This is a genomic window from Congzhengia minquanensis (assembly GCF_014384785.1).
Lineage (GTDB): Bacteria > Bacillota > Clostridia > UBA1381 > UBA9506 > Congzhengia > Congzhengia minquanensis.
In genome coordinates, this window is sequence record NZ_JACRSU010000001.1 from 918,523 (window position 1) to 976,193 (window position 57,671).

Genomic DNA, 57,671 nt, shown 5'->3' on the forward strand with positions numbered 1-57,671 from the left:
TTTCCGCTGCTGAACCGGTCTGTTTCAATGCCGTTGGCAGACTGAATTTTCTCCACCGTGGTGCCATATTTCTTGGCAACGTCCCACAAGGTGTCGCCGTCTTCGGTGAAATAAATTACCAGGCTGGGGCGGTTTTCCTCCGCTTCGTCTGTTTCCACCGCGGTGCATCCGGTAATAATGTCAATTTCACTTTTTTTCAAAACCTTTGCGTTCAGCCCCATGGTGGCTTTCACTTCCGCTTCGTCTGCGCTGAGCTTCGTTGCCGCTATGTCTTCCACCCAAAGGTCGCAGTCGGCGATAAGCCCTTGGCCGGGAACGTTCTTCTGCCAGTCGAAATCGGTTTCCGTCACGGCGCATTTAATCTGTCCGTCCTCTTTCTCCTCCCGGTATAACAGGAAAGAAACCAGCGTGCCGCGCATGTGAAGAGCGCCGTCTTCCACGCAGGTCTCCCGCAAAATGGGTTTTGCGGTTACGTTTATCACATTTTTCATCTTCACGTTTTTGGGCATCTCCACCGACTGTGTTTCCGTAAATTCAGTGTTTTCTGAGGCAACATATTCTAACAGTTCCATTTTTTCGGTTTCCGTTTCCATTGCGCCGTGAATTGCGTAGCAGTCGTCACAAATGGTCTCCTGCACGGTTTTTGAAGCTTTCACCCTGGCGTTTACTAAAATCTCCGCGCTGATAATTTTTGTGTCGCCGTTAATGTCGCCCTTGGCGCTGGCCAAAACGTCCTTCACAGAGAAGATTACGCCTGCGGCACAGTTTTCGTCCACTCCTTCGGCCTCCACAATTTCTGTAAACGGAATTTCATGGCACACCAGCTCTGTGGTGTAGCCGTCCTGAGCGGCAGTATAAAGGGTTTTTAAGTGGAGCGTGCCCTTCACCATCACCTTGCCGTTCATAATTTTGCAGTCGCCCCCTGAGGCCCATGCGTCCACCTTTAAAATTTCGTCAATGTCCGGCATGTCGGCAGGCACGGTTAAAAAGTCGGAAACGGTAATGTCCGACTGCTCGTCTGCCACCGGCATGTAAATGTTAAACCGCTTTTCGCGGCACTGCACATCGTCGCCTGTTACAGACGTAACAGGCGCAAAGCTGCGCTCCCGGTATCCGTTAATCCCCAAAGCTGCAATCACCTTCATAGACAGCTTTCTGGAGTTCACAAGGGTAAATCCAATGTGCTCGGTTGAGGCGCAGACAAAAAACGTTAAATCCTCTCCGGAGGGAATGTCCACGCTGTCGGAAAATTCGAAAGATGCGTCCAGCGATTTTAATTCGCAGCCCTCTCCCTCAGAATCCGGACGGTATAAAATCTTGAAAAACACATTCCCGGAAACATAAAGCTTTCCGCCGCGATATTCAGACGACTGCGTCACCACGTTTGCGTCCGCCAGCAAAATCTCGCGAATGTCGGGCTTAATGTCGGGCACAATGATATCGCCCTCCACCATAACGTTGGAGTTCAGCTTCACGTTTCTCTCGGTTAAATTTATGTTTTCCTTTTTTATTTCCATATACGCACACCTGCTTTCTTAATTTCTTGTTAAACTGTATGCGCAAGAATATAAATATATTCCAAAAATAAAAAAAATCCGGCCAAGCAGCCGAATTTTTTTATCGTTTGTTCTCCTCCCGGTTCACCATGATAATGCCAACGGTAATCAACACCAGCGCCGCCAGACTTTGCAGGCTTGCCGCCTGGGCCCCTTCCTTTAAAATAATTGCAGAGAGAATGGTTCCGAAAACCGGAATGGCAAAGCTGTAAACCGTAACCGAAGCCACAGAGTTATATTTTAAAAGCAGCCCCCACAGGCTATATGCCGCGGCAGACAAAAACGCCAGATATAAAATCAGCCCCGCGGCAGGAAGCGTAAGGGAAAACCGCCCGCCCAGGCAAAGGCCGATTGCGCAAAGCGCCAGCCCGCCGAGAAAAAATTGCCAGCCGCTTAACGTAAACGGGTGCTCGTCTTTTGCATAAATTTTAATCAGGGCTGAAGAAAAGGCATAGGCCACGGTAGAAAGAATGATAAACCCTTCGCCGGCAAGCCGAAATCCGCTGCCAAAGCTGCCCCCGGCCAGATTAATGATGATAACGCCCAAAAATCCCACGGCCGAGCCAGCCACTTTTTTCACGGTAAGCCGCTCCATTTTAAAAACCAGCGCCGCCACAAACAGGGCAATGAACGCGTTTGCCCCCTGAATTACCGCGGCGCGCACCCCGGTTGTGTTGGAAAGCGCCACATAGAAGAAAAAATATTGCACCACGGTCTGCACCAGAGCCAAAACACAAACGGAGGGAAACGTCTTTTTCGTGGGAACCAATTTTCTGTGAAACATCAGGCTCCCTGCCGCCACGGTGATAATGCCCGCCAGGGTGAATCTTACGCCGGCAAACAAAAGCTGTGCGCCCACGTCGGCGGAAGAAATGCACAGCCAGTCATACCCCGTTTTAATACAGGGCGAGGCGCTGCCCCACAGCAGGCACGACACCAAAGCCAGCAGGCACACGTTTATTTTATTTTGAAGAACCTGCTCCTGGGACTTCCTCATAACACGTCGTTCTTCACTAAATCTTCATAGGTTTCGCGTCTTACAATCACCCGGGCCGACCCGCCGTCAGCCAGCACCACCGCCGGATTGGGCAAACGGTTATAGTGGCTGGCCATAGAATAGTTATAGGCTCCCGTGGCCATCACTGCCAAAATGTCCCCCGGACGAACCGGCTGAATCGCTACGTGCTCGCCTAAAAGGTCGCCGCTCTCACAGCACTTGCCCGCCACGGTGACAACCTCTGTCTTATCGCTGCCCGCCGCTCCGGCGTTTAAAAAGTCATACTCCGCCTGATACAAGATATAGCGCGGATTGTCCGCCATGCCGCCGTCAACGGAAACATACGTCCGAACACCCGGAATTTCCTTCACATTCCCAACGGTGTAAAGAGTCACACCTGCAGGGCCGATAATGCTCCTGCCCGGCTCCATTAAAATGAAAGGCAGCGCAACGCCATGCTTTTCCGCCTCTTCATGAATCACGCGGCTCACCGCCTCCATAAACGTTCCATAGGGCAGCGGATCGTCCGCCTCTGTGTAAGATATGCCAAAGCCGCCGCCTAAATTCAGTTCGCGCACATCTGCGCCGCACTCTGTTTTAATTTCCTTAATAAAGCCCATCATAACAGACGCCGCCTCGCAGAAAGGAGCTAAATCAAAAATCTGCGAGCCAATGTGGCAGTGAATTCCACAAAACGCAATGTTTTCCGCACAAACCGCCTTTTTCACAATGGCAAGCGCCTCTCCGGTTTCCAGTGCAACGCCGAATTTCGAGTCGATTTGCCCCGTGCGGATAAAGTCGTGGGTGTGGGCGTCAACCCCGGGCTTAATGCGGAACAAAACAGAAGCCGTTTTGCCCTTTTCCTTTGCCAGACGGCTTAAAGCGCTCAGTTCCTGCTCATTGTCCACAACAAACCGGCCCACGCCAAAATCCAGCGCCATGCGAAGCTCGTCTTCCGACTTGTTGTTGCCGTGAAAATATACCTTTTCCATGGGAAAACCGGCCTTGTGCGCGGTATAAAGCTCCCCGCCGGACACAACGTCCAGCCCCAGGCCCTCCTCGTCTGCAATTTTTAACACGCCGCCGGCGCACAGAGCCTTGCTGGCATATAAAATCATTCCGTTTCCGTTATAAAACTTGTTCACCGAGTCCACATAGCGTCTGCAGTTTTCACGGATAACCGCTTCGTCCAGCACATAAAGGGGCGTGCCGAATTTCTTTGCCAAATCAAGGCTGTCGCAGCCTCCAATGGACAGATGGTTTTTCTCATTCACATTTATATGGTTAGAAACAAACATAAAATGCCTCCTTGTCTACCGTATTCTGCTATTATTTTAACAAAATTTCTGCAATGTGTCAATTTATATTTGACTTTTTAGCGTTTTGTGCTACAATTAAAAGTTAGAGATCATAAAAAACATGAAATATATCGGAGGAATTTTTTTGGAAAACAGCAACAACATTCGAAACATTGCCATTATTGCCCACGTTGACCACGGCAAAACCACATTGGTGGACGCAATGTTTAAAAACAGCGGCATTTTCCGCGAAAACGAGCAGGTGGCAGAGCGCGTAATGGACTCGAACGATTTAGAGCGCGAGCGCGGCATCACCATTCTTTCTAAAAACACCAGTGTCATGCACGAGGGCGTGAAAATTAACATTGTGGACACACCGGGACACGCCGACTTCGGCGGCGAGGTTGAGCGCGTGCTGGGCATGGTTGAGGGCGTGCTTTTGGTGGTAGACGCATTTGAAGGCGCCATGCCCCAAACCAGGTTTGTTTTAAAAAAGGCGTTAGAGCTAAATTTAAAACCCATTGTGGTAATTAATAAAATCGACCGTCCCCAGGCCCGGTGCGAACAGGTAATCGACGAGGTGCTGGACTTGTTCATCGACCTGGGCGCAACCGACGAGCAGGCGGACTTTCCCGTGGTTTACACCTCGGCAAAACAGGGTATTTGCGGCCTGGAGCAAGACGATTTAAAAAACGATTTAACCCCGCTTTTTAACGTGATTTTAGACTATGTCCCCGCGCCGGCAGGCGACCCCGAGGGTCCGCTTCAGGTGCGCATTGCCAACATCGACTATGATGAATATATCGGCAAAATCGCCGTGGGCAAAATTGCCCGGGGCACGGCGCGCTATAACCAAACCGTGGCGCTGTGCCACACCGACGGCACAACGTCCAACGTGAAAGCCGGCAGAATTTACACCTTTGAGGGCCTCGCAAGGCAGGAGGTGCAAGAGGTTCCGGCAGGGGACATCATCTGCATTTCCGGCCTGGGAGACATTAACATTGGCGAAACCATCTGTGACACCGGCTGCATCGACCCCCTGCCCGTCATTGAGGTGGACGAGCCGACCATTTCCATGAACTTCATGGTAAACAACAGCCCCTTTGCCGGACAGGAGGGCGAGTTCGTCACCAGCCGCCACATCCGCGACAGGCTGTTCCGGGAGCTGGAAACCAACGTGAGCCTAAAGGTTGAGGAAACCGACAGCGCAGACTGTTTTAAGGTTTCCGGCCGGGGAGAATTGCACCTTTCCATTTTAATCGAAACCATGCGGCGCGAGGGATACGAATTTCAGGTATCGCGCCCACAGGTTATTTTTAAAGAGAAAAACGGTAAACAACTGGAGCCTATGGAGCGTTTAATCATCGACGTGCCGGAGGAGTTTTCCGGCAGCGTCATTGAAAAGCTGGGAATCCGCAAGGCGCAGATGGAAAACATGCAGCCCACGGCAGACGGCTATATGCGTTTAGAGTTCACCATTCCCTCCCGTGGCTTAATCGGCTACCGCAACGAGTTTTTAACCGACACCAAGGGCAACGGCATTATGAACTCCATTTTAGAAGGGTTCGACGAATTTAAAGGCGAAATGCAAACGAGAAACCGCGGCTCCATGATTGCGTGGGAAAGCGGCACCACCGTGGCCTATGGCCTGCTGAATGCAGAGCTGCGCGGCGCGCTGTTTTTAGGCCCCGGCGTTAAGGTGTATGAGGGCATGATTGTAGGCGAAAACGCCAAAGGGGAAGACCTTACGGTAAACGTCTGCAAAAAGAAGCACGTCACCAACATGCGGGCCTCGGGCAGCGACGACACGGTGAAGCTCACCCCGCCCATCAACATGAGCTTAGAGCAGTGCTTAGAGTTCATTTCCGACGACGAGCTGGTTGAAGTTACGCCGAAAAGCATTCGCTTAAGAAAACGGATTTTATCAAAGTCCGACCGGGACAAGCTGGCCGGAAGAATGAAAAAACAGGGCTGACGGAGGACAAAACGTGATTTACCGCAAGCTTTCGGAACAAGAAATTTGCCGGCAGCTGTTTGCCGGGTTCCAGCGCCGCCAGGTTGTTACCAACTGCTGGCGCAAACAGGACGGGCAGTGGCAAATTCAGGCCGCGCCTTTCATCGACCAATGGAGCGAAGAGGACTATTCCTTTTTGGTCTCCTGCTTAAAAAACACGGTTCAAACAGGGGGCGTTGTGTTCGGCGCATTTTTGAGCGAAACGCTCAAGGGCTTTGCCTCGGTGGAAAGCCGGCCGCTGGGAAAGGCCCGCGACTATCTGGACTTATCCAGCCTTCACGTGTCGGCAGAACTGCGCGGCCGCGGAACGGGCAGGGAGCTGTTTGCCCGCGCCGCAGACTGGGCCCGGGAACGCGGCGCGAAAAAGCTTTATATTTCGGCCCACTCCGCCGTGGAAACCCAGGCGTTTTATAAAGCGCTGGGCTGTGTGGAGGCGGAGGAATATAATCCGGAACACGTGGAACAAGAACCGTTCGACTGCCAAATGGAATTTGTGCTGTAAAAATAAAAACCCCCGCTGCGGAAGCAACTTCGCAGCGGGGGTTTTATGTGCTTTAAGCCAATTCAAACTTGTCGTGAATGGCTTTAATCGCTTTGTTTTCCATGCCCTGGTCAATCAAAACAGAAACCTTAATCTCCGAGGTGGCAATCATATGAATGTTGATGTGCGCGTCGTAAAGCGCCTCAAACATTTTTGCCGCAACGCCGGCGTTTGTCACCATGCCCGCCCCCACAATGGATACCTTTGAAACTTCGGTGTTATAGCTCAATTCGCCGTAGCCGATAAGGTCTTTGTTGTTCTCAATTAAATCAAGCGCCTCTTTTAAATTTCCTTCCGACACGGTAAAGCTGATGTCTTTCGTGTTTTCCCTGCCAATGGACTGAATAATCAAATCCACATTAATGTTATATTTTGCCAAAAGGGAGAAAATGCGAAACGCCTTTCCCGGCGTATCCTCTATGTGGCAGAGGGAAATCCTCGCAACGTCGTTATCCTTTGTCACACCTCTGACTACCATCGATTCCATATTAACAACCTCCTTAACAAATGTTCCCTCCGCACGGGTAATGCTGGAACGAACGCACATGTTCACATTATATTTTTTTGCCATTTCCACCGAACGGTTGTGGAGCACATTGGCGCCCAAACTTGCCAGCTCCAGCATTTCGTCAAACGAAATTTCCGAAAGCTTCTTCGCGTCGGGAACAATCCGCGGGTCGGTGGTGTAAACCCCGTCCACGTCGGTGTAAATTTCGCACAAATCCGCATGGCACGCCGCGGCCAGCGCCACGGCCGACGTGTCAGACCCGCCGCGGCCCAAAGTGGTAATGTCGTCATATTTATTCAGGCCCTGAAAGCCCGTAACAATCACAATGCGCTTTTTGTCAAGCTCGGCAGACAGCCGCTCTGTGTCAATCTTTTTAATTCTGCTGGCAGAATAGTTCGAGTCTGTGGCAATGCCGGCCTGCCACCCGGTGAGGGAAATCACAGGAAATCCCATGCTTTCAATGGTCATGGCTAAAAGAGAAGCCGAAATCTGCTCGCCTGTGGAAAGCAGCATGTCCATCTCACGCTTGGAAGGATTTGTGTTCACTTCCCTTGCTTTTTCAATCAAATCGTCGGTGGTGTCGCCCTGAGCGCTTACCACAACAATCACGCCGTTTCCGGCCTTGTAGGTGTCGGTCACAATTTTCGCCACGTTCTTTAAACGCTCCGTGTTGGCAACCGACGTGCCCCCAAATTTTTGAACAATTAAACCCAAATTCAAAACCTCCTGTTAAATCACCTTCACGCCCTCGTTGTCCGCATCCAACAGCTTTACGGTCCAGGTGGGGTGGGCTTTTTGCATATATTCATAAATGTCTTCATAAAAAAGTTCCGCGTCGTCGGCCTCCACAACCGAAACCAGCGTTGGCCCCGAGCCGCTGATATAGGTGCCCAAAGACCCGTAAGACTTTAATTTATTATAAATTTTCGGATATCCGTCAATAAACACTTTACGGTAAGGCTCGTGCACCCGGTCGTCCATGGCGCAGAGCAAATTTTCATAATTTCCCGAAACCATGGAGGCAACCAGGAGCGACGCGTGGGAAATGTTAAACGACACGTCCCGCCGGGGATAATAGCCCGGCAGGGTGTTCCGCGCCTTTTGCGTGGTCACCGCATAGTCGGGAATGAGCACTAAAAATTTTAAGTCGCCGTTCATCTTGTGGGAATAGTAAAAAATCTCGTCCTTCTGAAAAACCGAAACGGTAAACCCGCCGCTGACTGCGGCGCACACATTGTCAGAATGGCCCTCAATCTGCGTGGCCATGGCCATAATCTCCCGGGAAGAAAACGGTTTTCCCGAAAGCTCGTTGGCGCACGCCAGGCCGCCCACAATGCAGGCGGAGCTTGAGCCTAAGCCCCTGGTTACGGGAACCTCGCTGTTTAAAACAAGCTTTAAGCCTTTGGGGCGGTAATCTGCCTTGTCGAACAAATATTTCATAGACTTGTAAACCAAATTTTTTTCATCGGTGGGAAGGAACTCCTTCGTTTCCGCGTCCAAAACCTCAATGCACAGACCCGATTCTGTCTCTTCCGCCTCTATGTAATTGTAAATGGACAGCGCCAGCCCAATGGAATCGAACCCCGGCCCCATGTTGGCAGAGGTACCCGGCACCCGCACTTTCACCTTTCCCATCTTTTTCCCTCCCGGTTTCGTTTCAGCTAACTATAAGATGTCCCCCGCCGCATGCAGAAGCGGGAAACGTCTTCAGCGAGGTTATAGAATTCGGATATACGCACACTTTCCGCCTGCTGTCTGCATAAAATCCTTCTCTTTCATTTCGCCGGTGGTGAAAACCGTTTCGCCCTCCAGCGTTCCAATCACGTCCACGCCGGGCAAATTCTCTGCCAAAGCCTTATTGGAGGTGCGCACAAAATAACGGTAAACACATTCGCCTGGATTTTGCATAATATCGCCCTCGGCCTCCGACCAAATCACCCATTTGTTAATGTGAATGTGCTTGGCCGCGTCAATCACGTCTGCCACAACGGCGCTGGCGGTGGGCAGCTTGCCCGCGCCCCGGCCGTAAAACATCACGTCGCCCAGCGAATCGCCGTGAACCAAAATGGCGTTAAACACGCCGTTTACATCTGCAAGCTGACTGTCTTTTGAAACAAGGCGGGGCGCAACAATGGCCTGCACCTTGCCGTCCGGTCCAACCTCCGCCGAACCAATGAGCTTAATTACATAGCCAATCTTTCCGGCAAAAAACACGTCTGCCGTGGAAATTTTTGTAATGCCCTCGGTGGGAATGTCATGGTAGTCTACAAATTTTCCGGTTGCCAAAGAGGCCAAAATCGCAGTTTTCCGGCAGGCGTCGTGGCCCTCCACGTCGGCCTCGGGATTGCGCTCCGCATAGCCTAAGCTCTGGGCCTCCCTCAAAGAGCTTTCAAAGGTCGCACCCTCTTCAAACATCTTGGTTAAAATAAAGTTGGTGGTGCCGTTTAAAATGCCGTGCACCTCGTCAATTTCGTTGGCGGTGAGGCACTGGTTTAAAGGCCTGATGATGGGAATTCCGCCGCCCACAGAAGCTTCAAAGAAATAGTTGGCGTCGTGCTCTTTTGCCAGGCGAATCAGCTCTGTGCCGTGGGTGGCCACCAGCTCCTTGTTTGAAGTTACCACACTTTTGCCCTTTAATAGCGCAGATTTAGAAAACGAATAAGCCGGCTCTAAGCCGCCCATTACCTCAACAACAATAGAAACCTCGTCGTCGTTTAAAATGTCGTCAAAATTTTTGGTAAACAAATGCTTTTCCGGGTGGCCGTCGAACTCCCTGATATCTAAAATATATTTTATTTCAATGGAATCCCCCGCCTTTTTAGCAATGGACGGCGGATTTTTTTTCAAAATTTCATAAACGCCGGAACCGACGGTACCATATCCCAATATTGCGATTTTTACCATGAAACAAGCCCCCTTGTAAATAATTACATAATTGTATTATATAGCACTTGAGATTTCAGGTCAACACTTTTTTGTAAAAACTGTAAAAAAAGCGCGGATTTCACAAAATCCACGCTTTTTTTCCCAAAAATCTTGTCTTTTAGCCCAGTAAAACCGCCTGCACATCAGCCGCCTGCACGTCACGGGGTTTTTGGCCGCTTTTCGCCGCGATTGCCGCAATTGCGCCTGCCGCCGCGCCTGTTCCCACACAAATGGGCATTACCCTGAAATTGGAATGTGCCATGTGCGTGCCCGAAATATTCCTGCCAGACAGCACCAGCCCGTCTATGTGCTTCGGAATGAGGCAGCCAATGGGAATGTCGTAGCCCTTCTGCTGGCTAAAGTGCTTTTGCGCCCCGGTTTCGTCCAGCCCGCTGCCCGAAATGTTGTGCACGTCAAAATTAAAGTGGGCGTCTTTCACCACCCAGTCGGGAAACTGGCGCGCCTCTAAAATATCCTGCTCCGTCAGCCTAGCCACGCCCTCAAAATGCCTGGTTTCCCGCACGCCCATAAACGACGCAGACGTAATTAAAAAGCAGTTTTCAAAGCCAGGAACAAATTCCCGCAGAAACGCCACAATCTTTTCCATCTGCTTCCGGCACACAACGGTCGCCTTTGTCAGGTCGCCGGAGTCGGTGCCGTCCGCCCCTGTCACGTTGGTCATGTTTACCGTAACAATGCCGGGCAAAACGTTTTCATACAGCAAAACATGGCCCGCCGGATGGGGCAAAAGCTGTTTTGCCAACGCCTGCAGCTCCCCTTTTTCTGTTTCCACCAGCGATTCAAAAGAACCGGGAAGGGCTGCGTTTTCCACATCCACGCCGCCCACCTTAAACATCAGCGTCATGGGCTGCATTTTCTGGTCGTTCTCACGGCCCAGCTGAAACTCCGCCCCGGCCCGGGCCGCCACATCGCCGTCCCCTGTGGCGTCTACCACCGTTTTGGCCAGAATTGCCTGCCTGCCCGCCTTATTTTCCACAATCAGGCCGGTCACCGCGCCGTTATCCGTAATGACATCACTGACAAAGGTATAAAGCATCAGGCGTGCGTGAACCTCCTCCAGCATTTCCAAATACAGCGTTTTCAGCTCCTCGGTGTTGATCAGCCTTGTCTGCACGCCCTGATACGCGCCGGGGTTCCGGTCTGCGCTGCGCCTTAAAATTTCGTGGTAAAGCTTGCTGTCTGCCCGGCCGACCCAATGGCTCATCAGACCGATGGTAGACATGCCTCCCACATCTCCCCCCTGTTCTATCAGCAAAACGGAAGCCCCGTTTTTCGCCGCGGTATAGGCGGCTGCAAACCCGGCAGGCCCGCCGCCTGCCACCAAAACGTCGACCTCCGCCGCAACAGGAATTTCCCGTGCCTTTTCTGTGTAAGTCTTCATGTTTCATCACTCCTTGACTTTCTTTCCCCTCTATCATATAATATACACAGCGCAAATTCCTTTGAAATCCTGCAAAAAAACTTTAAATTCATGCAAGGAGATGGCTTTATGATTCTAGAACTGGAAACCGCCGTGGAAAACTATATCCGGCTGCTTCGTGCAAAGGGCTATTATGTCACCTTTTGCTTCCGCCGCGACACCGGCTTTTGCGCCCTGCCTGCAAAATATAACATTCACTACCACCCCTATTGCCTGGCTTTAAAAACCAGCCCTGAAGCCTGGGACCAATGTATTCACAGCCAGAAAAAGGTGTATGAGCGTTTGAAGAACGGCGCATTTTTCGGCATGTGCCACGCCGGGGTAGAAGAATTTGTGTTTCCCATACCGGGAGGCGCACAGCAGGACAAAATTATTGGTTTCGTCAGCGTCAGCGGATTTAAAACCCGTGAAACCGAGGCGAAAAAGCGGGTGCGCCGCGTTGCAGAAGAATATCTCATCTCCAAAGAAACCCTTTTCGGACTTTACCAAAAGCTTTCTCCCCAGCCGCCTGAATTTGCCTCGCTCCGGGCGGAAATTGAGCCGCTGTGCTTTCTGCTGTCATACCTTTCAGCGCTTACCGAAAGCGATGCCGCCGACAATTCCGAGCGCTCCCTCTACAGCCGGCTGCTGACCTATGTTAACCGCCATTTTGCAGACGGCATCACCCTGCGGGACATCAGCAAAAACTGTTTTTGCTCCCTTTCCGCCGTAAGCCACGTGTTTGTAAAACACCAGGGCGTGCCGGTGATGAAATATATTCAGGAAAAACGCCTCACCGAGGCAAAAACCCTGCTTTTAGACTCCGACTTTTCTGTGAAAACCATTTCAGAAATGACGGGTTTTTCCGACTCGAACTATTTCATATCCTGCTTTAAAAAGGCCTATGGCCTGCCCCCGGCGGCCTTTCGAAAAAAGTCGAAAAAAAGCGTTTAAAATTTGTTCATGAAAGTTATTAATTTTATTTACAAATTCTATGAAATTTTGTCACAAATTTGGGTTATAATAGTCTTAGAAACAAAAAAGGAGATGGTTTCAATGGGAACCATAAAATAAAGCGTTTCAATGAAAAATAAAAATAAAATGAATTGGAGGAGATTGTATGTTTGATTTAATTCCATTTGGACGCAAGGAAAAAGATTTGTACCGCTATTTTAACGATTTTGAAAAGAGCTTTTTCGGTGACTCAGGCAGCTATCTTTCTGCCTTCAAAACCGATATCATCGACAAAGACGGCGCATATGTCCTGCAGGCGGAGCTGCCGGGATTTGCCAAGGAGGATATCCATATCGACCTAAACGGCGACTATCTCACCATTTCGGCAGAGCACAAGGAAGAAACTGAGGACAAAAGCGGCCAGTATATCCGCAAGGAACGCAGGTTCGGCTCGTTTGCAAGGAGCTTCAATGTTTCCGACGTGGATACCGATAAAATCACCGCAAGCTATAAAGACGGCGTTTTAGAGCTCTCCATGCCGAAGCAAACGGAGGAAAAAGCGAAAGTAAGCCAGATTGAAATTCAATAATCCCCTCACTTTAGATACCCCATTTACCCCCCATTTTGAAAGCGGGCCGCCAAACAGTTTGGCAGCCCGCTTTTTCCTGTCTTTATTTTTGTTTAACGTGTGTATGCGCAGATGGGAGTGCAGTTTGTAAGGTCTTTCCACATCATAACCTTCACAGTGTCCCCCTCGCCAGGCGAAAATTCCGCCGGAACGGTTTCTTCAAATTTTCCTTCTTCAAACACCGCGTCGGTTACGGCAAACGACGTGAGCTGCCCCCCATTGTAGGAGGCGTAAAGAATTGTTGCAGACGCCCCGCTGCAGCCGGCAGTCACTTTTCCTGCCGCCGCGTCGTAGACGATATAATCCGTTGCCGCGCCGACGGTGAACGTTGCGCGGTTGCCGATTAGGCCTGCGGTGCTGATGGGGATAATTTCAAAAGTGATATCCTGTCCTGCCGCACAGCTTGGCACAGTAAATGCCTGGTCCGGCGCAAAGGTGCCATAGTTGCGGATTTCGCCGCCGGGAAGCACAGAATATGCCTTAATCACCGTTGCCGCCTTGTTTTCTTCTTCGCTGTATTTCGGAACATAGGTGTAGGAAAGGGAAATTTCACTTCCCGGCACCGCTGCGCCTGTGGCGGAAATGTCTGCCACATCTGCGTCCAGCCCGTTTTTCAAATCATCCATCAGGTTGCTGTTGCCCATTTCCTCAACCTTTAAGTCGTCCAGATAAAGCACCGTTCCTTCCGGATTGGTCGATTTATTCACACGGAAATACAGCATAGGGCGCCGCGGCACAAGGTTGGCTATGCTGGCATCTTCTTTTCCCTCAATCCGCGGGAAGTTCACTTTATACCAGCCGGAAAATTCTTTCCAATCGTTAGAAATTGTCCACTCCGTCTTAGCATTGTCAAAGGTTTCAGGGCCAACCATATATTCAAAGTTGGGCACCTTATAAACTTCTGTTGTTCCGGGGTCTTTATTTGTGTATCTGTCAAAGATAAGGGAAATCGGAACTTCTGCGTTTTCCTCCAGTCCCTCGGTTTTTGCCTTGAAGCTGATGCGGTAAAGTTTGCCCTGCTCGAAGGTAGCACTGGTTTTCATGTCGCCGTAATTGCCGGTGGAGGTCATTTTCATGCTCTGCCCCTCGCCGCTGGCCGTGTCAGTGCTGACTTCGGCCGTGGCATTGTTGGCAGTCCAGCCCGGGAACGTCTGCGTAACCTCACCGGTGTTTTTAAACACCTTTAATCCGTCACCGCTGATTTCCATGTCCCCGTTGCCGATAACACCTAAGTCAAACACCTGCAGCTTGTCAAATCCAAACGTTCCGGCGCCTGCCGGGTCGTCAGTTGCATACGTGCCTTCCTCTGCTTTTTCAGGACAGATACGGAAGCCCACATGGAAGTTGTTGTTGTCATATGCTTGATATTCATAATAGTAGTAATACTCTACCTTTGTCCACTGGCCCTTAGGAATAACCGCAGGGTACACACTGGGATAACCGCTTGTGAAAGAGTTTTTATCCTCCGGATCCCTTTTGCCGGCGTAAATAATTTGCCTAATTTTTGCGGTGTCGCCATATAAGCCCTCGTCGCCTTCAATTCCATCATAGCGGAACCAGCCCGAAACCTTGTAAAGGTGGCCCATTTTAAGATAAACGTTACTGAATGTTGTGTCTGCGAAATTCTTGCCGTGAGTGCCCTTATCATCCGTTACAACGGGGCTTAACACCTGCCTGTAACCCAGCGAACAGTCGTCGCTGCGGCCGTCTAATTCACCGGTAACAGAGGAAGTGTCATAATCGTCGTTCACCACATAGGTTCCCGCCGTGCCGGTGTTCACACCCATTCTGTCGCTGTCAGGATATTCAAAAATAAAATCGTCAATCTGATAGTCCAAAACTGTTGCATCGGGGTCTGCCAATGCCTGAATGCCTGCCTCGCCGGTAACTCTCAGGCTCACCGTTTTCAGCTGAATGCTGCCAATGGACGCGCCGCTGCCGATAGACATGGCGTCTTCCCATTCAATGTCCTTTTCCACCTTCACCCACTGGTCTTTCACCAAAACATTTGTGATGTCATACTGTTTCCAGCCGGTGCCGGAATACGCCTCGCCAACGGTAACATCGGTTCTGTTTCCTGCATTCGTTACAATTCCGGTGCCGTGGAAAATAAAGCTGAACACGTTACAGTTTTTGTTGTTAAACTGGTCTAAAATTTCAGAATTCAGCTTCACCCATGCAGACATATGAATTTTCTGCCCCTTAACAGGCGCCAAACCTTCGCACGCATATGTCACATCAAAAAAACCCTTGTTTTTTTGATGCACCTGTAAGCTGCCGCCGCTGCCGTTTGCGCCGCCTTTTGCAATACTTACAGTTGCCCGTGATGCATCCGGTTTGTTAAACCCGTTTAGACTTTCCTCTGTCTCAAAGGTTTCAAACAAATAGGGATAGCCCTCGTTGCTTCCCAGCGCTGAGACCTGCATTAAGCCTGCGCCAAGCAGCATTGCGAAAGACAGCATCGTTGCTAAAAATTTTTTCATATTCTTTCCTCCTCGCATATTTTGTTAATTTGCACAAATATTAAAAATTTTCCGAACCTTATCTGTACTAATTATATAATAAACAACAGGAAATTGCAACACAAATCTTGCACGGCGCCCCTGTTTTTTCTGCGAAAAGTTGTATTTTTAAATGATTTTTTCCGCCTCCGCAAACCCTTCATATTCGTTTAAAAAGTCCTCTGCGCTTTTGGCGCAATAAAGCCCGGCCTTTCCGCTGCCGTCAAACCCAATGGTAATGCCCAGATTGCCGAAATATTCGTCAATAATCTGCACCTTTAAAAACAGCTTTTTCGGCTCAATCCACGCCGCTGATGCGGCGCACCGGTAAAAATGCCCCTTGGTTTTCACCGTTCCCACTTCGTCTGCATACCCTTCCTGGGGAAACGCACCAAACGCATTTTCACACATCCGAAAAGCAATTGCTTTGTCCCCCTGGGCGTTGGTAAAGCCGAATTGCCCCCCGCCGTTACCGTCGAACTCCAGTTTAAATTTCGTAATCCCCATGGGATTATCCCGCACCGCAAACGTCACGCCGTTCACTTCCCGCTCAAAATCGCTGTGTTTGCTGCCCTTTGCCGCTGCAAGCGTTAAGCCGGCGCAATATGCATCCAGCTGCTCCTGCGAAGCAGCATTCTCTGCCAGAGGGCCGCCCTGCATGCTGTCTGCAATGTGGGTAAAAAACGCTTCAAATATCACGTTCTTTGCCAAATTCTTGCCCTGATTGTCGCCGTTGTAAACCAAAATCAAGTCTAAATCGGGAACGCACACCGCAAACTGACAGCCCATGCCGTTAAAAAAGAACGAGTTTCGCCAGGTGCGCCAAAACTGAAATCCATAGCCCTGGGTGTCAAAATCGTTCAAACCCCAGGGGTTGTTGTCAATCTGCTTTGCCGTGGCTTCGGTCACATAGCGTTCATTTAAAATCTGCTCGCCGTTCCACGTTCCGCCGTTTAACAGAAACCGCGCAATTTTCAGCAAGTCCCGGGGCGTGCAAATCACGCCCGAGTCCCCCCACGAATGGCCGCCGGGGCATTTCAGACAAAACGCCTCTTTTGAAACGCCGATTTTGTCGAACAGCTTCTCTCTCAAATATTCCATAAACGGCTTTCCCGTGAGCCGCTCCGCCAGCGCCGCCAGAATAAACGAGCCGCTGCTGTCGTAGTTATAAATTGTGCCCGACGGCCGCGACTGCACCCCGTCATTTTCAAAATAAAACCGCACGCGGTCGTCCGGCGCGGCGGCAAACCAGTTCTGCGCCGGCTTTGCCGTTGCCATCATCAGCATATGGCGAACGGTCTGATTTTTCAGGTTTTCGTCCGTTGCCCGTTTTGCCTCCTCGGGAAAATACTTTGAAATTTTGTCGTCAAGGCACAAAAGCCCGTCCTGCTCGCAAAACCCAACCGCAATGGAAACAATGCTCTTGCTGACGGAATACATCCGGTGGCCGAAGCTTTTGTCAAAGGGCGGCCAGTAGTGTTCAAAGAAAACATCCTCCCCCCGGGCTAAAATCACGTTGTGGGTCGAAAGATTTCTGTTTTCAAGGCTCTGAACAAACTTCAGCACCTGCTCTGAGGAGATTCCCGCCTTTTCCGGTGATACATGGTTCACGTTCTTGCCCTCCTAAATTCGTTTTATTTTTGATAAACCCGAACCCAGTCAATCACATACCGCTGAGGAAAAACCGTGGTTTCGTCCGGCGCGCCCGGCCAGTCGCCCCCAACGGCCAAACTCAGCAAAACCCGGTGGGGTTCGGTAAAATATTTCTTGTTTTCCTCTGTTAGCTGTGTTCGGTAATATTCCCGCCCGTCTAAAAACCAAATAATTTCCGTGTCCGTCCACTCTGCGGCATATACGTGAAATTCGTCGGATAACGTTCCGCTTAAAAGCGTGGTCTTTCCGCTTTCCGAGTAAGACGTTCCCTGATATTCCCCCCAGTGAATGGTGCCGTGGCAGGTGTTTTCCCGGCCTGCGCCGCCCACCATTTCAAACACGTCAATCTCGCCGCCCGAGGGCCAATAGTTTTGGTCCCCCATGGTCCAAAACGCCGGGAGCAAGCCCTGCCCCTCGGGCAGCTTTGCCCGAACCGCAAACACGCCCTGGTGAAACGACTTTTTGTGCCGTGTGGTGAGGCTGGCAGAGGTATATGCAAACCCCGGAAACTTGCTTTCCTTTCTTGCCTCTAACACCAAACACCCATCTTCCATCCAGGCGTTGTCTTTCGTATAATATTGCAGCTCGTTGTTCCGTTTATAGCCCTCTTCAAAGCTCCACACGGTTTCGTCCACCGTGCCTGTTTCAAACTCGTCGCTCCACACAAGCCGGTATTGGCCCGATTTTAACAACACCCGTTCCGCTATGCTGCTGCCGTAAAGAAATTGCCGCAGCAAGCTTTTTGCCGGGTCTTTATACATAGAAATCCCGCCTGACGCGCCCTGGTTTTCCGCACCTGCCATGCTTATGCCAAAACCGAACAAAACAACCGCCGACACCGCCGCCGCGCAGGCCCTATGCCCGAATTTCATCTGCTTTTCTCCTTCAACAAAAATTAATCCACCGTGCAGTCGTCACCCACAAAGTCGTCGTAAACAATGTTTGGAACGTCCACGTCGTAAAGCTCAATGTGGTTTTTCCCGGTAATGCGAAGCAGGTTGTCCACCATGTCTGCATAAACGCCGTTAATTTTAAAGTTAAATCCGTGAATGTCCCGCATGTTGCACACCGCCCGGTAGGGATAAAAATGCTCCCCGGGGAACAGGGGCGTTTCAATATAGTCCGGCTTCCGCACCTCTTCAATGGGATAGGGCGCCTGCCTGGGGTCGAACTTCACGTTGCAAAGATAAATGTTGTTATATTCCAGTGTTTTCCCGCAGCCCACCGCCGCGCCGCCGTCAGACCGCATTGTGATGTCTGAAATGGTAATGTCCTGCACGGAAGACACAAGCTCCACCGCACACGCGCCCCGGGAAACCACGTTTTTCACCGACATATTCCGTGTTTCGCCAAGACGCGCCGGGCAAAACCCATAAACCGTTTCCCCAATGGACACTGCCGCCCCGGCGCGGTATGAGGCGCCCTCCCGGGACAAATCGGTCACGCCGTCCACCAACGCGCCGGAAAGCAAATTCCCGTCTCCGTTTACAAAACGGACGTTGGAAAACACAGAACAGTCCGACCGCACGTTTTTAATATAAATATCCCGCACGGCACTTGTATTCACCAACGTGCCGCTGCAAGGCGGCGTGCTGCCACAATGCGGTGAACCGCCACAATGCGGCGAGCCGCCCCCGGAAAAGGTGGTAACCTCCACAGTGTCGCCGAGGGTGGTTCCAAAAATGTTTTCAACGGTCACACTGTCACAGCCGCAGGCCACTGTAATGCCCTTTGCGTTTCCCGGCAGCTCGCCGGGCAGCACCGGCTCCAAATCGTTGAAAAACCAAATGTCACGAATTACGGCAAGTGAAACGCCGCGGCACAAAATCCCCCGGGTGTGCCGATTTTGAAGGGAGAGGCCGCAAACCGTAACCTGCCTTGCGTTTTCAATGAAAATCAGCGGCCGGCCGGCCTTTTCTCCGCCGCTTATGCAGGCGTTTCCCGTTCCAACAAGACGAACCCGCTCAGCCGGCGTTTCCTCCCCGCCGCAAACGTCAAACCCGCCGTCGCCTGTTAACTCCACCTGGCAGTTATCCAGCTCCAGCACAAAATCAGAGGGAATTGTCACAGGCGCGTCCACAACCCAGCGGCAGGCGCCTGCACCCCTGTTGTAGCGGGGAATTACCGTTTTGTTCAGCCCCGTTTCCTTTGCCAGGTCGATGGCTGCCTGAATACGCGCCGCGTCTGCCGATTCGTTGTTTTCCGGCTGTGTGTAACCCAGTTCATATATGTCATGCATAAAAAATCTCCATTCTGCCGCCCTGCGCCGGCTCAAACAGCAACGAAATCTCTATATCTCACAGGGCAAAGAATGATAAGAGATTTTTTCGCCCGTGTGCGTTACGTCCGCAGGACGATAATTTCGCACGGGCAGTTAAATCCGCCGGAGGCATAAATGTGAACGGAATTTTCACGTTTACGCTCCTTTACTTGTTTCGAAACTCCTTGGGCGACCTGCCCGTAACCTTTTTAAAATAGTTTGAAAAATAGCTGATGTCGCAAAAGCCCACCTCCTGAGCGATTTGCGTAACCGAAAAATGAGTGGTTTCCAGCAGCGTCACAGCCTTCGCAATGCGAATGTTCAGCAAATAACTGCGCAGAGACATGCCGGTTTTCGCCCGAATTAAACTGTTGATATAATTGGGGTGATAGTGAAACAGCTCGGCAAGCTGGCTGTTTGTAATGGCGCCGCTAAAGTTTTCATGCAGATAAGAAATGATTTTATCCGCCGCAGAAGACCCCGAACCGCTTGCCCCCTCAGACAGAAAACGCGCACATTCCGCCAGAAACAAAGAAAGATATGCGCCGGCGGCTGCATTGGAATAAATCAGGTTTTGCCCGAACTCGCTGTGGGCCTTTAACAGCAAATCTTCAAACCGGCCCATGCCAGAAATTGCCGCCGCCCGGTTAAACGCAGAAGCGTCTTCAAAGGTGACGCGCTCTAAAACATTGCTTTCCACAAATTTTTCCGGTGAATCCGGGGGAATGGGAACGTCGTGCGCCGCCTGCCGAAAGGTGAAATCAAAGTTCACGGCAAGCACCTTTGCGTCCTCAGCCGTGCGCAGCACACGATATGTCACGCCGGAATGAATGACAATTCCGTCCGTTTCGCGGAGAACGTGCTCTTTTCCGCCGGCAAACACAGAAACAGACCCTTTTTTCACATAAAACAGCCGGCAGTCGTAGGGGCAAAGGAAAGGCCCCGTGTCGTTCGGCTGCAAAAATCTTGAAAACCGCACAAAGGGATGAATTTCACAAAACCGCACCGTTTGCCCTCCAATCTTTGATTTACACAAAAATAACTTGAAATCATTATAGATTATAGCACGCTTTTGTTATATAATCAAGAAAAATTAAAAAAGAAAGGTGTAAATGATACATGATAGAACGACTCACCCCAAGAACAGCCAAAATTGCCATTTTTGCCGTGGCCCACGCCACCTACTGGGACCAGTTCCCCGGCCTTTATGAAAAAATTATGGGCTACCACGCAGATTTGGTTGCCAAGGTGCGGGCAAACGGCGCAGAGGTTCTCGATTTCGGCATGGTGGACAGCTCGGAAAAAGCGTTTTCCGCGGCGGAAAAAATCGCCGGCTCCGGGGCCGACCTGCTGTTTTGCAACATGGCCACCTATGCTACCTCGTCTGTGTTCGCCCCCATTTTAAAAGAAACAAACCTGCCCATGGTTTTGGTGGCGCTGCAGCCGCGAAAGGCCATGGACTACACAAAAGCCAGCACGTTCATGCAGCTTGAAAACGACAACATCTGCTCCGTGCCGGAGTTCACAGGCGTTGCAAACCGTTTGGGCAAGCCGGTGACAGACGTAATTCTCGGCGCGCTTTACGACGACAAAGAGGCGGAAGCAGAACTTTCCGAGTGGTGCGAAATCGCCAAGGTGCTCCACAGCTTAAAGGGCGCGCGCATTGGCTTAATGGGCCACGTTTTAGAGGCCATGTACGACATGCACGCCGACCCCACGGCGGCCTTTTCCGCCTTCGGCGTGCATGTTCCGCTTTTAGAAATTGACGATTTGCTGACAGAATATCACAAAGTAACGGAAGCAGAAATCCAGGAAAAAATCAAGCTGATAAAGGCCGAATTCGACATGCCGGAACCAAAGTCCGACCCCGTTACCAAAAAGCTTACGGAGGAGGACTTAATTCAGTCCGCCAAATCTGCCTGCGCACTGGACCGGTTCATAAAAACCTACAACCTCACCGGCCTGGCCTATTACTACGAGGGGCAGGAGGGCTCCCTGGCCCGCAGCCTGGCCACCACGCTCATTGTGGGAAACTCCATTTTAAACGCCCAGGGCGTGCCCATGTGCGGCGAATTCGACTTAAAAACCTGCATTGCCATGCTGATTTTAGACCGCTTAAACATCGGCGGCAGCTTTGCAGAGTTTCACCCCTTCGATTTTAACGAGGACTTCATTCTGGTGGGCCACGACGGCCCCCACCACATTGCCATTGCGGAGGGAAAACCAATTCTGCGCAGCCTGATTAAATTTCACGGAAAACCCGGCCGCGGCGCGTCGGTGGAATTTAAAATTAAAGAAGGCCCCATCACCATGCTTGGCATTACCCAAACCGCCGGCGGCTCGTTTAAGTTTGTCATTGGCGAGGGCATTTCCAAAAAGGGCGCAATCCCGCCTACCGGCAACACCAATACCAGAGGCTTTTTTGCTCCCACCACAAAGGAGTTCATTAAAAAATGGGTCATGGAAGGCCCCACCCATCACTACGCGCTGGGCGTTGGCCATCACGGAAAAACGTTGGAAAAAATCGGTAAAATTTTAGGAATTGAAACTGTGTTTGTAAAATAAAAGGAGGACTTGTTCATGGTAATCCATACGGAACCGCCCGAAGCGGCGGACAGCTACCGCGCAGACTACGCCGCCGGAGTGGAACGGTTCATAAAAGAACAAAACACTTTGGCGAAACAGGCCCGCACCGCATTTATGCCCCCGGAGGACTTTCCCGCAAAAATAGAACATTACCGGGAAATGTTTTTGCAAATGCTGGGCACTTCCCGCCTGCCGGACAACGGCAGCCCCCAGTTAAAACAGGAGTTTTCCGACGCAGATGATGTGTGCAGCATTTACCGCGTAACCGTCACCGTTTTAGGCTGCATTCCCTTCTATGGCCTGCTGATGGTGCCCCACAGCGTTTCCGGCGCGGCAAAATCCCCGCTGATCATTGCCCAGCACGGCGGTGGCGGCACGCCGGAGCTTGCCGCGGACTTTCACGGCAAAAACAATTACGGGCACCTGATTCAAAGGCTCCTGGCCCGGGGAGCGGTGGTGTTTGCGCCCCAGCTCCTTTTGTGGAACCAGGGAGAAACATTCGACACCTGTCCCGGCCACAAGGTGCCCTATGACCGCACTGTGACGGATGTGAACTTAAAGCGTATGGGGCTCAGCATAACGGGGCTTGAAATTTACTGCATTTCGCAGTCTGTCACCGCCCTGTCGGCCTTAGATGCGGTTGACGAAACCGCCGTTGGCATGGCGGGCCTTTCCTACGGCGGATATTACACCCTTTACACCATGGCGGCGGACACAAGAATAAAGTCCGGCCTGGCCTGCGGCTGCTTTAACGACCGGGATTGCTACCCCTGGCAGGACATGACCTATTTTCAGTCCGGCACAACGTTTCAAGACGCAGAGGTGGCGGCCCTGTGCGCGCCCAGACGATTGTATGTGTCCATCGGCGAAAAAGACCCGGTGTTCACTTTTCAAACCGCCCTGCCCGAAGCAAGGCGGGTAAAACCTTACTATCAAGCCTTCGGCGCGGAACAAAATTTTGTGTTTGAAACCTGGAACGGGGAACACACCGTAAATCCTGCGCCCGACGGGTTTGACTTTTTGTTTTCTGCATTCAAATAAAAAGAAAAGGAGAAATAAAAATGAACACACCCATTTACGCCTATTACTTTCCTAATTGGCACGTTACACCCCAAAACGAAATCTGGCACGGCAAAGGCTGGACAGAGTGGCAGTGTGTAAAATATGCCACGCCGCGCTTTCCCGGTCACGTACAGCCAAAGGTGCCCCTGTGGGGCTATGAAGACGAGTCCGACCCAAACGTTGCGGCAAAGAAAATTGCCTGCGCGTTAAAATTCGGCATCAGCGGCTTCATTTTCGACTGGTATTGGTATCCCGAAATCGGGCCATACCGCATTGACTGCCTGGAAAAGGGCTTTTTCGGCGCGGAAAACTTTAACGACTTCCAGTTTGCCGTGATGTGGTGTAACCACACTCCCATTGCCGCCCATCCCTCTCCTTACTTTTTCCGCAATCAGCCCCTAACCGCCGGCAGCGTAACAAAAGAGAGCTTTTTCGACTTAACCGAGCACTGCATTCACCGCTATTTTAAAATGGATCAATATATCCGGGTAGACGGCAAGCCCTACTTTTGCATTTATTCCCTCAGCGAGCTGGTCAACTCCCTGGGTACAGATACGGCAAAAAACATAATTTCCGATTTTAGAAACCGCGCACGGGCGGCCGGCGTGGGCGAGCTGACGATTGCCGTGTGCGCGCCTGTAAGCAACGAACCGGGACAGGAGAAATTCGGCCGGCTCTGCAAAGAAATCGGCGTCGACATGCTCACAACCCACGCCTGGTATAAATCCCATGAAAATGCGCTGACCTATGAGTATAACGATTACATTGAACCCACCATAGACCGCATGAAGTATGTGCAGAACACCTGGGGGCTTCCGCTGTGCCCATCAGTAATGGTTGGTGAAGACAACAGCCCCAGAACCGTGCAGTCAGAAATTTTTGACCCTGCCCGGGGATACCCCTACTCCCCCATTGCCGTGAATAACAAGCCGGAATCTGTCGGAGGCGCCGTGTCGAAAATGCTTGAATGCATGCATAACGGCACATTTCACAACGCGTTTTTAGTAATCGAAAGCTGGAACGAGTGGACGGAAGGAAGCTATTTAGAGCCCTGCGAAGAATATGGATATCAAATGTTAGAAGCCATCCGCAGCGCGGCTTCTCAAACCTAAATAAAAAACGCCCGCCAGGGCGTTTTTTTGTTGACACAGCCTGCATTCCGTGCTAAACTTTAGGCGAGGTGAAAAGCATGAACATTGAAAAATTGGATAAAAACATGAAAGTAAATACAAAGATACAGGAAAAAAATCTGTGCGTTTACAATATTGACGACGAACCCTTTGAGCTTTTAGGCGTTCAGCGGGACGGCGACATCTATGTGCGCATGGATTTAAACGTGGCAAAATCGGTAAGCCAAAGCGTTTACGACCTGGCAAAGCACACCTCCGGCGGCAGGGTGCGTTTTAAAACGGACTCGAAATTTATCGCCCTGTTCTGCAAGGTTCCGGCTGTGGGCACCATGCGTCACATGCCGAAAACAGGCCAGTGCGGCTTCGACGTGTTTGCCGACGGCGTTTTCACCGCCTTTGTTGCGCCGGATGACGAAACACCGGAAGAGTTTGAAGGAATTCACTATTTTCCCGACAAAAAAATGCGGGAAATCGTCATTGGCTTCCCCCTTTATAACACAACAAACCACTTATATTTAGGCCTTGAAAACGGGGCGGCTGTTGAAAAATGCCCGCCTTATGAAAAAAAAGTGGTGTTTTACGGTTCCTCCATCACCCAGGGGGCCTGTGCCTCCCGTCCCGGCAGCAGCTACGCTTCCATAACGGCCCGCAGCCTGGGGTGGGACTTTTTAAACCTGGGATTTTCCGGCAACGCCAAGGGCGAAACGGCCATGGCAAACTACATAAAAAACCTAAAAATGGACGTGTTTGTGTATGACTATGACCACAACGCGCCAGACAGCGCGCATTTAGAAAAAACTCACAAGCCGTTTTTCGATATTATCCGGGCGCAAAACCCCTCGCTCCCCGTAATTTTCATGTCGCGGCCAGACTTTCACAACGGCTCTTTGGAGGACAACATAAAACGCAAAGCCGTAATATTTAACACCTTTGCCAAAGCTATGGCAGACGGCGACAAAAACGTATATTTTATAGACGGCAACTCCCTCTGGGGTGAATATGGCTACGACTGCTGCACCGTAGACGGCTGTCACCCCACAGATTTGGGCATGTGGCGCATGGCGGAAATGGTGACAAACACCATCCGCAGAATAAAGTTTTAGGAGGGTTCTCTCATGGCGAAACGTTTGCACCATCACTTTGAGCCGGAAAAAGGCTGGATAAATGACCCCAACGGGCTGGTGTTCTTCCGTGGAGAATACCATGCGTTTTTCCAGCATAATCCCTACGAGCCGAAATGGGGACCCATGCATTGGGGCCACGCGGTCAGCCGCGACCTCATTCACTGGAACGAGCTGCCCATTGCCCTCTCGCCCGACCAGCCTTACGAAAACAGCGGCGGGTGCTTTTCCGGCGGCGCTTTGGTGAAAGACAATGTGCTCTATGTGTTTTACACCGCGGTGTCAGAGGAACTGGGGCAAACGCAGTGTTTGGCAATGAGCCGCGACGGGGTGCACTTTGAAAAATATCCCGGCAATCCAATCATAAAATCTTACCCCTCAGACGGCAGCGAAGATTTCCGCGACCCTCACGTTTTTGAATACGGCGGCGCCTATTTCATGGTAATCGGCTCCGGCAAAAACGGCGTGGGCAAAATTTTGCTCTACCGCTCGGAAGACTTAATAAACTGGGACTACCGCGGCGTGCTGTTTGAAGGAGCAAAATATGGCGGTGTGCTGGAGTGCCCGGACTTTTTTGCGCTGGACGGGAAATTTGTTCTGATGTTCTCGCAAATGGGCCGCAAAACCCATTCTACAGCCTTCATCACAGGGCAGTTCGATGGGGAGCGGTTTTTGCCCGAAGCGGAATTTTATCCCGAAGCCGGCCCTCATTTTTATGCGCCGCAAACCTTCCACGACGAAACCGGCCGCAGAATATTAATCGCCTGGCTCTATTCCTGGGATAAAACGCCGGATGAAACCGTGCCCTACGCCGGGGCGCTGACCATTCCGCGGGAAGTGTTTTTCTGCCCGGGAAACGGCGCGCTCTGCACCTATCCCGTAAAAGAAGCCTGGCCGCTTTTTGCAAAAAGCGACGAGCATGTTGAAATTTCAGAAAACTGCGTAAAAATAAAAACAAAGAAAAACGAGCCGCCCTTACGGTTCAGCGGCCATGTAAAACAGGTGGATATTTTGACCGACACCAAAACCATTGAAGTTTTCATAAACGGCGGCGAATCCTCATTTTCCTACTGGTTTTAGACGAATAAAAAGCGGGCCTGTGAAAGGCCCGCTTTATTGATATCAATCTTATTCAATTACCTTGTCGCGCACATCATCTGCCGGCGCGGTTTCGCTTTCCGGCGGCTCTAATTCCTCTTCCCCGCCGATTTCGTCCACCTGCCGGGCGTAGAGACGCTGCCCCTTAATTCCTGTGTTGTCCAGCGCCGCACAAACAGCCGCAAACTGTTCTTCCGTCAGCCTGCCGGCATCTGTCATGTTCCTTGCGGCAAGCTCAGAAACTGTACGCCACTGGGAAAAGCTTGCCCCTTTCGTCATCAGACACAGCGACCGGAAACAAAGCTCACCCAGCGCACCGGTGTCCACCCCGTTGGCGTTCATCTGATACACGGCATGGGAAACAACGGTGGAATAGCGGTAACATTCGGCAATGTCTTTCATCTCCGCGGCACCAGAAAGCTTCGTTACAAACCCGCTTTCCGGCGCGGCCAAATTCCTGCTTCCATGAATCCAGTCTGCCGTGCCGCCGGCAAAATGCGCTTCACAAAGCTCGCCGAACACGTCGGCCAGCCCCTCCGCCACAGCCGCGTTTTCACTGAAATTGCGGGTGCCGTCAAACTGGGCAATATGATACATCACACCGTGAGCAAATTCGTGCGCCGCCACATTTACGTCCAGCTCGCCGGAGGTCAGATCCTCCCGGATAAACATCAGCACATCGCCGGAATACAGCGCCTTTTCCGGCGGAAGCTTGTCTTTTAAATATTCATTGGAATTTAAATATACCTTAAAATTCCCGTTTTTCCCGTTTAAACCCGCATAGCCAAAGCTGTCTTTAAAATAGGCATATGCCCTGTCCACAGAAGCTTTCGTTCCGGCAACATAGGCCGACATGTTCCCTGCGTCAATGTCTTCCCTGCGAATTTCCTCCAGGGCGCTGGTTTTTGTTTTATCGTTCCAGTTAAATTTGTCGTTCACCGTAAACATGGTCATGGCAGATTCCGCAGCCGACGATGGCACGCTGTTGACGTCTGCGGGAACCTCCGCGCTGTCCGTTTCCGGCAGCGCCGCTTCCTCTCCGCCGTTTTCATAGCTCGACGTAGCGCAAACATAAATTCCCGAGCCTACGTCGGCGTCCACAAACGCGTCATACGCCACATATTCGCCCTTTTCGTTGTAGCCCGACACGTTGGAAACATAGGCCAAATAGGTTTTCCCCTCAAAATTGCAAACAACCTTTTCCGCAACAGTGACGTTTGCACCCTCGGTTATGCGATAGTCGCCGGACAGCTTGTTCACATATTCACTCACAGCGTTCGAGGCGCCGCCGGCATCTAACGCCGCGTTTAAATCCAGACCGTCCGTTTCAACAACCCTGCCGTTTAGTGCGATTGGTGTTCCGTTTTGCGCTGCCGCCAAAACTACCTCGCCGCCATAAACCTTAAGCCCGCCGCAGGTCTGGCTGAAGCGGTAATAGGTGTCGTTGCCAACGGCTGTTTTGCTTTTCATCACAAAGCTTGTGTTTGCATCCGTTATGCCAAGCTGATCTTTCACGCTGTGAATGGCGTCTTCCGCCGTGGCCCCGTCTAAAATTTTTACTTGGGTAAAGCCGCTGCCCAAAAGCGTTTCTTTCACCTCGCCCGCCACGCCGGAGGTAGCCGGCGCGGAAGACACCTCGCCGCTCACAGGCTGAACCGGCTTTTTTTGGTCTTTCAAATAGTTCATGCCAAACCAAACGCCGGCGGCACAGGCCACAATAAGAATAACAGAAACCAGCACGCGCCGTTTTCTGTGTTTCGACTTTTCCCTCATTTCTGCAATGCGGTCTAACTCGTCGTGCAGTTCCGGCAAAGCGTCAATCATATCCGCGGTGCCCTTTTCCTCCGGCTCAGCAGCGCCGCCGATAGCCTCCTGCTCCTTTCCGCAGAATTCACAAAAATTTGCGCCATCCTTTAACTTTTCGCCGCAAAAATTACATTTCATATGATGTTGCCCCTTTTCTTTTTCATCAGTGTTCCAACTTATATTTTACCAAATCGGACACGTTCTGTCAAATAAAAAGTCCCCACCGGCCCGCAGCGGAAAACGCAACATTTTTAATGTTAGAAACCATGCTGCCCTCGCTGCTCATTTTGGGGCGGGTGGTAATCCTCTTTTCATACGTTTCATCCAAAAACGCAGTTTTAAAAATTTCTAAAATCCGTTCCCGCTCCTTTTCGTGGGCATTTCCAATGCGAATCAGCGCCATGGCCGCCTCTGATACAAACTGAAAATATTCATATCGGAACCCGCTGATTCGATACCGCGCGCCGTTGGAAAACCGGCCGGAATATGCGTCCCGCAAAGGCTCGTTTTCGTCTGTTATGATCTCTGCCAGCGTGCCGATTGCCGCAGTGTCTGCGAACCGCCCCAAATAATAAATTGCCATGGCGCCCCGCTGCTCGTTGTTTTTCCGGCAGTCCCGCAGCATAACCGGGTCCCGCGCCGCGGCCATTTCCCGAAGCAGTTCAATCGCGCCCTTGTCCCCTGTGGCAGACAGCGCAAAGGCCGCGTGTTTTTTCGTGTTTTCGTCTTTTGAAGCAATTAACTGATATAAAACCGGCCTTGCCTTTTCCCCCATGCGCCTGGCAGACCAAATGGCCTCGCCGGGCGTTAAACTAGAAAGCGGCGCGGCCAGCTGTTCAGGCTCGGTAATCCACGAAACGCCGCGGGGAACAAGCTCGTTCCCGTCGCAGTCAAACCGCCCGTCCACCCGCACGCCGCGGCAATATGCCTCGTTTAAGCACCCGCTTTTTGTAAGCATTTGCTTCAGCTCGCCATAAGGAATTTCCGTAAGGGGGCACCCGTGCTGAATGGAAAGCGCGGCAACACACGCCGCGGCCTCTCCTGCTTTTTTCATGTCTAAAATCATGCGGGACAGGCTGGAGATGTTCCTGTCAACGCCAAATGCCCTGCAGGCGCACAAAAGCCCGTCATAACCTTTCGGAATCAGCGCCCGAAACGGCATGGGCACCGTCAGGTTATAGGCCCCCAGGTTTGCGCCTACCGTCCAATCACCCAGGGTTTCTCCGTCAAAGGCGGTGTCCCAGCCGTGCTTGTCTAAGTCCGAATAGGAGTAGAACATGGGCATGTCGGTCACGGTTTCTGCAAAAACGTCTTCCAGCCGAACGGTTTCCTCCGCTATAATGCGCCGCCCCTCCCGCACGCCAATTAAAGGCATATGTGCCACAAAGGTGCCGGCCCGGTCCTCCGGCATTTCATAGGAACGGGAAAAAATCAGCGCCTCGCTTAGGCTTTTGTCGTCCCGCTGGTCCACACGGCCAAAATCGAAGTTGGTTGTGCGCACAGCGTTGTTTTCGTCTACCATCACGCTCACCATGCTATAGGGCTGTGTCAGTCCGTCGGCCTCTCTGCCAAACTCCATTTCGCACCCTGCCATAAAGCAGGCCGTTCCGTCCCCTGTGGCGTCAATCAGCACAGAGCAGGCAAAGTCCTCCATAATTCCGCCGGTTAAAACCCGAGCGCCGCACACCTTGGTGCCGCTTAAATAAATGCCGCAAAGCACGGTTTCATACATAAGCTTCGCGCCGCTTTCCTGCAAAATTTCCTCTGTCACAATTTTTCTGCTCTCCAGCACCGTTTCCGTGTGACTGCTTTGATATTCCTCCACCCGCCGGTCGAATTCTGTGTAAAGCCCGCCCGGCGTTCCGAAATAATAGCCCCTAATTCCGCCAATGGTGGTTGTGCCTCCCGGGCAGGCGCACTGTTCTATTCCCAAAACCGAAAGCCCTTTTTGCCCTGCGGCGGCCGCGGCCACGCTGCCGGCAGTTCCCAGTCCGCAGACAATTACATCAAACCGGCGGGAAAAGCAAACGCCATCTGCCGGCACGCATTTCACCGCTCCTTCTTCCATAAAAAAGCGTTCCATGTTAAAACATTCCCCTTTCCGCAAACCGAACTCCTGCGTCAAAAGCCAGCAGAGGATTTTGAAAACCGCAGGAGGGCATTTGCACAATTCCTCCCGTTTCAAAAACCCCTGTTTTCTTCGGCGTTAGTGCAAAACAGTCTGCCGACAGCCCCAGGCGAAAGCCTGAAAGCTCGTTTTTTAAAACATCGCTTAGTCGCTGCCTCGCTTCTGGATAGGTGCAGTCCTTTTCCACGGGCAGCTTTACGATATAGCTGTTTTCAAACGCGCCGAACAGCGGCTCTAACTGCACTGAATCCGGCGCAGCGGCCCCTTTTGTCGCCGGGCGCACCCATGCGTGGAACGATTTTTTAAAAATGTTGCCCTCATCGCAAAGCGTGTTAACAAGTTCGGTTGCCCGAAAAGTGCGAAACCCCTTCACGCCGTGGGTTGTAACGCAAAACCCGTCCGCCTCCGGGCGAATATCCACAATGCTGGTGTTGAGCAAAACGTTTTTGTTTAACAGCTTTGCGTTCAGCAGGCTGGCGCAGTCGAACAGGCAGCCTTTGCCCCGGTGCATTGCTCCCTTTTCCTGAAACTGCTGATAAAACTCCGCAGCTTCGGTTGTGAAAAGCGGCTCGCCGTAGCCGGTGCCAAATGCAAGCGCGCCTAAAAATTCGTGCCCTGCCGAGGGTTTTGGCTCAATCACCAGGCAGTCTCCGCCGGACTTCGTCAGCAGCCCTGCGGCGGCAAACGTAGCGCCGAGAATGAGTTTGTGATATGTCATAAGCCTGCGGCCTCCTTTTTTCTTTCTATTATAACACGTTTTAAAAATAAAGCAAGACGATTTGCCTGAACCTTATTGACAAATCCGGCATTTCTGATAAAATACAAAAGAAGGGGGCATCACCATGGGCAAACAACATAAATTTTGCGGGAAGTGGATAACGTGCGAAGACATGGCGGCCCTTCCCGCAATCAACGTTTTTCACCGCCAGCTTGACGGCAAAACCGTTCCGGACAGCAAGTTTCAAAACAAACACATGCTGTTTCGGAAAAAATTCATTGCCGAAACCACAAAAGGAACAACATTGTTTCTTTCTGCCGACGATTATTATAAGCTTTATATCAACGGCCGGTTTGTCACGCAGGGGCCCTGCCCGGGCTACCCGTTTCACTATTACTATAACGAACTTGATATCAGCGCCTATTTAAAAAAAGGGGAAAACACCATAGCGGTGCACGTATTTTACCAGGGGCTGATTAACCGCGTTTGGGTCAGCGGCGACAACCGTTCCGGCCTGATTTTAGACATTGTTTCGGGCGGGAAAACCGTTTTGTCCAGCGACGAAAGCTTTCTTGTCACAGACCAAACCGCCTTTTCCGCCATTGGCGACGTTTGCGGACTCAACACCCAATATTGCGAGCGTTTTAACGCCGGCCATCCAAATGTGCTGTTTGATCAGCCGGACTTTGACGACAGCAATTGGCGCCCTGCCGCCCTGCGCGCGTTTCCCGACTATACGCTCTATCCGCAGCCCACAAAACAGCTTGTGTTTGAACCAATCCGCCCCGCCGCCTTAAAGAAAAATGAACAGGGTTACCTTGTTGATTTTGGCGCCATGTATGTAGGGTATCTTTCTTTTTCCGCTTCCGGTTCCCGCGGCAGTGTGATTGCCGTGAAAAGCGGGCAGGAACTGTGTGACGGCGGCACGGATGTTATGTTTCATCTTCGTGCCAACTGCGTCTATAAAGATGAAATGGTGCTTTCGGGAAACAGAGACTTCTATTGCCAGTTCGACTATAAATCCTTTCGTTATGTGCAGCTTGATTTGCCGCCGGACTGCGTGCTGGACGAAAACAGCATTTGTCTTACCGCCCGGCATTATCCGTTTTGCGAGCAGGCAGCATGTAACACAGACGACCCGGAGCTTCATGCGGTATGGTCGCTCTGCGCCCGTTCTTTAAAATATGGCGTGCAGGAGGTCATTCAAGATTGTATGGAGCGGGAAAAGGGCCAGTATGTGGGCGACGGCTGTTTTACCAGCCTGTCTTACGCGCTGCTCACAAAAGACTTTTCCATCATGGAAAAACTGATAGACGACGCATTGCGGTCACAGTTTGTAAACAAGGGCCTTTTAACGTGCACCACCTGTTCTTTTATGCAGGAAATAGCTGAATATCCGCTGATGCTGGTTATGCTGCTTTTCGCCCATTATCATATAAAAAAGGATAAGGAATTCATTGCACAGCGGTATGACGCACTGCTGGACATTTTAACATTTTATCAAAAATCCTACGGAAAAGCAGATGGCCTGCTCTATGATTTAGACAAATGGTGCGTGGTGGAGTGGCCGCAAAAATGGCGGGACGGCTATGACGTTGACTTGACAGAAGGACAGATTTGCCGCGGCACCCACAACGTGATAAACGCCTATTTCATTGGCGCGGCAAAGGCGCTGAACCGCTTAGCCTCCATTGTTGGAAAAAGGCCGGCTTTTGACACGGTATTTTTAACAGACGCATATCGAAACGCTTTTTACGACCCGGCGCAGGGCTTTTTCTGCGACAGCGCCGAATCCCGCCACATCTCGTTTCCCTCAAACGCCACAGCCTTGGCGTTTGGCCTTTGCCCGGACCGTGCATGCGAGGAGCGCATCATTCAAATGATGGACAAACGGCGCCTATCCGGCTGTATGCTGTTTATGACGTTTGCGGCCTTTTGCGGTCTGGTGCGGTGCGGCAGACGCGATTTGGTTTACGAGATGATGAAAGACAAAGGCGGTTGGCTCAGAATGATAAACGAAGGCGCAACCGCCACCTTTGAGGGCTGGGGGAAAAGCGAAAAACACAATATTTCTCTGTTTCACCTGTGCCTGACCTATCCGATTGTCTTTTTAACAGACTGGAATATGGAACAAATTTTTAAATAAAAAGGAGTATGCAGCATGTTTTCAGAAAAGTATGTTGGCACAAATCAGCTAACGCAATCCATCAAAGGCGGCTTTTCCATAGTGCGGCCCCTGTCCGACAGGGACTATTGGGAGGGCATAAAGAAAACGGCATATCAGCAGGTGACAAGCTACATAAACGGCATTGGCGCGTTTGATTTTTCCCTGCCCGCCTCCATGTATCTGGATTTCGTAAGGAACGGAAACCGCACCCGGTATGAAGGCGTGTGCTTTGAAAGACGAAAGGCCCTTTCGGCATATGCCCTTTTAGAGGCCATGGAAAACAAAGGGAACTACACCGACAAGGTTTTGGATTTTACCTGGCTGATTTTAGAGGAAACCACCTGGTGTGTTCCGGCTCACGGTTATTTAAGGCCGGAGGCGGACGGGCTTCCCAATGACGAGCACCCCTGCCTTGACTTGTTCCAGGCGGAAACAGGATGTTTGCTGTCATTTGTGTTGCGCCTGTTTCAAGAAAAATTTGAACAAATCAGCAAAAACATTGTCCCTCGTATCAAACGGGAAATCGATTTTCGTGTTATTGATAATTTTTTAATCCATGACGACTACTGGTGGCAGGGCTTTTTAATACGTAAAAATGAAGACGGCAAGCGCTATGTGGTGAACAACTGGAACCCGTGGATTTTGTCCAACGTGCTGCTGTGTGCCGCCGCTGTCACACCGCCGGGCGAACGGCTGCAAAGCTTGGTGGAAAAGGTTATGCGGTCCTTAGACAACTATGCAGACGCCTACCCGCAGGACGGCGCCTGCGACGAAGGCCCCAGCTATTGGAACAGGGCCGGCCTCTCCCTTTTAGACTGCGCCTATTTTCTGAACCAAATCACCGGCGGCTATGTAAACGAATTTGAAAATGAAAAAATAAAAAACACCGCCGAATATATCACAAAGGTGCACATTGGAAACGGCTTTTTTGTAAACTTTGCAGACTGCTCGCCCCGCCTCGCCGCAAATTACGGCACGATTTATAAATATGGCAGGCTTCTTGGCAGTGAAACAATGGTTTCATTTGCCAAAGAATGTTTTCGTCTTGACAAAAGCAATGCGTTTACCCTGTGGCAAATGCCCCGGGCACTTGAGCTTTATGAGGCAATGCCCACCCTCTCACACCTTTCTGCGCCTGCCCGGGCCTTCCAAGATGTATATTTTTCCAGCACCCAGGTTATGGCCGCCCGGGAGCGGGACGGGGCCGACGGCCTGTTTTTGGCGGCAAAAGGCGGCCACAACGCCGAAAGCCACAATCACAATGATGTGGGCAGCTTTATTGTTTACAAAGATGCGGAGCCGTTTTTTATTGACCCCGCCCACGAGGCCTACTGCGCCAAAACCTTTTCTGACCAGCGGTATGAAATTTGGAATAACCAGTCCTGCTTTCACAACATCCCCACCATCGGCGGGAAAGACCAGCCGGCAGGAGCTGGCTTTAGCGCGTCCTGCGTTTCGTACGAAGCAAAAGAGGACGAAACCCGCTTTTCGCTGGACATAAAAAACGCCTATGAAAACAAAGACGAAATTCAAAAATGGAAACGAACGTTTACGCTGTCACGAAAAAACAAGGAAATCACCATAACAGAAGATTTTGCCTTAAACGCCCCTGAAAAAATCGTGCTGAACCTGATGACGGTCTGTGATGTAGCCGTAACGCCGCACGAACTGATTTTCACTGCAGACAGCGGCAAAACCCTGTCGCTGGCAGCCGACTTTTCAAAGTTTCACGTCATCTGTGAGCCGGTTGAAACAACCGACAGCAAACTGCTCAGCGATTGGGGAAAAGCGCCCACAAGAATTCGGCTGGAGTTAAAGACAGAAACAGATAAAGGCAAATTCACATTTACCATAAAATAAAACTGATCCCGCTTATATAAAGCGGGATCAGTTTTATTTTAAGCTTATTTACATTACTTAGCGTCATTTTTGTATGCTCGCCTTTTTATTTAAGAAAAATTATCTCTTATCGCGTAGGAACCACGGAATTTCAACCTCACTTGGTGTCTGCTGAGCGGGCTTCTGTTCTGCTGGGCGCTGTGCTGCGCCAAAGGATCTAGAGGAAAGCGAGCCGCCCTTTAAAGCCGGGTTGCCTGAAAACAGGTTAGAAGAATTTCTGTCTGCCGCGGCAGAAGAAACGCCTTCAAATCCGGTTGCAATAACCGTAATAGAAATTTCGTCTTTCATATCCGGGTCAACTGTTGCACCAAAGATGATGTTTGCGTTCGGGTCTGCAGCTTCCGTTACCATCATTGCCGCATTGTTAATCTCGAACAGGCCGAGGTCAGCACCGCCGGTTACGTTAATTAAAACGCCCCGGGCGCCGTCGATGGTGGTTTCTAAAAGCGGGCTGGAAATTGCCATTTTAACAGCGTCTTCCGCACGTTTTTCGCCGGACGCTTTGCCCACGCCCATGTGCGCAACGCCGGTGTCTTTCATAATGGTAACAACGTCAGCAAAGTCAAGGTTTACAACCGCGTTGCCGGTAATTAAGTCGGAAATACCTTTCACACCTTTTAAAAGAACTTCATCGGCCATTTTAAATGCGTCGATAAAGGTTGTGTGCTGGTTGGAAATTTGGAGCAATCGATCGTTCGGAATGGTTACAATTGCGTCAACAGCACCTTTTAAGGATGAAATTCCCTCCTCGGCACGCACCATTCTCTGTCTGCCTTCAAACAAAAACGGTTTTGTCACAATGCCCAGCGTTAAAATGCCCATGTCCTTTGCAATCTGTGCAACAACAGGTGCAGCACCTGTTCCCGTTCCGCCGCCCATGCCGGCTGTTACGAACACCATGTCGCTGCCGCTGATGGCCTGGGCAATTTCGTCGTAGCTTTCTTCTGCCGCTTTCGAGCCCATATCTGGGTTTGCACCTGCGCCAAGACCTTTTGTTAATTTTTCACCTATCTGTATTTTTTGATTTGCCTGTGATGACAAAAGCGCCTGTTTATCCGTATTAATTGATACAAATTCCACCCCACCGAGACCTGCATCAATCATGCGGTTCACGGCATTATTGCCGCCGCCGCCGACACCAATCACTTTAATCTGGGCAACATTCATTGACCCGTTATCAAAATCGAACACTCCTGTTTCCTCCTCTTTCGTATGTAATCACAACTCGTTTATAATATCAAATTTAATTACTATTTATTATAACATACTGCCGTATGGAATTACAAGTAAAAAATTGAATTTTCGCTAAATTTTTTTGTAAATTTTTTGTGTAAAACCACGACAGTCTGTCAATCTACGCCAGATTCTTTTTTCGCCTTGCTGCTTGCGCTGGCCTTTGCATCTTCTTTCGTCTGGTCTGAATTTGCCTTTGCGCTTGCACTGGCGGAGGGCGATGCAGAGGTTTTCTTCCTGACAGAATCCTCGTCGTCCCCTTCCGGCTCCGACGATTTGCTTGGCTTGCTGCTAGGTTTAGCAGAGCTTCCCGACGTTTTTTGCGAGCTCTCCGAGCTGCTGTCTTCATCGTTTTTACTGTTATCATCAGAATCCGACTTTTTAGCATCTGAGCTGTCGTCTGTCTGATTGCCTGACGTTTTGTCGTCCCCGCCGATTATGCCGGTGTTGCCGCTTTCCTCCCATTTTCTCATTTCTTCCAGTTCGGCATCGGTATATTCCCCAAAATACCCCTTATCGGTGGTTAAATCCAAATAGCTTTTTTCCGTTTGCTGAACCTGCGGCAGAATTTGCGCCATCATTTTAATTTTGCGCTGAAGGCTTTCCGTGCTGTCAATGCTGCCAAACGTCACCTTCATGCCCGATTTCATAATCATAATAAAATTCGACACGTCAGAAACGCGGAACTCGTCAATGTCACCCCAATAATCTGTTTCATAAAAACAGCCGATTCGTTCTAAATTCATGTTTAAAATCTCGTCGTCAGACGTTTCTATTTTTTTTGCGGGCTCCGATTTTGTAACCTCAATGCCATAAATAATCGGCGCGGTTAAGCTGGTCACATCGTCGGTTTTTTCCAAAACCCTGCCCGCAACCGTTGTCACCACAAACTCCTGGGGCGTGTCGATAATAATGTCCTGCTTCGCCTCGTCAATCTCAATCACAATTTTTGCGGGAAACTTTCGTTTTATTTTTGCACTCTCTATGTACGCAACTGAGGCTAAAGCCTTTTCTGCTTTTTTCCTGCTGATTCGAAATACATTTTCGCCCTTTTCAATGCCCGAGGCCGCAATTACATCTTCTGCAGCAAGCAAGGTGTTGCCCGTTACAGAAATTTGCGTAATGCCAAAAATCGGCGTGAAAAGACAGATACACAAAAGCACAACTGCGGCGAACACGCTTAAAACAAAAATCCGCCGCTGCTTAATTCGTCGTTTATACCGTTCACTGCTGGTTTCCCTTTTCCTTTGCATGTTTGCTGCTCCTTTATCTGTAGCGTATAATATCCGCCCCCAACTGGGCAAGGTTTGCTTCAAAATTTTCATATCCCCGGTCGATAAATTCCGGCGTATTAATTACCGTTGTGCCGTCGGCCATTAAAGCTGCAATGACCAAAGCCGCCCCGCCGCGCAAATCTGAAGCATTCACCTCTGTGCCTGAAAGCCTTTCCGTGCCGCAGACAACCGCCACTCTGCCGTCTACGCTGATTTTTGCACCCATTCGGCACAGCTCCGGCACGGGCTTAAACCTGCTTTCAAAAATTGTTTCCGTAATGATGGACGTGCCGTCGGCACAGCACAGCATTGCTAAAAACAGCGACTGCGCGTCTGTGGGAAATCCCGGATAGGGCATGGTTTTAATGCTGCCCGGGGCCAAAAGCCGTTTCGGCGCCTTCAGCAGAACTGTGTCCTCTGTGGAGAAAAGATAGCACCCGCAGTCTGCCAAAACAGACAGCACCGCCGATATATGTTCCGGGCACATGTGCGTTACGGTGACTTCCCCGCCGGTTGCAGCCGCGGCGCAAAGATAGGTCGCCGCCACAATTCTGTCGGGCATAACGGTATATTGTGCGGGAACAAGCTCTTTTTTCCCCACAATTTTTATGGTGGAGGTTCCCGCGCCTTGCACATCTGCACCCATGTTGTTTAAAAAGCAGGCCAAATCATCAATTTCAGGTTCCCGCGCCGCGTTTGAAATCACCGTTTCGCCGTCTGCCATTGCTGCGGCAAGCAGCAGATTTTCTGTTGCGCCAACGCTGGGGAAATCCAAGTGTATGATTTTTCCCGTGAGCTTTTCCGCCTTGCAGATTAAATATCCATGCTCCTCTTTAATTTCAGCACCCAATTGCGCAAGCGTTTTCAGATGTAAGTCAATGGGCCTGGGGCCAAGCTCGCAGCCGCCGGGCGTGGATATTTTTGCCTCGTTGTTCCGCGCCAGCACTGCGCCCATGAAAATGACGGAAGAACGGAGCTTTCTCATCAAATGCTCCGGAATAAAGTTTCCCAGCGCACCGCTGGTGTCAACCGTCAATGTATTTCCATCGCGCGTAACTTTTGCGCCCAGGCTTTTTAAAATTTCAATGGTAATCACAACATCTGAAAAATCAGGACAGTTATGAATGATATGTACTCCTCCCACCATGACAGTTGCTGCCAAAATAGGAAGAACGGCATTTTTCGCGCCGTGAATTCTGACGTCTCCCGCAAGCGGGATACCGCCGTTTACGATTATTTTACCCAAAATGCGCACCTCCTGATAACGATTAAAAGTCATTACCATAGTATGCGCGCGGTAAGTTTTGGTTACTTTCGGGCAAGCTCTGCCACAATGTCGCAAATTCGTTTCGTGCCGTCGGTAATGGCAAGTTTTTTTGCCTCTTTGGACATTTGCATTCGCTTTTCCTGGTTAATAATCAGCGATTTTACCGTATCGGAAACAATGTTGTTTTGAATGTCACGCTCACAAATCATTACCGCCGCACCGCGGTCTGCAATGGATTTTGCGTTATATTCCTGATGGTTGTGGGTCACGTTGGGCGACGGGATTAAAACCGACGGCCGTCCCAGCGCGCACAGCTCGCTGACAGTAATTGCACCGGAACGGGCAATGACCAAATCCGCCGCAGGAAGCACCACGTCCATGTTATAAATGTATGGGACGATTGCAATGTTGTCGCCCAGCTTGCTTTTGTCAATCTTTTCGTTTACTTCGTCAAAAAAACGTTCCCCGGTGCCGCCTAAAAGCCGAAATTCCACATTGTCTAAACAATTTACAATTTCAACCAGCGCCTCGTTAATGGTTCTTGCGCCAAGCGAGCCGCCTACCGTCACAATAAAGGGCCTGCCGTCAATTCCCAAAGTTTTTCTGGCTTCCTCATAAGACAAGTCCAGCATGTTTTCACGCAAGGGGTTTCCCGTTAATACGCAGACCTTTTTGGCCTTTTCGCTGACATAGGAAATGGTGTCTTCAAAGCTCACCGCCACACAGTCTGCAAACCGTGCCGCCATTTTCACCGTCATGCCGGGGAACACATTCTGCTCGTGCACCAGCACCGGAATTTTCAGACTGTGGGCCGCAGACAGCACAGGAGCACAGACGTATCCGCCTGTTCCCACAACAACGTCCGGAGAAAATTCCCGAATCATTCGTTTTGCGTCGCCAATTGCCCGAAGATATTTCAGCGCTACCGTCACATTTTTTAGCGTCAGCTTTCGAACTAAGCCCTCAACGTCGATATATTTTATGTCAAATCCCTCTTTTGGAACAAGGGTTTTCTCCAAACCGGTTTCCTTGCCCACAAAAAGGATTTCTGCGCCATATTCTTTTTTCATTCTTTTGGCTATTGCAATGGCCGGATTAATATGTCCCGCCGTACCGCCGCCTGAAATTAAAACTTTCACCTTAGACTAAACATTCCTTTCTGAATTACCGCAAATCTACCACCTGTTTTTTAAACTTTGATACGTTCAGCACCATTCCCATTGCCGCCATTAAAAATACCAGAGACGAGCCGCCGGCGGAAAAGAACGGAAGTGAAATGCCTGTTGTGGGAATCATTTTCGTCACAACGGCAATGTTTAAAAAGGTCTGAATGCCAACCAGCGAAACAATCCCCGTTACCAGCAGGCTTCCAAAAGTATCCGGTGCATTCATGGCAATTTTAATGCCCCGCCAGATTAAAATGCCGAACAGTGCAATTACTACAACCGCGCCAACAATGCCCAGCTCCTCGCACACAATGGCAAAAATAAAGTCGTTCTGCGGCTCAGATACATACATATATTTCTGTCTGGAGTTACCAAATCCAAGGCCAAACAGCCCGCCGGAACCGATTGCAAAAAGCGACTGAATAATCTGCCAGCCGTCGCCCTGACGGTCGGCAAAGGGGTCAAAAAATGTGGTCAGGCGGTCCATTCGGTACTGCTCTTTCATTGCAACGGCAATGAGGGCTGGAATGGCGGCAACAGAAGCAATGGCAAAATGCTTTAATCTTGCCCCTGCAACCAGCAGCATGATAACCGCTACAAACCCGATGATAATGCACACGCTAAAGTGCGGCTCTAAAATTAAAAGCCCCAGCACCACCAAAAGCATGGCCCAATAGCGCACCAGATATTTAAACTCACGAATTTTGTCTTTCGTAACAGAAAGACTTGCGGCAAAATAAATAATGACTGCAATTTTTGCCGCCTCTGAGGGCTGAATGGTGAAAGAACCAAACCCCAGCCATCGCCTGGAACCTTTAATCGGCGTGCTGAACAACACCAAAATCAGCAGGGCAATGGTTACCATGGCAATGGGAAGCGCAAACTTTTTATATAGCCGATAGTCGAACTTCATGGTAAAAATCATAGCGCCAACGCCTAAAACCGCCCACATTGCCTGTTTTTGAATAAAGTATAAGCCATTTCCATATTTTGCATTTGCAGATGGATAGCTGGCGCTGAATACCATAATAAGGCCAAATACCAGCAGCAGAATGACTACAGATAAAAATCCTACATCTACACTTGTTTTTTTTATCACAGCATGTTCCGAACTTCCGGCACGCCTGAGTTTTGCACCTCTCTGCGCCCTCGCCGCCATATTTGCATTCCCCGCTTTCAACAGCCCTTTGGCCAAGAATTAAAACACTACAATGTAACTGATTGCGCACAGCACAACCGTAACGAAAGAAAACAGCAAAACAATTTTTTTCTCGTTTAACCCACACAGTTCAAAATGATGATGAATGGGACTCATTTTGAATACGCGTTTTCCTGTGGTTTTAAACGAAACTACCTGTATCATAACAGAGAGCGTTTCAATTAAATAAATGCCCCCGGCAATAATCAAAATCAGCGGCATTTTAAGCCCGATGGCCCCAACCGCAATCGCCCCGCCCAAAAAGAGAGAGCCTGTGTCGCCCATGAACACCTTGGCGGGATTGGCGTTAAAGAACAAAAATCCCAAGCAGGCCGCCGCCACCGCGCCCATAAACACAGCGATAGAGGTGTTTCCCACTTTGATTGCACAAATCATAAAGAACAACGAAACAATCAGCGTCACAGAAGACGCTAAACCGTCTAACCCGTCGGTTAAATTTACGCTGTTCACGACAGCAAGCTGAACAAAAACCGCAAGGGGAATCGTCCAAAGCCCAATATCAATAGAGGCTTTCACAAACGGAACAACAATTTCTCCGCCAATGACCCCTGTGTGGCTCATAAACACAGTGACAACAACTGCCGCAATCAGCTGCGCCAAAAACTTTTGCTTTGAAGTAAGCCCCAAATTCCGTTTTTTTACCACTTTTATATAGTCGTCGGCAAAGCCGATGATGCCAAACAACAGCGAACCCACAACCAGGCTGATTTCTGTCACGCCAAAATTTCCTGAAATGAAATATGCGGCCAGCGACCCAAAAACCACCGCGCAAATGATGGCCAAACCGCCCATCGTGGGGGTGCCGCTCTTTTTCTGGTGCCAGGCAGGCCCCTCCTCGCGAATGCTCTGGCCAAATTTCAGCCTTGTAAGCAGCGGTATTAAAATTGGTGTTATAATAATGCATGCAAGAAGCGACAGTCCGCTTCCAATCAGCAAGGTGTTCAAACAACCAGCTCCCTTTTCCTAAGCTTCTTTAAAAATTATTTTTTAAAAATTCCGTTACACGCTCCAAGCCCATAACGCGGGAGGCTTTCACCAGCACCACGTCGTTTTCTTTAATGGAGGACGACAAATAGGGATAAATTTCTTCAACCGTATCAACAGAAATGATATTCATGCTGTCCATTCCGTTTTCAAAGGCTCCCTCTGCAATGAACCTTGCATTTTCCCCAACCGTAATTAAAAGGTCAATGCCGTTTTTTGTCACCTCTGCGCCCAGCTCCCGGTGCGCATTATAACTATATGCACCTAAAGCTGCAATATCTCCTAAAACCGCAACTTTTCTGTCCCTCCGTTTGGAAAGCACAGACAATGCCGCCGAAACAGAGGCGGGAGCCGCGTTATAGCAGTCGTTAATAACGGTGATGCTGCCGCACCGGATAATGTCCATCCGCATTCCGGTCAGCGTAAAGTTCTGCAGTGCCTCTGCAATTTTTGCGTCGGGCACACCGAAATAAATTCCTGCCGCGCAGGCAAGCAATGCGTCTGATACGTTGTGCTCCCCGGGAACCGGCAATGCTACCTTAAATTCGTGTCCCAGGCCCGAAAACCGGAACGTCACGCTGTCTTCCTCTGCTTTTATATCAGAAGCAGTAAAGTCTGCCGTGGGGTTTTTCACCCCAACCGTTATCACTTTCTGCGAAATCTCATCTTTATGAGCCATTAAAATTTTGTCGTCGCCGTTTAAAATAACCACACCATCTTTCTTTGTGTGGGCAAACAGCTCTGATTTTGCCCGATATATGTTTTCCTGCGAGCCTAAACGCTCAATGTGTGACATGCCAATGTTGGTAACGATTGCCGCGTTCGGCTGAACAATGGCAGAAAGCCTGTCTATTTCGCCGAAATTGTCCATTCCCATTTCAATCACCGCGGCGGTGATTGTTTCATCCGCTTCAAAAACCGTCAGCGGAACGCCAATTTCGTTGTTAAAGTTGTTTTTGTTTTTTAAGGTGTTAAATTTGGCGGATAAGACTGCATGCGTCATGTCCCGGGTGGTGGTCTTTCCTACGCTGCCCGTTATTCCCACAGTCGGCACACAAAGCCGCTTAATCACCAGCTGTGCCAGCGCTCCCATGGCCCGAACCGTGTTTTCAACAAAAATAACGGGGTGATTCAAATTTATTTCAACCTCCCGTTCCACAAGGGCACAAACAGCGCCCTGTGCAAAGGCCTTTTCAACAAATGCGTGACCGTCTGCATTTTCACCGGGAATTGCCACAAACAGCGTGTTTTCTGCAGCCTTTCTGCTGTCGGTTACCACTGAAGTCACCGTGCCCGCCGGCGTGCCGTGAAGCAAACGTCCGCCAACAACCTGCAAAATTTCTGAAACTGAAACAGGAATCATATTCACACCTCTGCCTTTTTCATTGCCGCAAGACACTCTGCAATAACTTCACGCTCATCAAAATGGTTTTTCGTCTTGCCAATAATCTGATAGGTTTCGTGGCCCTTGCCTGCCAAAATCACACAGTCGCCGTGCTTTGCAAACGACAGCGCATAGCCGATTGCCTCCCGCCGGTTTTCAATCACAATATGTTCGCAGTCGGTTTCTTTCACGCCTGCCATAATGTCTTCAATAATGGCCGCAGGATTTTCTGTTCTGGGATTGTCAGAGGTCACAATGCAGTAGTCGGAAAGCTCGCCTGCAACCTTGCCCATAATGGGGCGTTTTGTTCTGTCACGGTCTCCGCCGCAGCCAAACAGGGTAATCACTCTGCCCTCTGCAAATTCTTTCACGGTTTTTATAATGTTTTCTAACCCGTCCGGCGTGTGGGCATAGTCAATAATCACCGTGAAATCGGTATTCGTATAAACCGTTTCACACCGCCCCATAACGCCTTTGGCAAAGGTCAGCGCCTCCACCGCCCGGCCTATTTCAATTCCTGCCGCTACAACGGCACCGATGGCCGTCAGCGCATTGTAAACAGAAAATCTGCCGGGAATCCCCAGCCGCACGGTGTAATCCTTTTGCTCATAACAAATGTTAAATATCACGCCCCGGGCCGAAATCCGAATGTCAGATGCTTTAATGTCCGCTTCGCTGTCGATCCCATAGGACGTCATCGGACAGACGCTGTCGGCCAGAATGCTTCTTCCTGCTTTGTCATCAGCGTTTACCACGCCGCATTTGCTTTGCAGAAAAAGCTTTTTCTTGGCGTTTAAATAGTTTTCCATGGTAACGTGAAAATCAAGATGATCCTGAGTCAGGTTTGTAAACGCCCCAACAGAAAACTCAATGCCGTAAACCCGGAATAAATCCAAAGAGTGGGAGGAAACCTCCATCACTACATATTCCACACCCTCTTCCACCATCTCATGGAACAGCTCAAACAGTTCCAACGACTCCGGTGTGGTGCGCTCTGTAGGCAGGGTTCTTCCGCAAATCATGTTGGCGTTTGTTCCGATTAAGCCTGTGGTTTTGCCCTCAAACTCCAAAATAGATTTAATCAGCGTTGTCACTGTTGTTTTGCCGTTTGTTCCCGTAACGCCGATTATTTTAAGCTTTTTCTGGGGGTTTTTGTAAAAGGAAGCCCCCAGCTGCGCAAGCACTTGTCTGGTGTTTTTTGCAACAATCAGCGTTATGGTTTCAGGAATGTCGGGAAGCTTTGCCCCCTCCTGCACGACAATGGCAGACGCGCCGGCAGAAATTGCCCCGGCGATGTATTTGTGCCCATCTGTTTCAAAACCTACAATGCAGACAAACACATAACCCGGCTTCACTTTTCTGGAATCGTAACAAATGCCTTTCATATCACGGTCTGTGTCGCCGACAATTTTAGAAACCGCGGCGTCTTTCAACAATGACGATAGTTTCATGGTGTAAACTCCTTTCGGAACGCGTCAATAACTTCAATCAATTTGTGCCTTCAACATCTAAGAATCTGAATTCTACCTGAACGACACTTCCGCGTTCAACCTCTGTTCCAGCCTCAGGCGTTTGCTTTTCCGCCACGGTGCGGTCGGAATCGGAGCCTGTGGCCCCTGCTCCAACAATGCTCAAATTTAGCCCTTTTGACGAAAGAATGGACTTTACGCTGGCCAACGACTTGTTTTTCACATCAGGCACCGCAACCTTTTCATCACCCGCAGAGCTTTCTGTGTAAAGCACAATCACAGAGCCGGAGCTTACGGTTGCCCCGGAGGACGGCATTTGGCTCAAAACCTTTTCCCCGCTGCCGATAACCGTATGTTTTAATCCCATGTCTTCCAGCTTTTTCTTCGCCACAGACACCTCAAGCCCTGTCACGTCCGGAACAGATATGTCAATGGTTGTTTTTTCTTCTGTTGTATATTGCGGCTCAACGCCTAAGTATTTTAATGTATCCTCCAAAATTTTACCAACAACGGGGGCCGCAACAGCGCCGCCGTAGTAAGAACCCAGCGAGGGTTCGTCAACAACTACCAGGCAGGCTACTTTCGGGTCGTTTGCCGGCGCAAATCCTAAAAACGATGCAACATATTTGCCCTGCCCTCTGGGAATTTTCTCCGACGTACCGGTTTTTCCCGCCACCCGGTAGCCCTTAATGTAGGCATTTTGTCCGGAACCAACGTTAACCGCGTTTTCCAAAAGCTCGCGAACGGTTTTTGATGTTTCCTCCGACACAATCTGGCGCACCAGCGTAGGCTCAATTTTTTTCACAACCGTGCCTTCGTCGTTTGTCAGTTCTTTCACCACATGGGGTTTCATCAGGTTTCCGCCGTTTGCAACTGCGCTGACAGCTGAAATCAGCTGCAGCGGCGTAACTTTCGGCCCCTGGCCGAACGACGCTGTGGCAAGCTCAACGGTTTTAAACTGTTCGTCAGTGTAGAACACGCCGTTTGCCTCGCCGGGCAGGTCGAATCCGGTTTTATCGTTAAAGCCAAAGGCTTTGTAATACTGCTTAAACTTGTCAATTCCAACGCGCTGTCCAACTTCAATAAACACCGGGTTGCAGGAGTTTTTTACGCCGTCTTTAAAAGTTTCCGCGCCGTGGCCGCTCTTTTCGGCGCAGCTAATTCTTCTGTCTTCAACAATTTTATATCCGGGACAGAAAAAATGGTCCTCCGGCGTGACAACGCCTTCCTCCAGCGCCATAGACATGGTCATAATTTTAAAACACGAACCGGGCTCATAAGAGTCCACAACCGCTTTATTCCGCCACATTTTATTTTTCGCGTTGGTAAGCGCCTTTTCATATTCTTCCCCGGAACCAAGTTTTTTAAGTCTGTTCAGGGTAACTTTGTCAATTAATTCGTTGGGGCTGTTCAAGTCAAAATTCGGCAGGGCGGCCATGGCCAAAACCTCGCCGGTTTTCACGTCCATCACGATGCAGGCGGCGCCCTCTGCCGCCTCCGTTTCGTTATACACGTTTTCCAAATGCTTTTCCGCAAAATGCTGAATGGCCTCGTCAATGGTCAAAACCACGTTTAAGCCGTTTTCAGAATCGATGTGCCGCTCTTCCTGAAACGGCATATCTGTTCCGTGGGCGTTTTTCAGCGTAACCACTCTGCCCGGCACGCCGGATAGTTCGTCGTCATACACCATTTCAATGCCGCCCAAACCCTGGTTGTCTCGGCCGGTAAAGCCGATAACGTGGGAGGCAAATGTGCCGTAAGGGTAATATCGTTTGGTATCCTCTTTAAAATATACGCCTTTTAAATTGAGTTCACGAATTTTGTCGGCTACCTCTGTTTCCACTTTCCGTTTAATCTCAACGTCCTGGGCGTTTTTGGTCAGTTTCGGTTTTACATCTTCTGCATTAAGCTCTAAAATTTCTGCAAACTTGTTGGCAAGTCCGTCAACGTCATATCCTGCCGCCGCAATCTCCTTCGGGTTCACCGTAATGGTTTCCGCCGAGGAGCTGACCGCCAGCGTTTTGCCGTTTCTGTCGTAAATTGTGCCCCTGGCAGACGACACCTGATAGTCTCTGGTTTGCTGCTCAATTGCGCCGGTTCTTAGTTTTTCTCCGTCTACAATGTTCAGTTTTAATATATAAAGCACAAGCATAATGAGAAGTGTTGTAAAAAACAACAGAACGTAAAACATTCGTTTCCGCAAGCTTGTTTTTGGCCCGGTAATCGCCATATCTATCCACTCCCTTCGGCGAGGTTGACTTAAATTTGATTTCTGCTTTTACAAAAGTTAGTGTGAAAGACACCTCTCTCACACTAACAATAAATTCTTTATCATGTTATGTATCGCTTCATGCGAAATATTCCACAATGCCGCTAAAAAAATTCTTCACAGCGTCGATAATGGAATTGCCGCTCCGCACCTTTTTCACCTCGTTTGACTGTTCCAGGTTGATGTAAATGGTCTGAGATTTTGAGGGCTGTCCCATATTGAACGTATTTTGCGCAATTTTTTCAATATTTTTTAAATCCAGGGTTTGGTCAATTTTAAACTGCAGTTTCTGGTTTTCTGCAATGGTTTCAGATAGCATGGTATTTTTTTTCTCAAGCTGTTCATATCCCGACGTAATCATCAATCCGCGGAACAGCACCAAAAAAGCCATCGACGCAAGCACAATCACAGAAATCACCGTCCCGCGGTTAATCCGCGATTTTGGGCGGCGGTTTCTGCCCGCGGCAGTATTCACTTTTCTTTTTTGTCCGCTGCCTGTTTTAATCATGACTCCACCTGTTGAACGTATATTTGTAATTTTTCTGATTTCCCGGTTGTCGTAAATCTTGCGGTACCTGTCGTCTGCATGATATGCCAAATTGTTGTTTCTCATATGCCAGGTCTCCCTCCCGAAAATCTTGTTATAACCTTTCAAATATGCGAAGATGCGCGCTTCTGGCCCGCGGATTTTCCGAAAGCTCCGCTTCGCCCGGAGCCACTGGCTTTCTCGTAATCACTTTTCCCTCGGGCTTTTTGCCGCAAATGCAAACCGGCAAATCCGGCGGGCAAACGCAGCCCTTAGCCGCCTGGGCAAAAACTGTTTTCACAATTCTGTCTTCCAGCGAATGGAAGGTAATTACGCAAAGTCTTCCGCCCGGCTTCAAGCAGGAAATAAAATCAAAAAGCGCCTGTTTCAGTCCGGAAAGTTCGCCGTTTACCTCAATCCGAATTGCCTGAAAGGTGCGTTTTGCCGGGTGCGGCCCGTCTGATCGGGCCCCCTTTGGCACCGCTTTTTTAATAATGCTCACAAGCTGCCCGGTGGTTTCAACCGGCGCATTTTCGCGCTCCTGCACAATAAATTCTGCAATCCGTTTTGCCCAGCGTTCCTCGCCATATGTAAAAATTACATCCGCCAGCTTATCCCTGTCATACTCGTTCACCACATGAAACGCAGAAAACGAACTGGTTTTGTCCATCCTCATGTCAAGGGGCGCGTCGTGATTGTAAGAAAATCCGCGTTCTGCGCAGTCTAACTGATAGGACGAAACGCCCAAATCCAGAACCGCGCCGTCTATTTTTTCCATTCCAAGCTCTGCTAAAACCTGTAAGATGTCGTTAAAATTCCTGTTTACAAAAGTGATATGGTCTGAAAATTCCGACAGTCTGTTTTTACAAACTGCAATTGCTTCGCTGTCTCTGTCAAAGCCGATGAGTTTTCCCGTTGTCAGCTGTTTTAAAATTTCCCGGCTGTGGCCGCCGCCGCCCATCGTCCCGTCCACATAAACCCCGTCAGGGTGAATGGAAAGGCCCGACACAGCCTCGTTAAGAAGGACAGATATGTGATGAAACTCCATGTTTGCCTCCTTAATTTAAAATCCCAAAAGTTCCATTTTTTCAGAAAATTCGTCCGGGCTAAAGTTTTCAATGCTGTGTTCCTTTTCCCAGTCTTCCGTGTTCCAAAGCTCAATACGGCCGGAAACCCCCACAACGGTAACATCTTTTTCCAGCCTTGCATAGGTTCTCAGTTTTTGCGGCAGCATAATTCTTCCCTGTTTGTCAAGCTCGCACTCGCCGGCCCCGGCAAAGAAAAATCGGGTAAAGTTGCGTGCGTCCCTGTTGGCTAAGGAAATTGCGTCAAGCTTTTCCTTATATATCTGAAAGGTTTCGGTCGGAAATACAAAGAGGCATCGGTCAAGTCCGATGGTAACGATAAACTTCTCGCCCAGCTCGTCGCGGAACTTTGCAGGCATAAACATTCTGCCCTTTGCGTCCAACACATGGCTGTATTCTCCAATAAACATGTTTCCGACCTCCTTTCAACCTTTTTCCACCACATTAAACCACTTTTATTTCATTTTAAACCATTTGGGCTGATATTGCAAGTACTTTTTTCAATTTTTTTAATTTTTTTGAAATCTAAATTTAATATACAAGATATTGTGTGTAATAAATTTATCATACAAATAAAAGGGCATAGCAGGGAAATGTCTATTTTTCCCAATGCTATGCCTTTTTTCCGTTTTTTTCGATATTCTTTTTTCTGCTCTTTTTTCAACGTCTAAATATAGTATTGTTAACGTAATATTTCAATCATATTACACAAAATAGCGTTATTGCGACCTTTTTGTACCTCCCTGTCAGCTTTCGATTTGCGCCTCCACCAGCCGTTCGCCGCAAAACCGGTCGCGGAGCACCGGCTTTTCAATTTTTCCGGTGGGATTTCTGGGAATGTCGTCAAAAATAATTTTTCTGGGGCGCTTATACCGGGGCAAATCCATGCAGAACTCGTTGATTTCGTCCTCCGTGCAGGTCATACCCGGTTTCAGTTCAATAATGGCCGCCGCAATTTCACCCAGGCGCTTGTCGGGCAGGCCAATCACCGCCGCGTCTTTAATCGCCTGATGTTTTCTTAAAAAGTCCTCAATCTGCACGGGATAAATGTTTTCGCCGCCCGTTATGATAACGTCCTTCTTACGGTCTACCAGATAAATAAACCCGTCTTCGTCGCACCGGGCCATGTCCCCCGTCATCAGCCAGCCGTCTTTCAGCGATTCGTTGGTGGCTTTTTCATTTTTATAATAACACAGCATCACGCCGGGGCCTTTCACCGCAAGCTCGCCAATCTCGCCGTTTGCAACTGGCCGGCCGGCATCGTCTACAATTTTGGCCTCCCATTTGTAGCCGGGCTTGCCAATGGCGCCCACCTTATGTATGTTTTCCACACCCAAATGCACGCACCCCGGCCCTAAAGACTCGCTCAAACCATAGTTGGTGTCATACTGATGATTGGGAAACTTTTCTTTCCACCGCTGCACCAGGCTTGGCGGCACGGGCTGTGCGCCGATGTGCATCAGCCTCCACTGGGAAAGACGGTATTCCGACAAGTCAATGTCGTCGCGGTCAATGGCGTCTAAAATGTCCTGCACCCACGGCACCAACAGCCACACAATGGTGGCCGCCTCGTCCGACACGGCTTTCATAATCCATTCCGGTTTCACGCCCCGCAGCAAAACCGCCCGGCTGCCGGAAAGCAGGCTTCCGAACCAGTGCATTTTTGCACCTGTGTGGTAAAGCGGCGGGATACACAAAAACACGTCGTCCCTGGTTTGGGAGTGGTGGTTCTGTTCTGTTTCGCACGCGGACATCACCGCGGCGTGGGAATGAAGAATGGCCTTCGGAAACCCTGTGGTGCCGGAAGAAAAATAAATGGCCGCATAGTCGTCTTCTTTTATCTCAATTTCCGGCGCCCGCTCGCAGCAATAGGTCACCAGCCGGTCGTAGCTGTCTGCAAAGGTGGGCACATTTTCCCCTACGTAAAAAAGCGAGTCCACACCCTTAAGCTTGGGAAAAATGGTTTCCACACGGCCAATAAATTCGGGGCCGAACACCAAAACGCTTGCATCAGAAAGCTCCAAACAATATTTTATTTCGTCCGCCGTGTAGCGGTAATTCATGGGCACGGCCAGCGCCCCCATTTTTAAAATACCAAAATAAATCGGAAGCCACTCTAAGCAGTTCATCAACAAAATTGCCACCTTGTCGCCCTTTTTTACGCCCCTTGTCAGCAAAAGGTTGGCAAACCGGTTGGCTTTCTCGTCAAACTCTTTCCAGGTCATCTCCCGGCGGTAGCCGCCGCTGGGGGCTGCTTCAATCAGCTCATATTCCCGCCATGTAACAGGCTTGTGATTTTCCCACTCCGTGGGGTTAATTTCAACCAGACTCACATCGTCCGGATACAGTTGTGCATTTCTCTCCAGCACCTTTGTAATAATCATGTTACGTTCCTTTCTCCCCGTTATAGTTTCTGCCCTTACGCGCCACGGGACTGCGAAAGAAAGGGCCTTCATCCCGGGAAGTGCTTTTAAAATAAAAAACCCGTCCTCAGGATAAACCTGAGGACGAGAAAAATTCCCGCGGTACCACCTCAATTGCCTGCTTTTACAACAGACCCCTTTCGGCACGGCAAAAAAAACGCTTATGCCAAAGTGCTGTAACGGGCACGCCCGCCGCAGCCTACTGGGCAAAACGCCGTTGGGTGCGGAGCTCGCAGAATGTATTCAAACATGCCTTCCCCACTGTCTTGCACCAACCGACAGCTCTCTTAAGGTTCTAAACACGTTCTACTTGTTTCCGGTCATCACTTTTATTGAAGCTTTATTCACTTAAACTTTATTTTAACACTTTATTTTTCAAAAGTCAACAATATTTTTGCTCAATCAAAGCAGAATATTCTTTTGTTTGAAAGGTCCAGCGTTTGGCTGGCTTTTTCTTTCAAGCTCTGCCAAATTTCCACCGCCTTAAACGCCGGCTTTACTTGAATGTTTTCGTCTGAAATCATTTGATATTCTGCGCTGCCCATCAGCTCCGACAGTTTTTCTTTGTTCTCGTCTGAAACGGCGCCTTTTGCGCTGTCGGTGAAACACAGGGGCGGATACATCACACACCACCAGTTCTGCCCGCTGCCCGTGCCCAAAACCACACGGACAGCGTCGTAATCTCCCTCCGGCAGGGTGATGTTTTCATAAGATTTCGTGGGAAAATGAAAGTTTCCGGTTACCACTTCGCAGGAATAATTGCAGCCGTGTTCTAACAGCACTGCGTTTGCCGCAGCGGTAAGCTCGGCCTTGTGCTCATCTGCAAAAGCTAAGCTCAGTTCCGAGTTTCCTGAAAGCTCCTCCGACAGGCTCAATAAAGCGTCCCGCACGGCAAGCTTCACCGTTTGGTCTTTCTCGCTGTCGCTGTTGGCAATCACATGCAGACGAACAATTCCGCTGGAAATGTCCACCGAAATTGCCTCGCAAATTCCCATAAACACCACGGCAACTAAAAATACTGCAAAAAATAGTTTTGAAATCGTCTTTCGTTTCATTGTTTTCCGCTCCTGTTTCTTTGGTATATTACACATTATAGACAAATTTACCATGGATTAAACAGCAAATTTAGATAAATATGGTATTGCATTTTTATACAAATAGATGTATAATAATACATATTTCAAATGGAAGGAAGTTATTTTATGATTCGAGCAGGTGTTTTGGGTGCAACAGGTTACGCAGGCGCAGAGCTTGTCAGACTGCTTGCTTCCCATAAAGATACAGAAATTGCAATGCTGGCTTCAAAAACATATGCCGGGCAGAAAATGTCGGAGGTTTATCCGTCCCTGCGGGGCGTGTGCGACGTTGTTTTAGAGGAAGCTGACGCAGAAACCGCGGCACAAAAATGCGACGTGGTGTTCACCGCCCTTCCCCACGGCGTTTCCAACGAGGTAATTTCCGCACTCTATGAAAAAGGCCTTAAGGTAATTGACCTTTCGGGCGATTTTCGCTATAACGACATTGAAACCTATGAAAAATGGTATCAGGTAAAGCACTCCTGTCCGGAGCTGTTAAAGGTTTCGGTTTACGGCCTGTGCGAGCTGCACCGGGAAGAAATTAAAAAGGCGCGGCTTGTGGGCAATCCCGGCTGTTACACCACCTGTTCCATTTTAGGATTGGCGCCGCTGTTAAAAAACAATGCCATTGAAACAAAAAACATTATCATTGATGCAAAATCCGGCGTGTCCGGTGCGGGCCGCGGCTTAGGGCAGGCCTATCACTTCTGCGAGTGCACCGAAACCATGAAAGCCTATAAGGTGGCAACCCACCGCCACACCTCGGAAATTGAGCAGGAGCTTTCGCTGATTGCCGGAGAGGAAATTACCCTGTCCTTCACGCCCCATCTGGTTCCTATGAAACGGGGAATTTTCGCCACGGAATATGCAAACTTGAAAAAGCCTTACACAAAAGAAGAACTGCTCAAAATGTATCACGATTTTTATCAGAATGAAAAATTTGTGCGCATTTACGACAACGCCCTGCCGGAAAACAACCACGTAACCGGCTCGAACTTTGTGGACATTGGCTTGACGGTTGACGAGCGGCTGGGCCGGGTAATTGTCATTTCCAACATTGACAATTTAATCAAAGGCGCGGCGGGCCAGGCCGTTCAGAACATGAATCTGATGTTTGGCCTGCCGGAAGACGAAGGCCTGTGTGGCGCAGGCTATTACCTGTAATATACGCCCTGCGGGCAGAAAGGAAACAAGCATGAACACAATCGACGAGCGGATTGAGCGTGCCGGCATTTTAACCGAGGCGCTTCCTTATATCCAAAAGCTTTACAGCAAAACCATTGTGATTAAATATGGCGGCAACGCCATGATTAACGAAGATTTAAAGCGTTCCGTCATGGAGGACATTACCCTTTTAAAATATGTGGGCATGAACCCGGTAATTGTCCACGGCGGCGGGCCGGACATTTCAGAGTCCTTAAAAACCTACCACATTGAAAGCAAATTTGTCAGCGGCCTGAGGGTGACAGACGCAGAAACCATGCGCATCGCCCAAATGGTTTTGGTGGGCAAAACCAACAAAGAGGTGGTTTCAAACGTCAACCGAAACGGCGGCAAGGCCATTGGCCTGTGTGGAATTGACGGAAAAATCATCGAGTGCGAGCCTTTGACGGAGGACTCCGAGGGAAACAAAATCGACGTTGGCTTTGTGGGTAAAATTAAAAAGGTAAATGCGGAAATTCTCAAATCCCTGTGCGAAGACGAATATATTCCCGTAATTGCACCCATTGGCACGGACGACAGCGGCCAGAGCTATAATATCAACGCCGACACAGTCGCCAGCGCGGTTGCAACTGCCATGGGCGCAGAAAAGCTGATGTTCTTAACCGACGTTGAAGGCGTGAAAGACGCCAAAGGCGACATTATTTTTGAAATTACCACCAGCAGCGCAGAGGAGCTGATTCATGTCGGCACCATAAACGGCGGCATGATTCCAAAGGTCCGCGCCTGCGTGAAGGCTGTTTTAGAGGGGGTAAACCGCGTGCACATTATCGACGGCCGCGTGCTTCACTCCATAATTTTAGAAATTTTCACCGACACCGGTATCGGCACCATGTTTAAAAAAGGTTAAAGAAAAAAATTTCAAAAGAGTTGATAAATGCATGTTTATCAACTCTTTTTTGTTTCATAAAAAATTTTTCAAATAAAGCTTGACGTTTTATGCGCGAATTAAGCACGTTCCCACATTGTCAGGAAAGGAATGAAACGAATTTACGACAATCTCAAAAAAGTAAGAATGAGAAGCGGCTCTTCCCGCAAGGCAAGGCGCTTATTCCTTGCCGGCAATAATAGCTTCACAGTATATTTTGAGTTCCGAAATGTCATTTGAAACGGTTTCCCACAGCACCTCAGCGTCCAGTTCGCCATAGTTGTGCGCAGCAATGTTCCGCATGGATTTAATATCCCGCCATGGCATTTTGTGATACTGCGCTTTAAAATCATCGCTTAGTTTTCCAACCAGTTCCCCAATTTGCAGAATACACATTGAAATCGCGTTTTTCGCAATAAAGTCCGTTTCAAACTTTATGAAATCCAAATTCAATTTTTCTACAGTCAACGCAATTTCATCTGCATACTGCACCATCTTTTTCAAAACAATCATATCTCTATCGTTCATATAAAACTACCTCGTCCTTGACACAATCTTTGATCATGGAATGTTTCAATGCGTTATAGGTGAGAACGTCAACATGAGTTCCAAACCGTTCCTCTAAGGCATTGACAAAACCGCAGAGTGCAAAATAGCCTTTTAAATTTCCTTTTTTTATAATTAAATCAATATCGCTGGTTTCTTTTTGTTTTCCTTTCGCATAGGAGCCAAACAAAGCAACCTTTTCTACGCCATACTGCTTTGCAACAGGAACGGTAATATTTCTTATTTCATCTATTGTAAAGGTCTGTGCCATAACGATCACCACATTTCTGATGAATATTCTTATCCATGTATAGTATATCAAAAAATACCCAAAAAAGCAAAACATTTTTATACGTGACAAAAAATAAAAAAGGTTACAGAAAACGCTTATCAACTCTTTTTTGTTTCATAAAAAATTTTTCAAATAAAGCTTGACTTTTCATGCGTGCATCAAATATAATTAAGATGCGCTTAAAAAGTGAGGTGATGATATGGCGCAGAAAAAGATGGGACGTCCGAAATCAGATAATCCTTTAAAAGACCGCATTTTTGTGTTGGTAAGTGACGAAACGAAGGCACAGCTTAATAAATGCACAGAAGTTTTGAATACCACACGTTCCGATGTTGTTAGGAAAGGAATTAAACGAATTTACGACGATCTCGAAAAATAAGAAAGAGAAGCGGCTCCACCCAAAAAGACAAGCCACTTCTCTCCGCCCACAACCATCTGAAATGATAGATGCGACATTAATATTATACACGATGTGCGCTCAATTTTCAAGGGGTTGTGGAAAATTTTAAAGAAAGGAAAATAATTATGTTTGACACCTTTGAAACCAATTTTGAAACCTTATTGGAAGAAACAATCAGCGCCGCCCACGCACGTTCTTTCAATCACGACCCCGAATACCAAAAAAAATCATACCGAATGTCTGAAATTCACGAGGAATTGGAAGCCCTGTTTGAAAATAAAAATGCAAAACCAACCTCCCGTCACTGGAAATTGGTGCGCGAATACTTTCAATTGGAACAGGAAACATACTATCCCGAACACACCGCCACATATATGCAGGCGATATTCGATTGTGTAAGAGTGTTTACAAAATATGGATGGCTGAAAGAATAGGGATACGATACATAACGAAATCATTCGGAGGCGGGATATTTCCCGCCTCCAATTTTTTTCAATAAGGGGCTTGCCCCGTCATTCAACGAGGCAAGGTGCGGCTTTTGCCGCACACCTTCAGCAGGAGATTGTACTCCTGCTGAAGGTTGAAATCGGAACCCGCCGCCGCTCTCAGGGCTCCCAAAAATGCAAGCGTTTTTGGGAAAGAGGAGCAACCGCCGGTAAAAGCGCTGGTTTGCAGACGGCAAACCGAGCAAAAAGGCGTGTTGCGACGATGCGGGGGACATTTCCTTGCCTAAGTTATATCCGTGTATATTTCCCCGGCGTTTTTCCCGTTAAGCTTTTAAAGGCGCGGATAAAATAATATTCGTTTTCATACCCCACCAGTTCCGCAATTTCCCTGACAGAACGCCTGCCCTCTGCAAGCAGAACCTTTGCGTGCTCCAGGCGGATTACCTGCAAATCTGCCTTCGGCGTTACGCCGAACACGGCTTTATACAGGCTGTAAAACCTTGAGGGCGACATATGCGCAAGCTTTGCCATTTCGTCCACCTTCCAGCCGCGGCTGTAATCCATATGGATTTTTGCCCGAACCTCCAACATGGCGCTGCGCATTTCCGGCATGATGATTTCCGCCTTTTCATTTTCTATTTCCCGCATCATTTTAATCACAAGCTCCGTCATTTTCATGGTGCATATATCCTCGGCGTGCGGCCGGCTGTGGAGCACCTCAAGCTCGGCGGCCTGCATGATTTCCGTGATAAAACTGCCTTCACTCATCTGATAAATTTTATTGAATTGAAATCCATATTGCAATGCAATTTTATGAAAATTCCCTGTAATGTGTGCCCAGTCATGCACCAGTCCCTGCTTTCCATGAGCCGCAAGAAACTGATAGGAATGCGGCTCGTAGCAAATGCAGCTTCCCGCCGGGCAAACAGAAATGCCGTTGTCCGACGAAAGAGCGGCCGTGGTTAACATGTGAATAAAAATATATTGCTCGCCTGTGTCGAGCCGCTCCAGCCGAAAATCTTCGTTTTCCGGCCAAAGCGTTTTGATTTGTGTAATCTTCATCACCGTTCACCTCTCATTAATCGTACCGCAAATTGTAGAAAAAGTCAATTTTAAAATAGAAAATTGTATTTACTTTTTCACACCGGTTTCATACAATAAACCTATAATTTGAAAAGGAGCGTGTTTTTAAAATGGAACTACCCAGAAAGGAATATCCCCGGCCGCAGCTGGTCCGTAAAGACTGGAGAAACTTAAACGGCCAATGGGGGTTTGAAATCGACAACGCAATGGTGGGAAAAGAAAAAGAATTTTACCTGCGCAGCAGCTTAAACCAAACCATAACCGTGCCGTTTTGTCCGGAAAGCAAGCTTTCCGGCATTGAAAACAAAGATTTTATGAACTGTGTGTGGTACCGCCGCGAACTGGAAATTCCCAAAGAGTGGGCAGGAAAAGAAATCATTCTGCATTTCGGCGCCGTAGATTACCACGCCACCGTTTACATAAACGGCCAACAGGTTTGCACCCACAAGGGCGGTTACACTTGTTTTTCA

The 57,671-nt window shown here is 49.5% G+C and carries 48 protein-coding genes and 1 other annotated feature (2 of these 49 only partly in view); of the genes, 16 read left to right on the forward strand and 32 right to left on the reverse strand.

Going from position 1 to position 57,671, the window contains the following annotated elements; translation table 11 throughout:
- The 3 genes from H8698_RS04455 to lysA form a co-directional block, all read right to left on the reverse strand.
- Window positions 1-1,517: the 5' portion of a DUF3794 and LysM peptidoglycan-binding domain-containing protein gene (locus H8698_RS04455; protein ID WP_249311328.1), read on the reverse strand. The gene continues 28 nt to the left of window position 1, outside the view; 1,517 of the gene's 1,545 nt are visible here — the first part of the coding sequence; its start codon is at window positions 1,515-1,517; the stop codon falls past the left edge of the window.
- A 100-nt stretch (window positions 1,518-1,617) separates the two neighbouring features.
- Window positions 1,618-2,553, reverse strand: a complete 936-nt coding sequence (locus H8698_RS04460) for a DMT family transporter (RefSeq protein ID WP_249311329.1) — start codon at window positions 2,551-2,553, stop codon at window positions 1,618-1,620.
- The gene (lysA, locus tag H8698_RS04465) at window positions 2,550-3,851 is read right to left on the reverse strand and encodes a diaminopimelate decarboxylase (protein WP_249311330.1); all 1,302 of its coding nucleotides are present in this window, start codon (window positions 3,849-3,851) and stop codon (window positions 2,550-2,552) included. The genes H8698_RS04460 and lysA overlap by 4 nt, the downstream gene beginning before the upstream one ends.
- Before the next feature lie 121 nt (window positions 3,852-3,972).
- Here lysA and typA point away from each other — a divergent pair, with 121 nt between their 5' ends.
- Together typA and H8698_RS04475 are read left to right on the forward strand one after the other, a co-directional pair.
- A complete protein-coding gene (typA, locus tag H8698_RS04470) occupies window positions 3,973-5,826 on the forward strand; it encodes a translational GTPase TypA (RefSeq protein ID WP_488153821.1) in 1,854 nt (617 codons plus the stop codon).
- 13 nt (window positions 5,827-5,839) lie between these two features.
- Window positions 5,840-6,367, forward strand: a complete 528-nt coding sequence (locus H8698_RS04475) for a GNAT family N-acetyltransferase (protein ID WP_249311332.1) — start codon at window positions 5,840-5,842, stop codon at window positions 6,365-6,367.
- A 52-nt stretch (window positions 6,368-6,419) separates the two neighbouring features.
- Here the strand turns inward: H8698_RS04475 and H8698_RS04480 are convergent, their stop codons facing one another.
- The 4 genes from H8698_RS04480 to H8698_RS04495 form a co-directional block, all read right to left on the reverse strand.
- Window positions 6,420-7,628, reverse strand: a complete 1,209-nt coding sequence (locus tag H8698_RS04480) for an aspartate kinase (protein ID WP_177678768.1) — start codon at window positions 7,626-7,628, stop codon at window positions 6,420-6,422.
- A 15-nt stretch (window positions 7,629-7,643) separates the two neighbouring features.
- Window positions 7,644-8,549 carry a homoserine kinase gene (gene thrB / locus H8698_RS04485; protein ID WP_249311333.1) on the reverse strand — a complete coding sequence of 302 codons (906 nt, stop codon included), beginning with the start codon at window positions 8,547-8,549 and terminating at the stop codon, window positions 7,644-7,646.
- Window positions 8,550-8,630: 81 nt separating this feature from the next.
- On the reverse strand, window positions 8,631-9,818 hold the full coding sequence (locus tag H8698_RS04490; RefSeq protein WP_249311334.1) for a homoserine dehydrogenase: 1,188 nt from the start codon (window positions 9,816-9,818) through the stop codon (window positions 8,631-8,633).
- A 139-nt stretch (window positions 9,819-9,957) separates the two neighbouring features.
- On the reverse strand, window positions 9,958-11,241 hold the full coding sequence (locus tag H8698_RS04495; RefSeq protein ID WP_249311335.1) for an FAD-dependent oxidoreductase: 1,284 nt from the start codon (window positions 11,239-11,241) through the stop codon (window positions 9,958-9,960).
- Between the two features lie 108 nt (window positions 11,242-11,349).
- Between H8698_RS04495 and H8698_RS04500 the strand changes: the two genes are divergently transcribed.
- Window positions 11,350-12,213: a helix-turn-helix domain-containing protein gene (locus H8698_RS04500; RefSeq protein ID WP_177678760.1), complete on the forward strand. Its 864-nt coding sequence runs from the start codon at window positions 11,350-11,352 to the stop codon at window positions 12,211-12,213.
- 166 nt (window positions 12,214-12,379) lie between these two features.
- Window positions 12,380-12,802, forward strand: a complete 423-nt coding sequence (locus H8698_RS04505; RefSeq protein ID WP_177679941.1) for an Hsp20/alpha crystallin family protein — start codon at window positions 12,380-12,382, stop codon at window positions 12,800-12,802.
- 92 nt (window positions 12,803-12,894) lie between these two features.
- Here H8698_RS04505 and H8698_RS04510 read toward each other — a convergent pair whose 3' ends face one another.
- The 5 genes from H8698_RS04510 to H8698_RS13365 all read right to left on the reverse strand — a co-directional run bounded on the left by H8698_RS04510 (window position 12,895) and on the right by H8698_RS13365 (window position 20,261).
- Window positions 12,895-15,324: a hypothetical protein gene (locus H8698_RS04510; protein ID WP_249311336.1), complete on the reverse strand. Its 2,430-nt coding sequence runs from the start codon at window positions 15,322-15,324 to the stop codon at window positions 12,895-12,897.
- A gap of 147 nt (window positions 15,325-15,471) precedes the next feature.
- A complete protein-coding gene (locus tag H8698_RS04515; protein WP_249311337.1) occupies window positions 15,472-16,953 on the reverse strand; it encodes a serine hydrolase in 1,482 nt (493 codons plus the stop codon).
- Window positions 16,954-16,976: 23 nt separating this feature from the next.
- Window positions 16,977-17,867 (reverse strand): glycoside hydrolase family 16 protein, encoded by an 891-nt coding sequence (locus H8698_RS04520; protein WP_249311338.1) that lies wholly within the window; start codon window positions 17,865-17,867, stop codon window positions 16,977-16,979.
- Window positions 17,868-17,890: 23 nt separating this feature from the next.
- Window positions 17,891-19,234, reverse strand: a complete 1,344-nt coding sequence (locus H8698_RS04525) for a hypothetical protein (RefSeq protein ID WP_249311339.1) — start codon at window positions 19,232-19,234, stop codon at window positions 17,891-17,893.
- Between the two features lie 187 nt (window positions 19,235-19,421).
- Complete coding sequence (locus tag H8698_RS13365) at window positions 19,422-20,261, reverse strand: helix-turn-helix domain-containing protein (RefSeq protein ID WP_177679946.1); 840 nt, start codon at window positions 20,259-20,261, stop codon at window positions 19,422-19,424.
- Window positions 20,262-20,374: 113 nt separating this feature from the next.
- Between H8698_RS13365 and H8698_RS04535 the strand changes: the two genes are divergently transcribed.
- From H8698_RS04535 to H8698_RS04555, 5 genes are all read left to right on the forward strand, one after another.
- A complete protein-coding gene (locus H8698_RS04535) occupies window positions 20,375-21,820 on the forward strand; it encodes an L-fucose/L-arabinose isomerase family protein (protein WP_249311340.1) in 1,446 nt (481 codons plus the stop codon).
- Window positions 21,821-21,835: 15 nt separating this feature from the next.
- Window positions 21,836-22,882: an alpha/beta hydrolase family protein gene (locus H8698_RS04540; protein ID WP_249311341.1), complete on the forward strand. Its 1,047-nt coding sequence runs from the start codon at window positions 21,836-21,838 to the stop codon at window positions 22,880-22,882.
- 20 nt (window positions 22,883-22,902) lie between these two features.
- Complete coding sequence (locus H8698_RS04545; RefSeq protein WP_249311342.1) at window positions 22,903-24,015, forward strand: glycoside hydrolase family 99-like domain-containing protein; 1,113 nt, start codon at window positions 22,903-22,905, stop codon at window positions 24,013-24,015.
- Between the two features lie 77 nt (window positions 24,016-24,092).
- Window positions 24,093-25,136, forward strand: coding sequence for an SGNH/GDSL hydrolase family protein (locus H8698_RS04550; RefSeq protein WP_249311343.1), 1,044 nt, complete (start codon window positions 24,093-24,095; stop codon window positions 25,134-25,136).
- Window positions 25,137-25,148: 12 nt separating this feature from the next.
- On the forward strand, window positions 25,149-26,234 hold the full coding sequence (locus tag H8698_RS04555; RefSeq protein WP_249311344.1) for a glycoside hydrolase family 32 protein: 1,086 nt from the start codon (window positions 25,149-25,151) through the stop codon (window positions 26,232-26,234).
- A gap of 48 nt (window positions 26,235-26,282) precedes the next feature.
- Here the strand turns inward: H8698_RS04555 and H8698_RS04560 are convergent, their stop codons facing one another.
- From H8698_RS04560 to H8698_RS04570, 3 genes are all read right to left on the reverse strand, one after another.
- Entirely contained in the window at window positions 26,283-28,196 is a 1,914-nt protein-coding gene (locus H8698_RS04560; RefSeq protein WP_249311345.1) for a hypothetical protein, read from the reverse strand.
- Between the two features lie 67 nt (window positions 28,197-28,263).
- Window positions 28,264-30,141: an FAD-dependent oxidoreductase gene (locus H8698_RS04565; RefSeq protein ID WP_249311346.1), complete on the reverse strand. Its 1,878-nt coding sequence runs from the start codon at window positions 30,139-30,141 to the stop codon at window positions 28,264-28,266.
- A 1-nt stretch (window position 30,142) separates the two neighbouring features.
- Window positions 30,143-30,904: a hypothetical protein gene (locus tag H8698_RS04570; protein WP_249311347.1), complete on the reverse strand. Its 762-nt coding sequence runs from the start codon at window positions 30,902-30,904 to the stop codon at window positions 30,143-30,145.
- Window positions 30,905-31,028: 124 nt separating this feature from the next.
- Between H8698_RS04570 and H8698_RS04575 the strand changes: the two genes are divergently transcribed.
- Together H8698_RS04575 and H8698_RS04580 are read left to right on the forward strand one after the other, a co-directional pair.
- Window positions 31,029-33,050, forward strand: a complete 2,022-nt coding sequence (locus tag H8698_RS04575; RefSeq protein WP_249311348.1) for a family 78 glycoside hydrolase catalytic domain — start codon at window positions 31,029-31,031, stop codon at window positions 33,048-33,050.
- 15 nt (window positions 33,051-33,065) lie between these two features.
- On the forward strand, window positions 33,066-34,931 hold the full coding sequence (locus tag H8698_RS04580; protein WP_249311349.1) for a heparinase II/III domain-containing protein: 1,866 nt from the start codon (window positions 33,066-33,068) through the stop codon (window positions 34,929-34,931).
- A gap of 99 nt (window positions 34,932-35,030) precedes the next feature.
- On the opposite strand, the gene ftsZ is transcribed toward H8698_RS04580, so the two are convergent.
- The 14 genes from ftsZ to spoIIR all read right to left on the reverse strand — a co-directional run bounded on the left by ftsZ (window position 35,031) and on the right by spoIIR (window position 52,324).
- On the reverse strand, window positions 35,031-36,137 hold the full coding sequence (ftsZ, locus tag H8698_RS04585; RefSeq protein ID WP_177679637.1) for a cell division protein FtsZ: 1,107 nt from the start codon (window positions 36,135-36,137) through the stop codon (window positions 35,031-35,033).
- A gap of 182 nt (window positions 36,138-36,319) precedes the next feature.
- Entirely contained in the window at window positions 36,320-37,456 is a 1,137-nt protein-coding gene (locus H8698_RS04590; protein WP_249311350.1) for a cell division protein FtsQ/DivIB, read from the reverse strand.
- 13 nt (window positions 37,457-37,469) lie between these two features.
- A complete protein-coding gene (gene murA / locus H8698_RS04595; protein WP_249311351.1) occupies window positions 37,470-38,723 on the reverse strand; it encodes a UDP-N-acetylglucosamine 1-carboxyvinyltransferase in 1,254 nt (417 codons plus the stop codon).
- Between the two features lie 62 nt (window positions 38,724-38,785).
- Window positions 38,786-39,883 (reverse strand): undecaprenyldiphospho-muramoylpentapeptide beta-N-acetylglucosaminyltransferase, encoded by a 1,098-nt coding sequence (gene murG / locus H8698_RS04600; RefSeq protein WP_177679629.1) that lies wholly within the window; start codon window positions 39,881-39,883, stop codon window positions 38,786-38,788.
- Between the two features lie 25 nt (window positions 39,884-39,908).
- Entirely contained in the window at window positions 39,909-41,069 is a 1,161-nt protein-coding gene (gene ftsW / locus H8698_RS04605) for a putative lipid II flippase FtsW (RefSeq protein ID WP_249311352.1), read from the reverse strand.
- A 39-nt stretch (window positions 41,070-41,108) separates the two neighbouring features.
- Window positions 41,109-42,074, reverse strand: a complete 966-nt coding sequence (gene mraY, locus H8698_RS04610; RefSeq protein ID WP_177679633.1) for a phospho-N-acetylmuramoyl-pentapeptide-transferase — start codon at window positions 42,072-42,074, stop codon at window positions 41,109-41,111.
- Window positions 42,075-42,102: 28 nt separating this feature from the next.
- The gene (locus H8698_RS04615; RefSeq protein ID WP_249311353.1) at window positions 42,103-43,476 is read right to left on the reverse strand and encodes a UDP-N-acetylmuramoyl-tripeptide--D-alanyl-D-alanine ligase; all 1,374 of its coding nucleotides are present in this window, start codon (window positions 43,474-43,476) and stop codon (window positions 42,103-42,105) included.
- A 2-nt stretch (window positions 43,477-43,478) separates the two neighbouring features.
- Window positions 43,479-44,948: a UDP-N-acetylmuramoyl-L-alanyl-D-glutamate--2,6-diaminopimelate ligase gene (locus H8698_RS04620; RefSeq protein WP_249311354.1), complete on the reverse strand. Its 1,470-nt coding sequence runs from the start codon at window positions 44,946-44,948 to the stop codon at window positions 43,479-43,481.
- Between the two features lie 37 nt (window positions 44,949-44,985).
- Window positions 44,986-47,196, reverse strand: coding sequence for a penicillin-binding transpeptidase domain-containing protein (locus tag H8698_RS04625; protein WP_249311355.1), 2,211 nt, complete (start codon window positions 47,194-47,196; stop codon window positions 44,986-44,988).
- Window positions 47,197-47,314: 118 nt separating this feature from the next.
- Window positions 47,315-47,848, reverse strand: a complete 534-nt coding sequence (locus tag H8698_RS04630; protein WP_249311356.1) for a hypothetical protein — start codon at window positions 47,846-47,848, stop codon at window positions 47,315-47,317.
- Between the two features lie 28 nt (window positions 47,849-47,876).
- Window positions 47,877-48,809 carry a 16S rRNA (cytosine(1402)-N(4))-methyltransferase RsmH gene (gene rsmH / locus H8698_RS04635; RefSeq protein WP_249311357.1) on the reverse strand — a complete coding sequence of 311 codons (933 nt, stop codon included), beginning with the start codon at window positions 48,807-48,809 and terminating at the stop codon, window positions 47,877-47,879.
- Between the two features lie 15 nt (window positions 48,810-48,824).
- Window positions 48,825-49,256, reverse strand: coding sequence for a division/cell wall cluster transcriptional repressor MraZ (gene mraZ / locus H8698_RS04640; RefSeq protein ID WP_177678998.1), 432 nt, complete (start codon window positions 49,254-49,256; stop codon window positions 48,825-48,827).
- Window positions 49,257-49,592: 336 nt separating this feature from the next.
- The gene (locus H8698_RS04645; protein ID WP_249311358.1) at window positions 49,593-51,230 is read right to left on the reverse strand and encodes a class I adenylate-forming enzyme family protein; all 1,638 of its coding nucleotides are present in this window, start codon (window positions 51,228-51,230) and stop codon (window positions 49,593-49,595) included.
- Window positions 51,231-51,346: 116 nt separating this feature from the next.
- Window positions 51,347-51,602: a binding site (T-box leader), on the reverse strand.
- A gap of 65 nt (window positions 51,603-51,667) precedes the next feature.
- A complete protein-coding gene (spoIIR, locus tag H8698_RS04650) occupies window positions 51,668-52,324 on the reverse strand; it encodes a stage II sporulation protein R (RefSeq protein ID WP_249311359.1) in 657 nt (218 codons plus the stop codon).
- 147 nt (window positions 52,325-52,471) lie between these two features.
- Here spoIIR and argC point away from each other — a divergent pair, with 147 nt between their 5' ends.
- Both argC and argB read left to right on the forward strand, forming a co-directional pair.
- Window positions 52,472-53,509: an N-acetyl-gamma-glutamyl-phosphate reductase gene (argC, locus tag H8698_RS04655; protein WP_249311360.1), complete on the forward strand. Its 1,038-nt coding sequence runs from the start codon at window positions 52,472-52,474 to the stop codon at window positions 53,507-53,509.
- A gap of 31 nt (window positions 53,510-53,540) precedes the next feature.
- On the forward strand, window positions 53,541-54,416 hold the full coding sequence (gene argB / locus H8698_RS04660; RefSeq protein ID WP_177678990.1) for an acetylglutamate kinase: 876 nt from the start codon (window positions 53,541-53,543) through the stop codon (window positions 54,414-54,416).
- 198 nt (window positions 54,417-54,614) lie between these two features.
- On the opposite strand, the gene H8698_RS04665 is transcribed toward argB, so the two are convergent.
- A complete protein-coding gene (locus tag H8698_RS04665) occupies window positions 54,615-54,962 on the reverse strand; it encodes a HepT-like ribonuclease domain-containing protein (RefSeq protein ID WP_249311361.1) in 348 nt (115 codons plus the stop codon).
- Window positions 54,952-55,251, reverse strand: a complete 300-nt coding sequence (locus H8698_RS04670; RefSeq protein ID WP_249311362.1) for a nucleotidyltransferase family protein — start codon at window positions 55,249-55,251, stop codon at window positions 54,952-54,954. Before H8698_RS04670 ends, H8698_RS04665 begins: the two co-directional genes overlap by 11 nt.
- Before the next feature lie 220 nt (window positions 55,252-55,471).
- Between H8698_RS04670 and H8698_RS04675 the strand changes: the two genes are divergently transcribed.
- A complete protein-coding gene (locus H8698_RS04675; protein WP_249311363.1) occupies window positions 55,472-55,651 on the forward strand; it encodes a ribbon-helix-helix domain-containing protein in 180 nt (59 codons plus the stop codon).
- A gap of 146 nt (window positions 55,652-55,797) precedes the next feature.
- Entirely contained in the window at window positions 55,798-56,106 is a 309-nt protein-coding gene (locus H8698_RS04680) for a hypothetical protein (protein WP_249311364.1), read from the forward strand.
- 300 nt (window positions 56,107-56,406) lie between these two features.
- Here H8698_RS04680 and H8698_RS04685 read toward each other — a convergent pair whose 3' ends face one another.
- Window positions 56,407-57,180, reverse strand: a complete 774-nt coding sequence (locus H8698_RS04685; protein WP_249311365.1) for a helix-turn-helix transcriptional regulator — start codon at window positions 57,178-57,180, stop codon at window positions 56,407-56,409.
- A gap of 131 nt (window positions 57,181-57,311) precedes the next feature.
- Between H8698_RS04685 and H8698_RS04690 the strand changes: the two genes are divergently transcribed.
- A protein-coding gene (locus H8698_RS04690) for a glycoside hydrolase family 2 protein (RefSeq protein ID WP_249311366.1) crosses the window boundary here: on the forward strand, window positions 57,312-57,671 show its beginning. It continues 1,392 nt past the right edge of the window; the window shows 360 of its 1,752 coding nt (coding positions 1-360); its start codon is at window positions 57,312-57,314; its stop codon lies off the right edge, out of view.

Bases quoted from the DNA above. Each gene is read 5' to 3' on its own strand.
- H8698_RS04460 (WP_249311329.1), bottom strand. From the start codon at position 2,553: ATGAGGAAGTCCCAGGAGCAGGTTCTTCAAAATAAAATAAACGTGTGC.
- lysA (WP_249311330.1), bottom strand. From the start codon at position 3,851: ATGTTTGTTTCTAACCATATAAATGTGAATGAGAAAAACCATCTGTCC.
- typA (WP_488153821.1), top strand. From the start codon at position 3,973: ATGAAATATATCGGAGGAATTTTTTTGGAAAACAGCAACAACATTCGA.
- thrB (WP_249311333.1), bottom strand. From the start codon at position 8,549: ATGGGAAAGGTGAAAGTGCGGGTGCCGGGTACCTCTGCCAACATGGGG.
- H8698_RS04490 (WP_249311334.1), bottom strand. From the start codon at position 9,818: ATGGTAAAAATCGCAATATTGGGATATGGTACCGTCGGTTCCGGCGTT.
- H8698_RS04495 (WP_249311335.1), bottom strand. From the start codon at position 11,241: ATGAAGACTTACACAGAAAAGGCACGGGAAATTCCTGTTGCGGCGGAG.
- H8698_RS04500 (WP_177678760.1), top strand. From the start codon at position 11,350: ATGATTCTAGAACTGGAAACCGCCGTGGAAAACTATATCCGGCTGCTT.
- H8698_RS04505 (WP_177679941.1), top strand. From the start codon at position 12,380: ATGTTTGATTTAATTCCATTTGGACGCAAGGAAAAAGATTTGTACCGC.
- H8698_RS04510 (WP_249311336.1), bottom strand. From the start codon at position 15,324: ATGAAAAAATTTTTAGCAACGATGCTGTCTTTCGCAATGCTGCTTGGC.
- H8698_RS04520 (WP_249311338.1), bottom strand. From the start codon at position 17,867: ATGAAATTCGGGCATAGGGCCTGCGCGGCGGCGGTGTCGGCGGTTGTT.
- H8698_RS04525 (WP_249311339.1), bottom strand. From the start codon at position 19,234: ATGCATGACATATATGAACTGGGTTACACACAGCCGGAAAACAACGAA.
- H8698_RS04535 (WP_249311340.1), top strand. From the start codon at position 20,375: ATGATAGAACGACTCACCCCAAGAACAGCCAAAATTGCCATTTTTGCC.
- H8698_RS04540 (WP_249311341.1), top strand. From the start codon at position 21,836: ATGGTAATCCATACGGAACCGCCCGAAGCGGCGGACAGCTACCGCGCA.
- H8698_RS04545 (WP_249311342.1), top strand. From the start codon at position 22,903: ATGAACACACCCATTTACGCCTATTACTTTCCTAATTGGCACGTTACA.
- H8698_RS04550 (WP_249311343.1), top strand. From the start codon at position 24,093: ATGAACATTGAAAAATTGGATAAAAACATGAAAGTAAATACAAAGATA.
- H8698_RS04555 (WP_249311344.1), top strand. From the start codon at position 25,149: ATGGCGAAACGTTTGCACCATCACTTTGAGCCGGAAAAAGGCTGGATA.
- H8698_RS04560 (WP_249311345.1), bottom strand. From the start codon at position 28,196: ATGAAATGTAATTTTTGCGGCGAAAAGTTAAAGGATGGCGCAAATTTT.
- H8698_RS04565 (WP_249311346.1), bottom strand. From the start codon at position 30,141: ATGGAACGCTTTTTTATGGAAGAAGGAGCGGTGAAATGCGTGCCGGCA.
- H8698_RS04570 (WP_249311347.1), bottom strand. From the start codon at position 30,904: ATGACATATCACAAACTCATTCTCGGCGCTACGTTTGCCGCCGCAGGG.
- H8698_RS04575 (WP_249311348.1), top strand. From the start codon at position 31,029: ATGGGCAAACAACATAAATTTTGCGGGAAGTGGATAACGTGCGAAGAC.
- H8698_RS04580 (WP_249311349.1), top strand. From the start codon at position 33,066: ATGTTTTCAGAAAAGTATGTTGGCACAAATCAGCTAACGCAATCCATC.
- ftsZ (WP_177679637.1), bottom strand. From the start codon at position 36,137: ATGAATGTTGCCCAGATTAAAGTGATTGGTGTCGGCGGCGGCGGCAAT.
- H8698_RS04590 (WP_249311350.1), bottom strand. From the start codon at position 37,456: ATGCAAAGGAAAAGGGAAACCAGCAGTGAACGGTATAAACGACGAATT.
- ftsW (WP_249311352.1), bottom strand. From the start codon at position 41,069: ATGGCGGCGAGGGCGCAGAGAGGTGCAAAACTCAGGCGTGCCGGAAGT.
- H8698_RS04615 (WP_249311353.1), bottom strand. From the start codon at position 43,476: ATGATTCCTGTTTCAGTTTCAGAAATTTTGCAGGTTGTTGGCGGACGT.
- H8698_RS04620 (WP_249311354.1), bottom strand. From the start codon at position 44,948: ATGAAACTATCGTCATTGTTGAAAGACGCCGCGGTTTCTAAAATTGTC.
- H8698_RS04625 (WP_249311355.1), bottom strand. From the start codon at position 47,196: ATGGCGATTACCGGGCCAAAAACAAGCTTGCGGAAACGAATGTTTTAC.
- H8698_RS04630 (WP_249311356.1), bottom strand. From the start codon at position 47,848: ATGAGAAACAACAATTTGGCATATCATGCAGACGACAGGTACCGCAAG.
- rsmH (WP_249311357.1), bottom strand. From the start codon at position 48,809: ATGGAGTTTCATCACATATCTGTCCTTCTTAACGAGGCTGTGTCGGGC.
- mraZ (WP_177678998.1), bottom strand. From the start codon at position 49,256: ATGTTTATTGGAGAATACAGCCATGTGTTGGACGCAAAGGGCAGAATG.
- H8698_RS04645 (WP_249311358.1), bottom strand. From the start codon at position 51,230: ATGATTATTACAAAGGTGCTGGAGAGAAATGCACAACTGTATCCGGAC.
- spoIIR (WP_249311359.1), bottom strand. From the start codon at position 52,324: ATGAAACGAAAGACGATTTCAAAACTATTTTTTGCAGTATTTTTAGTT.
- argC (WP_249311360.1), top strand. From the start codon at position 52,472: ATGATTCGAGCAGGTGTTTTGGGTGCAACAGGTTACGCAGGCGCAGAG.
- argB (WP_177678990.1), top strand. From the start codon at position 53,541: ATGAACACAATCGACGAGCGGATTGAGCGTGCCGGCATTTTAACCGAG.
- H8698_RS04665 (WP_249311361.1), bottom strand. From the start codon at position 54,962: ATGAACGATAGAGATATGATTGTTTTGAAAAAGATGGTGCAGTATGCA.
- H8698_RS04670 (WP_249311362.1), bottom strand. From the start codon at position 55,251: ATGGCACAGACCTTTACAATAGATGAAATAAGAAATATTACCGTTCCT.
- H8698_RS04675 (WP_249311363.1), top strand. From the start codon at position 55,472: ATGGCGCAGAAAAAGATGGGACGTCCGAAATCAGATAATCCTTTAAAA.
- H8698_RS04680 (WP_249311364.1), top strand. From the start codon at position 55,798: ATGTTTGACACCTTTGAAACCAATTTTGAAACCTTATTGGAAGAAACA.
- H8698_RS04685 (WP_249311365.1), bottom strand. From the start codon at position 57,180: ATGAAGATTACACAAATCAAAACGCTTTGGCCGGAAAACGAAGATTTT.